Here is a 56,604-nt window from a genome sequence, read left to right on the forward strand (position 1 = left end):
TCAAGCCGACCGAGATCAAGATGATGCTGACCGCCTTCTCCAACATGGAGACGGTACATATCGCCGCCTATAGCCATCTGCTCGACACGATCGGCATGCCCGAGAGTGAATATGGCGCCTTCCTCGAATATGCCGAGATGAAGGACAAGCATGATTACATGCAGAATTTCGGCGTCGACAGTGACGAGGACATCGCGCGCACGCTGGCGATGTTCGGCGGCTTTACCGAGGGCGTTCAGCTGTTCGCGTCCTTCGCGATGTTGATGAACTTCCCGCGCTTCAACAAGATGAAGGGCATGGGCCAGATCGTCAGCTGGTCGGTGCGCGACGAGAGCCTGCACTGCGAGGGCATCATCCGCATGTTCCACGCCTTCTGCCAGGAGCGCCAGTGCCTGACCAAGGCGGTGAAGGACGACATCGCCGATGTGTGCCAGACGACGATCCGCCTGGAGGATAATTTCATCGACCTCGCCTTTGAAATGGGCCCGGTCGAGGGGATGAAGCCCAAGGAGATCAAGAAGTATATCCGCTACATCGCCGACTGGCGCCTGGGTCAGCTGGGCCTGAAGCCGATCTACATGATCGACGAGCACCCCCTGCCCTGGCTGACCCCGCTGCTGAACGGCGTCGAGCATGCCAATTTCTTCGAGACGCGTGCGACCGAATATTCCAAGGCGGCGACGCGCGGCCAGTGGAACGATGTGTGGGACGCGTTCGACACCCGCCAGAAGGCCAAGACCGCCAAGGCGGCGAACGAGGAGCCGAGCGAGACCGGCGACATGTTCTCGGCCGCGGGCGTCGCGGCGGAGTGATCTTTGAGGGGGCGGGCTTCGGTCCGCCCTTTTTTTGTTCGCGCGAAGACGGATGGCGCGAAGAAGATTTGTTCGCGCGGAGACGCAGAGACGCGGAGCTTTTTTGGGTTCGCGCAGAGGCGCAGAGGACGCAGAGCAGGGGCATCGCCAGCCTCCCCATCCCCCATTCAGCCCGAGCGCAGTCGAAGGCCAAGGGAATCCCTTCGCCATCAAGCCATTTTCGGGCCGGAGGCCAGAGCCGCTTCCTCAAAGCGCTCGCCTGAGAGACGGTCCGCGTGGGCGGTCATGGCGTGGCCTTCGACTACGCTCAGGCTGAACGGCGCTTGGAATATACGCCCGCCACACTCTTCTCCGCGTCTCCGCGTCTCCGCGTCTCTGCGCGAACCAACCTTCTTCGCGTCATCGCGGCTTCGCGTGAACCAAAATCACCGCCCCACCCGCGTCGGCGCATGAAAGTCTACGGGTTTCCCGGCAATCCACCGCAGGAACCGCGCCATCTCGGGATGTGCGCGCAACGCCGCAAAGTCCGCAAATCCGCGCGCCAGTTCCGCATTGGAAAAGGTCGCATGGATCGTCCGGTGACAGATGGGATGCACCGGCACCGTCTCGCGACCGCCTTCGCTCTTCGGGACCGGGTGGTGCCATTCCACCTTCACCCCCAGCGGCCGTTCGCACAGCGCGCAAGGGAGCGGCGCCGTCCGCTCGATCCGTTCGGCGGCGGCCGCCAGCCCCGCCTTGCGCTTCACCCGTCCGACCATGCACCCGATATGGGAAGCCGGACACCATAAAAAACGGGGTCCGGCATCGCTGCCGAACCCCGTTCCTTTACGCCAACTGGACCCAGACAGGATCAGAAGTGTGCGACAACACCCGCCATCGGACGGAAGGAGTGCGCGTTGTCGAAGGTCGAAACTTCCATACGCAGACGCAGACCCGAGTTGCCGGTCAGGCCGCCCAGACCGATGTCCTTCGGGCCGACTTCGGCGCCGACGCCGTACACCATCGCGCCATAGTCACGCTTCAGGTCGCCAGCGACGCCCGGTGCGAAGTTGTGGAAGTTGTTCCAGCGATAGCCGACCTTGCCGTAGAACAGGCCGCTGTCGCCAGCGCGGAAACCACCGCGGCCATAGGCGCCATACTGCCAGTCGATGTCACCCGACACGCCCTTGGCGACCGCGCCTTCGGCACCGACGAACACCGGGCCCAGCGGCACGTTGAAGCCGACGATACCCTCGACCAGCGCGCCGTCCAGGTTATAGCCCTTGGGCTGCGCGGGGATGCCGGCGACCGACTGGCGATCGAACTGCTCCCAACCACCCATGACAGCGACATACGGCTCGAAACCGAAAGCCTTGGAGCCATCGGGAGCCGTCGCGGCCGGGGCAGGTGCCGCGGTCGTGTCGGTGGTGTTCATGTCCTGAGCCATGGCAGGCACGGCGACGAACGCGGCCGCCGCAGCGGCGACGAGGGAAAGCTTACGCATGTGAGATACCCTTCTCTTATTCTATGTGGGGCGGCGGATCGAACCGCTCAGCCCAGGCCCGCTTAACCGGCTAGACGCCCATGGGTTGCACGGCATTTCCGTTTTTCGAACGCCTTGTCGGAACCTGTGACATAGGAGACACAGTTCCTGTCACCAACATGAACCAAATAGGGGCGGAATGCGACGCTGGCGGATTTCTGCCACTTTTCAGCCGTTTTTCCGCGCCCCATCTTCAACGCTCGGCCGTGCAGCGCAGAGAATCGCCGGTGGGGCGTGTCAAAACAACCTCACCCCCCTTGCCGCGCAGGTCATGGCCGAAGCCCGCATAGTGAATGCCGGAGGCGACGGGTTGTCCCTCCAGCCGCATTTCCAGATCGTCGCCGAAGCGGACCAGCGCGCTATCGTCGCGATTGTCGAAGCGCACCCAGAAATGGCTGCCATTCTCGCATCGAAAGGTCGTGGACACCATTGGCGGCAACCCGGCGCGCGGATCGGGCATGGTCGAACAACCGACCAGCACGATGCCGCCCGCCGCCAATGCGACAGGAAGCCGGTTCATGGCCGCAGCGCGGCGTCGTCGGCCTCGTCGATATCGCCGTCCGCGACGGTGTCGTCCTCGAAATCCTCCTGGAGATCGTCCTCGTCGATATCCTCGGCATCCATGTCGACCGAGGCGTCGCTGGTCCCGACCTCTTCGGAGTCCATGTCGAGTTCGTCGATCGGCTCGTCCTCTACGCTATCGTCGCCCAGATCGGGCTCGATATCGGTCAGCAGCACACCGTCCGTCGGGCCGTTACGCGTCGCCTCCAGAATCTCGGCACGCTGGCTCTCGTCATAGCCTTCCTCATCCCAGCCATCGTCGCCGGGTCCCTGGCTGGGAACCTGATGTCCGCCCATCACTGCCTCCTCTTACACTGTGGAGGAGGAACACGGGGGCTGGCCGGGCGGTTCCCCGGATCGCTTATGCGGGGCGGAACATCCGCCCGCGCTCGGTGACGAACACGCAGGCAAAGGCCGCGCATCCGGCGATCAGGAAGCCCAGGGTCAAAGGCTGCGTCGTCCCGTCATAGGCCTGGCCGATCCCTGCGCCGATCAGCGAGCCGATGGTGACGCTGGTAAAGCCCTGCACGCTCGACGCGGTGCCGGCGATCCGCCCCATATTCTCCATCGCCATCGACGAGAAATTGGAGGTCGCCAGACCGAAACACGCCATGGTGATCGCCTGAAGCACCGCGAAGACGACCAGAGATTCGCCACCAAAATGCGCGATGGCCAGATGGATCGCCGACACGACGATCAGGATCGTGACCGAGCTGTGACTGATCAGCCGCGTGCCCAGCCGCATGACGATCCGCGAGTTGAGCAGGTTCGCCGCCGCCATCGTGACCGAGGTGGTGGCGAAGATCAGCGCAAGCAGCTTCTCGCGCCCGAAGGTCAACGCCATGATCGGCTGGACCGAGTTGAGATAGCCGTAGAGCGCCGCCATCAACGCGGTCGCCGCCAGCGTATAGCCCAGCGACAGCCGGTCCCCCAGCGTCTCGCGCCAGCCGCCGACGATGCGCGACGCGGAGATGGGAAGCTGCGCCTCGACCGCCAACGTCTCGGGCATCCGCAGCGAGAACCAGGCCAGGACGAGCGTCGCGAGCCCCGCGATCGTCCAGAAGATCAGCCGCCAATTGCCGAACAGCAGCACCAGCTCACCAAAGGCAGGCGCCAGGATCGGCACGATCATGAACACCATGAAGGCGATCGACATGACCTGCGCCATCGCGCGACTATGATAGCAGTCGCGAACCAGCGCCACCGTCGCCACCCGCGTCGCCGCGATCGCCGCCCCCGCACAGACCCGCGCGACCAGCAACAGGGTGAAACTGCCCGCCACCGCCGCCGCGCCATTGGCGATGATATAGATGACCAGCGCCACGATCAGCACCCGCCGCCGCCCATAGCGATCGGCCAGCGGCCCATGGACCAGCTGCGCCACGCCGAACCCGATCAGGAATGCCGTGACGACGAACGGCCGCGCGGCGGGCGATGCCCCCAGCGCCTCCCCGATGGCAGGCAAAGCGGGCAGCATCGAATCGATGCCGAGCGCCGTCAACGCCATCAGCGCCGCGATCAGCAGGACGAATTCGACAAAGCCGATCGGCGCGCCAGGGGGCTCGGCGGTGACGGGCGTCACCGGATCAGCGGAACGGGATTCGGACATGATGCCTGCGCTTTAGGGGAGATGAATGGAGAGGGGAACCGGGAAAACCCGGCTGGCGCGCCCCGGTTTCCATTGGCCGTCCAATCTCCCCGATCCGCAAGCGCCCGGCGCAGGCTCAGTCGGGTTGGACCACGTCATAATAGTTATTCCGGCCTTCATCGGTCAGGCAGTCCGCCAGAACCAGGCCGCACGCCGCCAGTCGGGCGGCATAGGCCTGCTCGCCCAGCGACCGGGAAAGGCGGCCGGTCAGGCTATCACCCCATTCGCATCGCTCGCGCGGCGCGCTGAACAGGAACCGGCCGCCCGGCTCCAGCGTGTTCGCGACCTGCGCCAACAGCCTATGCTGGTCGGCCGCCGACAATAGGAAGACAAGGCCGATCGATACGATCCCGGCAAAGCGGCGACCGAAGAAATCGCTCTTCTGTACGGGTTCGCACAGCGCGGGCATGTCCGGCAGGTTGCGTCGATAGGCGGACAGGAGCGACGGCGATGCGTCGATCCCCCAGACCACAAAGCCGTCGTCCGCCAGAGACGTCGCGATCGGCACGCCGGACCCGCACCCGAGGTCCAGGATCGCGGCCGATGGGGGCAAGTTGGCCCTCGCCCATGACCGGACCAACGCCGCACCGATCCCCGAACGGATCGCCATGAAATCTTGGGCGACGGCGTCCCAGCCCGCGGATGTATCGGTGGTCATCGGATCATCTTCCTCACCCGCATCGTTTCGGCTCGAGCCCCCATGTCCCGGCAATCGGGCCACGCCATGACAATATAGCTGCGAAGTCACGCACGCGGCATTCAGCATGGCTACAGCTTGCGGGGGCCAGTCTGCCTCCCCAACTGTATTGGAACGACAGAACACCGGAAAGGAGCCTGCCGTGATGACCATGCCGTATCGAACCGCCCTCGCCCTGCCGCTACTGGTCGCGCTGGGCCTGTCCGCCTGCGACCGGCCGAACCAGGGCACGTCGATCTCGATCAACGGATCGGATGGCGAGACGCTGGCCTCGGTCGATGGCAAGTCGGGCGAGGTGAAGCTGGCGCTGCCCGGATTCCAGGGCGCGTTCAAGCTGCCCAAGGTGTCGCTGGAGGCCGATAATTTCGAGCTGAACGGCGTCCACCTCTATCCGGGCTCGAAGATCCGCAACGTCGATGTCGGCAATGGCCGCGACAAAGCGTTCACCATGACCTTCGACAGCCCGGCCGACCCGGCCACGGTGCGCGACTGGTTCCACGACAAGATGAGCGACGCCGACTTCACCCTGACCGATCAGGGCGGCGCGCTGATCGGCAAGACGGCGGAGGAAAAGCCGTTCCGCCTCGACCTGCGTCCGGCGGGCAGCGACCGATCGACGGGCACGATCACGTTGGGCGGATAATGGGAGGCGGACAAGTCGCCCTGTTCCGAAATCGCGGGCACGCTATAACGATGACAGCCTGTTAGATTTTCTGGACATATTGCCATGACCGACACCCGCTCCGCCGAGGTTCCGACACTCAGCCTTGCCGATCAGGACTGCGATCCCGAAGGCTTTGCCGCCGCGCTGGGCGAGTCGTTCGAGCGGTTCGGTTTCGCGATCGTTGCCGATCACGGCGTGCCCGCCGACCTGATCGACCGCGCCTGGGCGCAGACCAAGGCGTTGTTCGACCTGCCCGAGGACGAAAAGCGCGGCTATCACGTCCCCGGCGGCGGCGGTGCGCGCGGCTATACGCCCTTCAAGACCGAGATCGCCAAGGATGCCAAGGTCGTCGACCTGAAGGAATTCTGGCATGTCGGCCGCGAACTGCCCGAGGGGCACGCCTATGCCGACCGGATGCCCGCCAATATCTGGCCCGCGCGGCCGGAGGGGTTCCGCGAGGATTTCGTCGAACTCTTCGCAGCCTTCGACCGGGCGGGCGACCGGCTGCTCTCCGCCATCGCGCGCCACCTGAAGCTGGCGCCCGACTGGTTCGATCCGGCGGTCAAGGACGGTAATTCGGTCCTGCGCCTGCTCCACTATCCGCCCATCCCCGCCGATGCGGAGGGCGTGCGGGCGGGGGCACATGAGGACATCAACCTCATCACCCTGCTGCTCGGCGCGGAGGAAGCGGGACTGGAATTGCTCGACCGCGATTCGGGCGAGTGGCTGGCGATCCGTCCGCCCGAAGGCGCGATGGTGGTCAATGTCGGCGACATGCTCCAGCGGCTGACCAACCATGTCCTGCCCTCGACCACCCACCGCGTGGTCAATCCGCCGGTCGAGCGGCGCGGCTTTTCGCGCTATTCGATGCCCTTCTTCCTGCATCCGGCGCCGGACTTCCTCATCAAGACGCTGCCGGGCACGATCAGCGAAGGGCATCCGGATCGCTATCCGGAGCCGATCACTGCGCATGACTATCTGTTCGAGCGGCTGGTGGAGATCGGGTTGATCAAGAAGTGAGGCGGCGGGGGCAGTCTCTGTGAGACACCGCCCTCCCCCATCCCCTCCCGCTTGCGGGAGGGGAGCGGCAAGAACCATCGGCTGACTTTTATAACGCGATGACGTCAGTTTGACCCGATCCGTCATTGCGAGCGTAGCGAAGCAATCCAATGTCCGGGCAAGACGCTCTGGATTGCTTCGCTACGCTCGCAATGACGATTCCATCTCATGTCATCCGTCTCTAAAAACTCCCCTCCCGCAGGCGAGTTTCAGGTCGGTCATGCCCCCGGCATGACCTAAACGATGCAGCGCATCGTTTACCTGAAACTGGGTTGGGGGAGGGTAAGGTGCCTCGCAGAGACCTTACCCTCCCCCAACAATCACCCCAAGATATGCATCAGCAACGGCTGGCCCACCAAACTCTGGCTGCCGCGCAACCGCTCAAGCGCCTGCGCCACCGCGCGTTCGGGCCCTTCATGCGTCACGATCGCGATCATCACGCCGCCGTCCGCTGCTTCGCCGCGCTGGATCAAGCTCTCGATCGACACGCCTGCATCGCGCATCGCGGCGGCGATTTCGGCCAGCACCCCGACCTTGTCCTGCACCGTGAAGCGCAGGTAAGCGCGCCCGCGCCGCTCGCCGCTATCGGCCTTCGCCGCCGGAGTCAGTTCATGCGCGGGCATGGCGAAGGAGGCGCCATATTCGCCGCGCGCGATATCGATCAGGTCGGCGACCACCGCGCTGGCGGTCGGGCCATCGCCTGCGCCCGCGCCCTGGAACAGCAGGCGGCCGACGAAATTCCCCTCCGCCACCACCGCATTGGTCGAGCCGGTGACATGGGCCAGCGGATGGTCGAGCGGCACGAGATGCGGGTGGACCCGCTGGAACAGGCCGTTCGCCCCTTCCTCCGCCACGCCGACCAGCCGCACGCGGTAGCCGAGCGACGCCGCCTGCGCGATGTCGGCGGCCAGCACATGCCGCACGCCGCCGATCGCGACGTCATCGAACGCGGGCTGCGTGCCAAAGGCGATGGCGGCGAGGATCGACAGCTTGTGCGCGGCGTCGACGCCGTCAATGTCGAAGCTGGGGTCCGCCTCGGCATAGCCCAGCGCCTGCGCCTCGGCCAAAACCTCGGCGAAGTCGCGGCCTTCGGCTTCCATCTTGGACAGGATGAAATTGCAGGTGCCGTTGAGGATGCCATAGACCCGCGCAATGGCGTTGGCCGCCGCGCCCTCACGCAATCCCTTGATGACCGGGATGCCGCCCGCCACCGCCGCCTCGAACTTCAGCGCGGCGTTGGTTTCCTCCGCCTTTTGCGCCAGCTCCAGCCCGTGATGCGCCAGCATCGCCTTGTTGGCAGTGACGAAGCCGCGCCCCGCCCCCAGCGCGGTACGCGCCAGGGTGAGTGCGGGGCCGTCCGATCCGCCGATCAGTTCGACCACCACATCGGCGCCGGGGTGCGACGCCAACGCGGCGGTATCGTCCACCCATTCGAAGCGCGACAGGTCGACGCCCCGGTCCTTCGTCCGGTCGCGGGCGGAGACGGCGACGATCTCGATCGGGCGACCGGCGCGCCGGGTAATCAGGTCACGGTTCGCATCGAGCAGGCGAATGACGCCGCCCCCCACCGTGCCAAGTCCCGCCAAAGCCACTCGCAAAGCATCGCCCATCGTCCAAATCCCGTATCCGGAGCGTTTATTGAGTGCAGGCGGGTAGCGGATAGAAATGGTCGCTGTCGAGCCGGTCAGCGACCTTTTATTGCTCGATTGGGGCGATCGCGCTAAAGGCCGTCCATGATCTCCCCCGATTTCGTGGTCATCGACGTCGAAACCGCCTGTTCGCGGACCAGCAGCATCTGCCAGATCGGCATCGTCGGCTATGCGGCGGGTGTGGAAGTGCTGGCCTATGAAACGCTGGTCGACCCGTGCGACGACTTCAGCGCGTTCAACATCGCCATCCACGGCATCACCGCCGAGCATGTGCTGGGCAAGCCGAATTTCGCCGCGCTACATCCCGAACTGGCGGGGCATCTGGCCGGGCGGGTGACGGTGGCGCATTCGAGTTTCGACAAGGGCGCGCTGGGCCGGGCGTGCGAGCGGGACGCCCTGCCCCCCATCGCCGCGCGCTGGCTGGACAGCGTGACGATCGCGCGGCGGGCTTGGCCCGAACTGCCCAATCACAAGCTCAACACGCTGGCGTCGTTCTTGGAACTGGAGCATCGCCATCATGATGCGCTGAGCGACGCGCGCGCGGCGGGGCAGGTGGTGCTGCGCGCGATGGCCGAAACCGGGCTGAGCCTGGCCGACTGGTTCCTGCCGCCACCCTCGGCCCGCGCCCGGCGGCAGATGCGGCGCTGACCGGCGTCATCTCCGCCCGTATCGGGGGTGCCTCAAGCCGATCTACGGCTCCAAATGCCCCTGCGGACCGGGGCCATCGAGGGCGATCGGCACGCGGTGGCTCTTGTCACGGGCCTTGTCGACCAGGGTGCTGATCGCGATCCGCGCTTCATTGGCCACCAGCAAAGTTGTGCTGATGAGATCGATCCCCTCCGTGCAGCCCGCCATGCGTGCCGCACAGGGCGCCGCGCCCGCCTGCATCGCGCCCCAACCGGTCAGATAGGGATTGGACATCAGCGGCTTGGCGGGCGGCGCATCCGGGTCCCTGGGCAGGCGATTGTCCCCCAGACGCCGTCCGCACACGATCACCTCCTGCTCGGTTCCCGCCGACGCCGGGCATGGGTCGGGGGTCAGGATCGAGAAACGCTCGGTGCCCGGCGGCGGAACGGCGGGTGCCGTCTGGAGCGCGATCCATAGCAAGGCGAGCATCGGCGATCCCTTTCCGTTACGGCGCGGGCTTGCGCAGGGTCGGGCCGCCGCCGCGCGGATTGCTGTCGAACGTCACGCCGAGATGGCCGGTGCCGACTTGAAAGGGCGACATCGCCTTCAGGGCGCTGCTGCGCGCGAGCAGCCGGGTGCGCTCCTCCATCACCCCCTCATGACGCGGATCGCCGGGTTCGGGCGGCAATTCGAAGGGGATGCGAAAGCGATCGGCGTTGCGACGGCCGCAGACGGTGACATCGGTGGAATTGGGGTCATAGACGCAGCGTGTCTCGACGCTCGTCAATCGCCGGGTCTTCGCCACGATCGTATCGACCGAGGGTGGTGCGTCCTCCCCCTGCCCCGACAGTCCCGCCATCACCATGACCAGCATCGTCGCAATCATGACGCTCCCCCGGCATCACCCGCCCGATATGCCGCACGGCAACGGGTCGCACCGATCATGCCTGTTTTGAAGGACCATCGCCAGCGCCTTGACGATCCCGATTCCGGTCAATCCGACAGTGACGCGTCAAGGTTCGAGATGCCCTTGCGGCCCCGGCCCGTCGAGCGCGATCGGTACGCGCTTGCTCTTGTCGCGCGCCTTGTCGAACAGCGTGCTGAGGCCGATCCGCGCCTCGTTGGCGAGCATCAGCGCCGGACGCTTGAGATCCAGCTGACTCATGCAGCCCCACTGGGTTGCGCCACAGGGCGGCCCCGCCCGCAATGCACCGATGCCGGTCATTTCAGGGTTGGACGGTATCGGCCGATCGGAGGGTTCGTTCCGCAGTTCGGGTTCGCGGTCGCTTCCCGGTCGACGGCCACAGACGACCACATCCTGTTTCGCCTCTTCCGATGCCGGACAGTCGGGCAGAAGGATCGAGACGCGCTCATTCCCCGGCGATGGCGCGGCGGGCACCGCCTGCAAGGCGATCAGCAACAGGGGCAGCATCGGCGATCCTCCTCGGTTGAGCGATCCTAACGCCTGCCGCCCCCGCTAATCAATCGCGGTGCGGAACAGGGTGCGTGGCTTGCTGGTGCAATATTTGTCGCCGACCACCGCGCAATAGCTGCCGTCATTGGCGAAGGCGCGCGCCTTGGAGTCGGTCGGCAGCACAGGGCTGGGCGTCAGGCGATAGGGCGATGGCCGCTTGCCGCCGTGACAGGTGGACAGGGTGCAGGTCGAGGTCAGGCGCGGCAGGGTGAGACGTTGGTCCCCCTGCGGGATCGGGGTTGCCCATAGGATCAACAGCGGCACCATCGTCATTCTCCCCTTGTTCGATCTGTCGGCCTGTCCTTTTGACGGTCAGTCCCGTTCGACCGGCGCGACGCCCAGTCGTGGAATCTCGATGGCGGGGCAGCGGTTCATCACGACCTTCAGCCCGGCGGCCTCGGCGCGGGCGGCGGCAGCTTCGTTGACGACGCCCAACTGCATCCAGACCGCCTTGGCCCCGATCGCGATCGCCTCGTCCACCACATCGCCCGCCGCCTCGGACCGGCGGAAGATATCGACGATGTCGATCGGATCGCCGAGCTGGCCGAGTTCGCGAAAGACGAACTCGCCGTGGACATGCTCGCCGGTGATCTGCGGATTGACCGGGATCACGCGGTAGCCATGATCCTGCAACCGCTTCATCACGCCATAAGAGGGCCGATCGGGCCGGTCGGAGGCGCCGACCAGCGCGATGGTCCGCGCCTTCGCCAACAGATCGCGAATATCGTCATCGGCGGTCAACGGCATCGACTATCCCCTATCGGCCCCGCCCCCGACTATCGTTCGGAAAAAGCGGCAGGCTATCGCGACTCAACGCCCCGCAAGGCCGCCGGTTTCATGCCTGCGTCCTCATGGCTGGGCCTCCAGCCAGTTCGCGACCTGCTCCGCCAGCGGTGCGAAGACCGTGTCGCCGTCGCCCGCCGCAGGAGGCTGGCCCGCGTCGGAGGCCGTGCGAATCGCGATGGTCAGCGGCACCCGGCCCAGGAACGGAATGCCCAACTCGGCCGCCGCCGCCTCCGCCCCGCCCGATCCGAACGGGTCCGAAATCCCCCCGCAATGCGGACAGCAATAGCCCGCCATATTCTCGACCAGGCCGATGATCGGCACGCCCGCCTTGGTGAACAGGTCGATCGCGCGACGTGCATCGATCAGCGCCAGATCCTGCGGCGTCGAGACGATCACCGCACCCGCCGGGCGATGTTTCTGCACCATGGTCAGCTGCACGTCGCCCGTCCCCGGCGGCAGGTCGAGGACGAGCAGCTCGGTCGCGCCCCAGTCGCCATCGACCAGCTGGCTGAGCGCGCCCGCCGCCATCGGCCCGCGCCAGGCGATCGCCTTGTCGGGTTCGACCAACTGCCCCATCGACAGCAGCGAGACGCCGTAAGGCGTGGGCACCGGTTGCAGCTTGCCGTCCTGCGCGACGGGCTTCACCCCCTCGGCCGCCATCAGGCGGGGTTGCGACGGGCCATAGATATCGGCATCGACCAGGCCGGTCCTGATGCCGCCCCGCGCCAGCGCGATGGCGAGATTGGCCGACAGGGTCGACTTGCCCACCCCGCCCTTGCCACTGGCGACCGCGACGATGCGGCGCTCGCGTTTCTCGGCGGTCAGGACGACGCGCACATCCTCGGCGCCCGACTGGATCGCGGCGGCCTTCACCTCGTCTTCCAGCGCCTGACGGCCTGCGCCGTCCAGCCCGGTGGTGTCGAGCACGACGCCGGCCCGCGCGCCCTCCATCCGCACATTTGCGCGCTTGCCCGCCACCGCGGCGACCGCCGCCTTTACCGTCTCGATGATGCTCATGGGGCGCAGATAGGATGCGATGCGCGGCTTGGCACTGTTTTTGTCGGCGAACCGTTCCTATAACGATGAGCATGAGAAAGCTGACGGGCCGGTTTCAGCGCCCCCCCATCCTAGCCGCCAACACGCCGAAGGGCCCCTGGGGCGGGTCCGGCGAGGACCCCGAGGGCGGTCCCCGCAATCCCTGGGCCGCGCCGCCGGGCGGTCGCAAGGCACCGGGCAAACCCACGGCGCTGGATGAATTCATCCGCAAGGCGCGCGGATCGGGCGGCGGCGGCCCCGGCGAAGGTCCGGGCAGCCCCGGCGGCGGCTTTGGCGGCATTCCGGGTGGGCCGGGCGGCCGGACGCTCTGGGCGATCGGCGCGGCGATTCTGGTCGGCATCTGGGTGCTCTACACCTCGATCCACCCGATCGGCCCGCAGCAGCGCGGCGTCGTCACCTATTTCGGCCGCTATACCGGCATTCTGGAACCGGGCATCCAGATCACCGCGCCCGCCCCGATCGCCAATGTCCGCGTGCTGGACGTGCAGAAGATCCGGACCGAGAATTTCCCCGAGGGCTCGGGCGAGAATCTGGTCCTGACCGGCGATCAGAACATCATCGACCTCAGCTATTCGGTCCGCTGGGATATCGCCAATCCGCGCGACTTCGCCTTCCGCCTCGCCCAGCCGCAGGAGACGGTGCGCGCGGCCGCCGAAAGCGCGATGCGCGCGGTGATCGCCGACACCACGCTGGATCAGGCGCTGGGGTCAGGCCGCACCGCGATCGAACAGCGGGTGCAGGAACTGACCCAGGCGATCCTGAACGAATATCATTCGGGCGTGCGCATTCAGGGCGTGGCGATCAAGCAGGCCGCCCCGCCGCAGCAGATCGTCGACGATTTCAACAAGGTGACGGTGGCGCAGCAGCGCGCGGTCGCCGACGTCAACCAGGCGCGCTCCTATGCGCAACAGGTGATAGCGCGCGCCCAGGGCGAGGCGGCACAGTTCGACAAGATGTACGAACAATATCGCCTGGCCCCCGAAGTGACCCGCCGCCGCATGTATTACGAGACCATGGAGGCCGTGCTGGCCAAATCGGACAAGACCATCGTCGAGGCACCGGGCGTCGTTCCCTATCTGCCGCTGTCCAAGGGGCAGGCCCGGCCGTTGCCGCCCGAGATCACGGCGACGGCTCCGGCGACTCCGGCGCAGGGAGGCGGCCAGTGAACGGCCTGACCTTGCGCAACCCGATCGTGCTGGGCGTCGCCCTGCTGGTCGCGGTGATCCTGGCGGCGGCGACCTTCGCCATCGTGCCGGAAACCCGGCAGGCGGTAATCTATCGGTTCGGCCAGCCGATCGGGATCGTCAACAGCTATCGCCCCGGCGAGACGCTGGGCGACAGCGGCGCCGGACTGATCGCGCGCATTCCGTTCGTCGACCGCATCGTCTGGGTCGACAAGCGGGTGCTGGACCTCGACCTGGAAAAGACCCAGGTGCTCTCCAGCGACCAGCGCCGCGTCAATGTCGACGCCTTCGCCCGTTTCCGCATCGTCGATCCACGCCGAATGCTGGCGACCGCGGGCAGCGAGGAGGGCGTCATCAACCAGCTGCGTCCGATCTTCGGCTCGGCGCTGCGCAACGAACTGGGCAAGCGCCGCTTCGCCGAACTGCTCAGCCCCGAACGTGGCCAGATCATGGACGCGATCCAGCGGCGGCTGAACCGGATCGCCAGCCAGTATGGCGTGCAGATCGTCGATGTCCGCATCAAGGAGGCCGAACTGCCGACCGGCACGCCGCTGCAGAGCGCGCTCGCCCGGATGCAGACCGCACGCCAGCAGGAGGCGATCACCATCGCCGCGCAGGGCCAGAAGCAGGCGCAGATCGTGCGCGCCGACGCCGATGCCCAGGCCGCGCAAATCTATGCCCAGGCGTTCGGCAAGGACCCCGGCTTTTATGATTTCTACCGCGCCATGCAGTCCTATCGCCATACCTTCGGCGCGGACGGCACCAATCAGGAACGCGGGTCGACCCAGATCATTCTGTCGCCCGAGAACAGCTATTTGAAGGAATTCACCGCGCCGGGCCGATAGGTGGAGATTCCACCTTTCCGCTCGTTCATATTCAAGCGTCGTTCAGCCAAACCGTGACAAATACAACACGGTCAAGTTGAATTTTCTTTGAGAGGACCCTAGCCCAGTGCGCTACGCCTACGCCATTACCAGTGCGCTCCTCCTCGGTGGCGCGACCGCGACCCTGGCCCTTCAGCCCGGAACCGCCCAGGTCGCGCAGAACGAACCGGGTGCGATCCAGGCGGTCGCACCACGTGCCGGTGCACCGATGAGCTTTGCCGACATGGTCGCCAAGCTCCAGCCGGCCGTCGTCAACATCTCGACCAAGCAGTCGATCACCACCAAGCAGCAGGCGAATCCGTTCGCGGGCACGCCATTCGAGGGCTTTTTCGGCGCCCCCGGCGGCGGCGCACAGCCGCAGAAGCGCGAGGGCATGTCATTGGGCTCGGGCTTCCTGATCTCGCCCGACGGCTATATCGTCACCAACAATCACGTCATCGCGCCGGGTGCGCAGGGTGCGTCGGTCGAATCGATCACCGTCACGCTCAACGACCGCAAGGAATATACCGCCAAGGTCGTCGGTCGCGACGAAACCTCGGACCTCGCCGTCCTGAAGATCGACGGCAAGAACCTGCCCTTCGTCCGCTTCGGTGATTCGTCGCGGGCGCGCCCCGGTGACTGGGTGCTGGCGATCGGCCAGCCCTTCGGCCTGTCGAGCACGGTGACCGCCGGTATCGTCTCGGCCGTGCACCGCGTGACCGGCCAGGGCGGCGCGAACGACCGCTTCATCCAGACCGACGCCGCGATCAACCAGGGCAATTCCGGCGGCCCGATGTTCGACATGAACGGCAACGTCATCGGCATAAACAGCCAGATCTATTCGCAGTCGGGCGGCAATATCGGCATCGGCTTCGCCATCCCGGCCGAAGACGCCAAGCCGATCATCGAGCGGCTGATGAAGGGCCAGAAGATCGAGCGCGGCTATCTGGGCGTGCAGATCGGCGGTCCGGTCACCGACGATGTCGCGGCCTCGCTGGGCGTGCCCAAGGGCCAGGGCGAGATCATCGCCAAGGTCGAGCCCAACGGTCCCGCCGCCAAGGCCGGGCTGAAGGCGTTCGACGTGGTGACCAAGGTCAACGGCCAGTCGGTGACGCCCGAACAGACCCTGTCCTATCTGATCGCGAACGTGCCGCCGGGCGGCCGCGTCAATCTGGAGGTGCTGCGTGGCGGCAAGCCGGTGTCGCTGACCGCGACCGCCGCAACCCGCCCGTCGAACGAAGAGCTGGCCGCGCAGATGGGCGACGGGTCGGATGCCTTCCCCGACAATGACGATGATGGCCAGACCACCCCGGCGGCGGGCGACGCGCTGGGCCTGACGGTGCAGGTCCTGACCCCCGCCATCGCGCGGGCGATCAATGTCGACCCCTCGACCCAGGGCGTAGTGATCGCGGCGGTCAATCCGTCGAGCGATGCCGCCTCCAAGCTGAAGCGCGGCGACGTCATCACCGCGATCAACGGCACGGCGATCCGCACCCCGGCCGATATCCAGGGGGTCATCGCCACCGCCAAGGCCGCTGGCCGTCCCCAGGTGCTGGCGCAGATCACCCGCGGCCGGATCGCGGGCGCGCTGATCCCGCTGCGGATCAAGTAAAAGAGGCCCTACCCTCACCCTTCCCACCCGCTGACGCGGGCAGGCCCCTTCCCTCTCCCATTGGGAGAGGGAGGGAGGCGCGAAGCGCCGGAAGGGTGAGGGTATTACCCGCCCCGAAAAAAAGGCCGTCGTATCCCATGGATGCGGCGGCCTTTTACTATTCCGGTCCCCGTACGGCGCGGTACAATGTACGCCATGGACGGCATCTTCATCGGCATGGGCGGCGGCAAGCCACAGGCGATCGACCTCAAGCGCGCGAACCGGCACGGCCTGATCGCGGGCGCGACCGGCACCGGCAAGACCGTGACGCTCCAGACCATGGTGGAGGGCTTTTCGCGCGCGGGCGTGCCCAGCTTCGTCGCCGACGTGAAGGGTGACCTGTCGGGTCTCGGCATGGCAGGATCGGCCTTGGGCAAGACCCATGCCGCCTTCACCGCGCGCGCCGCCGAGCTGGGCATGACCGACTGGGCTTATGAGGCTGCGCCGGTGCAGTTCTGGGACCTGTTCGGTCGCCAAGGGCACCCGGTCCGCGCCACCGTGTCGGAGATGGGGCCGCTGCTGCTCGCCCGCATGATGGGGCTGAACGAGACGCAGGAGGGCGTGCTGACCATCGCCTTCCATGTCGCGGACAAGGAAGGATTGCTGCTCCTCGACTTGGACGACCTGCAGGCGATGCTGGCCGAATGTGCGGCACGGGCGGACGAGCTGACGACCACCTATGGCAATGTCTCGAAACAGTCGGTCGGCGCGATCCAGCGCGCGCTGCTCCAGTTGCGCACCCAAGGGGCTGAGCATTTCTTCGGCGAGCCTGCGCTGGAACTGGCCGACCTGATCGCCACGGACGATGCGGGGCGGGGCGTCGTCAACATCCTGGCCGCCGACCAGCTGATGGCCAGCCCCAAGCTCTATGCCACCTTCCTGCTCTGGCTGCTGTCCGAACTGTTCGAGCAGCTTCCCGAGATCGGCGATCCCGACAAGCCCAAACTCGTCTTCTTCTTCGACGAGGCGCATCTGTTGTTCGACGACGCCGCGCCTGCGCTGGTCGACACGATCGAGCGGGTCGTGCGGCTGATCCGGTCCAAGGGCGTCGGCGTCTATTTCATCACCCAGAACCCGATCGACGTGCCCGACAAGATCGCCGGGCAATTGGGGAACCGGGTGCAGCACGCGCTGCGTGCCTTCACCCCACGCGATCAGGCCGCCGTCCGGTCGGCGGCCGAGACGTTCCGCGCCAATCCCGGTGTCGATGTCGCCAGCGCGATCACCGAATTGAAGGTTGGCGAGGCGCTGGTCTCGCTGCTCCAGCCCGACGGCTCCCCCTCACCCGTCGAGCGCACTCTGATCGCCCCGCCGCGCAGCCGCGTCGGCCCCGCGACGCCGGAGGAACGCAAAGTGCTGGTCGAAACCGACGCGGTCGGCGCGAAATACGATCAGACGGTCGACCGCGAATCGGCCGAGGAACTGCTCGCCGCCAAGACCCAGGAAGCCGCCGCTGCCGCCGCCGAAGCCAAGGCAGCGACCGAGGCCGACAAACAGGCCGCACAAGCCGCCAAGGCCGATGCGAAGGCCGCCAAGGAGGCCGAACGCGCCCGCATCGCCGAACAGCGCGCGGCGGCCAACTCCCCCTGGGCCAAGATGGCGACCAGCGCGGCGCGCTCGGCCAGTTCCTCGATCGGGCGGCAGGTGGCGAACGAGATCGGCAAGCAGGTGTTCGGTGGTGGCTCCAGGCGGCGGTCGAGCAGCGGCGGCGGGATCGTCGGCGCGGTCGTGCGCGGAGTGCTGGGGAATCTGTTCCGGGGGTAGTCTCCTCCATTTGGTCTGATGAAAGGCCCGACCCTCACCCTTCCCACCCGCTGGCGCGGGCGGGCCCCTTCCCTCTCCCAATGGGAGAGGGAGGGAGGCGCGAAGCGTCGGAAGGGTGAGGGTCGTACGTCAGCGTTGTCCCTTGGCCTTCGACTTCGCTCAGGCTGAACGGAGGTTGGAGAGGGATATTCCCCTCCCACTCGCGCCGAGCGTAGTCGAAGCGCTTTCCTCTGCACGAAACCCTAGGCGAGCGCGCCACCTTCTGCCACATCTGCGCGCATGAGCCGTACGTCCGCTGCCGCCCGTCCCGTCGCCGAACTCACCCTGCGCGGGATTGCACTGGGTGGGATCATCACCCTGTTGTTCACCGCCGCCAATGTCTATCTCGGCCTCAAGGTCGGGCTGACCTTCGCGACCTCGATCCCGGCGGCGGTCATCTCGATGGCGATATTGCGCTATCTGCCGAACAGCTCGGTGCTGGAGAACAACATCGTCCAGACCGTCGCCTCGGCGGCGGGGACGCTGGCGGCGATCATCTTCGTGTTGCCGGGCCTGGTCATGATCGGCTGGTGGCAGGGTTTCCCCTATTTGCTGACGGCCGGGATCACCGCGACGGGGGGCATCCTCGGTGTCATGTTCTCGGTGCCCTTGCGCCGTGCGCTCGTCGTCGACACCGACCTGCCCTATCCCGAGGGCCGCGCCGCCGCCGAGGTGTTGAAGGTCGGCGCAGGCAGCCGCGAGGGCGAGGCGGAGAGCGCGACCGGCCTGCGGCTGATCGTCGTCAACGCCGTCGCCTCGGCCGCCTTCGCGATCCTGACCCAGACCAAGCTGGCCGTCGCCGAAGCAGCCGTCTGGTTCCGCACCGGCGCGGGCGCGACCGGCATTTCGGGCGGGCTGTCCTTCGCGCTGATCGGGGTCGGGCATCTGGTCGGCCTGTCGGTCGGCTGTGCCATGCTGGCGGGGATCGCGATCGGGTGGTGGGTGGCACTGCCCATCCTGACCGCCATGGCGCCATCGGCCGGGCCCGTCGCCGAATGGGCGGGCGGGATTTTCAGCCGTGACGTGCGCTTCCTGGGCGCGGGCGTGATCGGAGTCGCGGCGATCTGGACGCTGCTGAAGATCATCGGGCCGGTCATCGGCGGCATCCGTTCCTCGCTGGCCGCCGCCTCGGCCAAGCGCGACGGCGCGGTGCTGGCGATCGGCGAGCGTGACCTGCCGATCGGAATCGTCGCCGCCGTCGCCTTGGCGACCCTGGTGCCGATCGCGGGACTGCTCTGGTCGGTGATCGCGGGCGGACCGCTGGCGGCATCGGGCGTAGCGCTGATCGGTGGCGCGCTGCTGTTCATCCTGCTGATCGGCCTCGTGATCGCCGCCGTGTGCGGCTATATGGCGGGCCTGATCGGCGCATCGAACAGCCCGGTATCGGGCATCGGCATCCTGTCGGTCCTGGCCGCCGCGCTGCTGCTGGTCGGGCTGTTCGGGCGCGGCACCCCGCCGGAGACGACCCAGGCGCTGGTCGCCTATGCGCTGATCGTCACCGGTGTCGTGTTCGGCGTCGCGACCATCTCCAACGACAATCTTCAGGACCTGAAGACCGGCGAACTGGTCGGCGCGACGCCGTGGAAACAGCAGGTGGCGCTGGTCATCGGCGTCGTCTTCGGCAGCCTGGTGATCCCGCCGGTGCTCGACCTGCTCAACGCGACGCTGGGGTTCGCAGGCACGCCGGGCGCAGGCCCCAACGCCCTGTCGGCGCCGCAGGCCGCGCTGATCTCGGCACTGGCCAAGGGCGTGTTGGGCGGTGACCTCAATTGGGGAATGATCGGTATCGGTGCCCTGATCGGCGTCGGAGTGATCGTGGTGGACGAGGTGCTGGGCAAGCTCGGCTGGCTGCGCCTGCCGCCGCTGGGCGTGGGGCTGGGCATCTATCTGCCCATGTCGGCGACGCTGCCGGTCGTGCTGGGCGCGGCGATCGGCCATGTCTATGACCGCTGGGCCAAGCGCAGCAGCAACCCGGAAGCCGCCGAGCGGCTGGGCGTGCTGGCCGCGACCGGGCTGATCGTGGGCGAGAGCCTGTGGGGCGTCGGTTTTGCGGGGATCGTCTACCTGATCAATTCGGATGCACCGCTGGCGCTGGTCGGGGACGGTTTTGCGACCCCGGCGCTGGTCGGGGGGACGATCCTGTTCCTCGGGATCGTGGCGGCGCTGTATCGCTATACGCGCCGTCAGGTTATCAGCTTGCCGCCAGCGGCACACTGATCCTCAGATGTGAGCGGACTGGCATTCCTCCCCTGTAAGGGGAGGTGGCAGGGCGCAGCCCTGACGGAGGGGTGTCCCGCCCTCGATAGGGTGACACCCCTCCACCATGCTTTGCATGGTCCCCCTCCCCTTACAGGGGAGGAATAGAGGGATGCACGGCTGCACGGTACACTACCCGCGCCGCCGGATCGTTACATCGCCGCCAACAACTCGCTGATCTTCACGAACGCAAAGCCGATCGAGCTGTCGGCGATGCCATAGGGCAGGAACAGCGATTCGCCGTGCCGGATCGCGCCACAGGAATAGACGACGTTGGGCACATAGCCTTCGCGGTCCTGGTCCTTGGCGGCCAGGATCGGCTGCTTGGTCCGGCCGAGCACCTTGGACGGGTCATTTTTGTCGAGCAGCGCCGCGCCGATCGAATATTTGCGCATCGCCCCGACGCCGTGGGTCAGCAACAGCCAGCCCTCATCGACTTCGATGGGCGGGCCGCAATTGCCAATCTGCACCAGCTCCCATGGGAAAACGGGCGTGAGAATCTTCTCGCCATCCTCCCAGTGGGTCAGCGAGTCGGACTTGAGCAGGAACAGATTCTCGCCGTCCTGTCGGCCGATCATCATATATTGCCCCGCAACCTTGCGCGGGAATAGCGCCATGCCCTTGTTGCGCGCCGCGGCACCGGTCATCGGCACCAGGTCGAACGCGCGGAAGTCGCGAGTGCGCATCAATTCGGACTGGATGCCCGAACCGTCATAGGCGGTATAGGTGCCGATCCATTCGACCGCGCCGTCGTCATGCGTGAACTGGACGATCCGCATGTCCTCCAGCCCCTTGGACTGGGCTTGGGTGATCGGGAAGATGACCGTGCCCGACAGCGTCGAATCGCGGTGGCGATGGACGGTGATCGGGCCGCTCGGCACGTCTTCCTCGCCCCAGCCATGCACGTCGGTCGCGGTCGCGAAGGGCGGCTCGGGCGCGAGGCGCAGCTGGTTCTGGTCGTTGATGATGCCTTCGCGGAAGGCGACCGAGGAGATATGCCCCTCGCCCACCGCGCGCATCGACATCAGGATGCGCTGCGACCCCGGCTGGATACCGGTCTGGTCGAAATGCGGGACCGCCGACGGGTTCATCAGCGCGGCGGCCGCATAGCTATATTCGTGGCAGAAATAGGCACCGATCAGCTGACGCTTCTCGTCGCCGATCTTCGACCCGTCGAGCTTCAGCAGATCCTCGATCTGGTCGTAGCGGGTCATGAAGACGCGTCGCGTCTGCCAGTGCCGCGCCTCGAAATCCTTCAGCACGGTTTCCAGCTGGTCGCGCGCTTCCTCCGGCGACATGGCGAGCACTTCGCCGACCAGCCGCTCGGTCCGGCTGGGCGGAGCGCCATTGCCGCCGCCCCATGCGATATGAAAGGGCCGCACCACGACGCGCGAAGGATCGGCATGAAGCCGCAGCCGGTGGTTGAACAAATCCATCGCGCTACCGTCTCGCCACTCTACCAAAAACGCTCATCATATCCCCCGAACATGACAGCATGTCAGGCAATATGACGATCGGCTCCTGCCATGGTTGACGCCGAATGGCAAAGGTTAGCGATCGCGCAATTGGCGAGTTGCAGCGCCAGGATCGATTCCGCACCCTGGTTACGGTTGAGGCCGGTCGGCATCAGCCCGTCGAAACAACCGCCATCCTGCGCCGTCGCCAGCGGCAGGTCGAGGTCGTTGGCGCCCAGGAACCAGCCATAGGCCCGTTCGCCCTCGGCGATCCAGCGCGCATCGCCGGTGGCGGCATAGGCGGAGCGGCATGCCTCGACCGTTGCCTGCGCCTCCAGCGGTTGCTGGTCGAACTGCAACGGTTCGGCATAGGGGCGGCCGAAGCTCTCGCTGCCGACCGCGCGGAAACGGCCCTCGGGCGAGGTCTGCTTGCCGACGATCCAGTCGAGCGTCGAAATGCCGCAGTCGATCAGATCCTGACGCCCCAGCGCACGTCCTGCCTCGATCAGCGCCTGCGGTACGCGGGCATTGTCATAGGCCAGCACGATCTCGAACCACTGCCATTCGGGCCGCCGGGCTTCTTCCAGCAAGGCGAGATGCAGGTCGGGCATCTTCTCCAGGATCGCGCGGGCCAGCTGATGCCCCGGCCGCGCCTCCAGCATCGCCGCCGCGCCCAGCATCGCAAAGGCCTGTGCACGCAGCGAGCCCAGGTCGAGCGCCAGCGAGGCGGTGGCGTCGAACCACATCTGTGCCCAGTCGCGATGCTTGGCCAGCTGCGCGTCGCGGGCGGTCACGCCCAGCGCCCACAGGGTGCGCCCGTTCGAATCCTCCGAACCGACATCCTCGCACCAGCTACGGTCGAAGCGCATGAAGTTGCGATAGCGCCGTGCCTCCGGATTCCACGCATATTGCAGGAACGAGGCGTAGATGGTCGTCCATTTGTCGCGCGTCACCGGATCGATATCGGGCGCCTGCGTCATGAAGATCAACGCGCGGGCATTGTCGTCGATGCAATAGCCGTGGCGGCGATCGGGGACCGAATAAATGGCATGCTGCAACATGCCGGTTGAGTCGCTCATCCGTTCAACGGCGGCGAGATCGGGCGCGAGCGGCTTGATGCTGCTCTGATGCGAGTTGGCGATCCGGCGCGGGCGGGCGGTGATGGCCGCGCCGATCTGCTGGACCGCCGCCTCGGCCAGACGCGGCCAGATCATCGTGCGGCCGCGCGCATAAGCCCGGCTCGACAGGCGGTTGCGCGCCGCTTCGTCGGTCAGCAACCGGTCGATTTCGCGCGCGAAGGCGCCGACATCGCCGAAGGGCACCAGCACGCCGTGCTCGTCACCCAGAATCTCGGTGGCGTGCACATAGGGGGTGGAAATCACCGCCTTGCCCACACCTACCGCATAGGACAGCGTGCCGCTCGTGATCTGGGCGGGGTTGGTATAGGGCGTCGCATAGATATCCGCCGCCTGCAGATATTCGATCAGCTCGTCATGCTCGACAAAGGCATCGACAAAGGCGACATTGTCGGCGACGCCGCGCGCCTCGGCCAATGCCTTCAACCGGTCGCGATACGCCTCGCCCTCATGCGCGATCAGATTGGGGTGGGTCGCGCCCAGCACGACATAGAGAAGCTCCGGGTGGTTGGCGGCAACGGCGGGCAGCGCCTCGATGATCGTTTCGATCCCCTTATTGGGGGCGAGCAGGCCGAAGGTGAAGACGACCTTGCGCCCGGTCCAACCGAAGCGGTCCTTGAGCGTATCCGGCGAAATCAGTTCACGGTCGGGCACGCCATGCGGGATCATCGCGACCTGGCGCGGATCGGCGCCATAGACGCGCTGGAGAATGTCGCGGCCCTTATCGGCCATGACGATGATCCGGGCACAGCGGCGCAGCAGGCCTTCCATGACCCGCCGTTCGTCGGCCGAGGGCTTTTCGAGGACGGTGTGCAGCGTCGCGATCACGGGCAGCGTGGTGCGATCGAGCAGCGCGAGCAGATGCTCGCCCGCCGCGCCGCCATAGATGCCATATTCATGCTGGACCCAGATCGCCTGCGCGCCGCTCGCCTCGATCCGGCGGGCCATGTCGATATAGGCAGACCGCTCATGCTGCGGGATGGCGGCCGTCACCGCCGGGGGATAGGCATAGCGGCCGGGATGGTCGTCCATCGCATAGACATCGACCGCGAGTTCGGGAAACCGGTCGCGCAGCGCGGAATAGACATCGGTCGTGAAAGTCGCGAGCCCACATTGACGGGGCAGGAAATTGCCGATCAGCGCCAGTCGTTCGATCACGGTTCCGTTCGCTTCCACCATATCGCATGTCCTTGCAGGCGCGAGAGACGCGGGAATCCCGCAATTCATCTCGCAGCAAGGTCAACCCGCAAAGGCCGATGAAGGTTGCAGAGCGTATGACATATTTGCTGCATCGCAACTCAGCGCAGCGGCACGATGACGCTACGGCACGCTGGGGTGCGCGAGGATATTATGCCTCCCCCGCAAGCGCAGGGGAGGAAGGAAACAGGCGTTTAGCGCGGTGCCCCTGACTTTGCAGGCACCTGGTCGGCCGCATCGCGAACCGCCTTGCTGTCCGCCGCCGGTTTGCCAGCGGGCTTGAAACCGGCCTCATAGGAAATGCTGGCCTTCTGACGCTGTTCCCTCAGCGTCTTGCCCAGCGCATCGGCGATCGCCTTGCGCCGCAGGATTTCCGCCGCCAGCGCGCGCGCTGGCTCGCCGGTCATCGGCACCGCCATACGCTGAATGATCGCATTGGCGGTGTAGCTGCCCTTATAGGGCAGCAGGATGGGATCGCCCAGCGCCTGCTTGACGACCTGTGCCGCGATGGCAGGGTCAAGATAGGCCGAATCAATCAGGACATGATCGCGCGTGAAGGGCGTGGCATTGCCGGTGAGTTGATCGGCCAGTGCGTCCAGCGTCTTGGACTGGCCGAGCGCCAGCAGCGCGTCGGTACTGGCGGGCTGGGGAAAACGGATTTGATCGACGTAGAATTTCTGCCGCTGCGCAAATTCATAAGGGTGCGCGGCGATATAGGCGTCGACCGCCTGAACGGTCGGCACCGGCACGGTGTTGGCGAGCTTCTGCGCCAGCATCTCGACCAGCAGCTTCTGTTCCTGACGTTCGCGCTGCGCGGCGAATTCGGGGGTCTTCTCGATCCCCATCTTCTGCGCCGCCTGCGCCAGCAGGGTGCGGTCGACCAGCTGGGGCAGGATCGCCTTGCGATAGGCGAGACGATCGATGCCCGGCGGCGCATCGGCCAGTTCGGCATCCAGCGCTTGCATCGTGATCGCCTGTCCATCGACCTTGGCCGCCACCTGCCCCTCGGGCTTGGACTGACAAGCCGACAAGGCCAGCAGGGCGAGGGGAGCGGCACTCCAGGACAGATGTTTCAAGCGAAAGGACTCCATGACCAGATACCGCGTCCGCCCGGCAGCCGGGGAAGCGATTCAACTAACCCCCTGTTCCTGCGGCCGAAGCGGTTGCGATATTCTTACCCTGGTTCCGGTCCGTGCGAAATCGACGATGCCCAACAAAAAACCGGCCGCCCATCGGGCGACCGGTTCCTGTGTCAGGTGAGGCGCGGAAAGGCGCCCCCCGGCAGCGATATCAGGCGATAGCGGCGTGCGGTACGGCCTGAGCTTGGCGACGACGCAGGGCATACCCCACCAGCACCAGGCCCAGCAGCATCATCGCCCAGGTCGCGGGCTCCGGGACCGACGTCGGCGCCGACATCGGCAGCGATGCCGCACCATAGGCCAGTCCGTTGGTGTAGGCCGCAACCTGCGTGGCCAAACCAGTGGCCGGGTCGATCGTGTAGATCGCATTGTCCTTCACGCCGAAGAGCGTATCGGCCGTCGAAGCCAGCCCGAAGATAGCAGGCGTACCACCGATCAGCTGGCTCGCCCCGGTCAGGGGGTTGACGAGTGCCAGACCCGCGTCGCTGGCGAGATACATCTGTCCCTTGAAGAAGGCCAGATCGCCCGAAGATTGCTGACCGGTGGCCCCGATCAGGCTGGCCTCGCCGGTGCTGGTGTTGATCTTGTAAAGGTCTTCGTCACCCGATCCGTACAAAGTGCCATCCGCGCCGAACACGAGGCCGTTGACGAAGGCGTTCAGCGAGCCGATCGCGGTCGAAACACCGGCCGTCGTCATCTTGTACAGCGTTCCGCCATTGACGCCGAAAAGATCGCCACCCGCGTTCATCGCGATGTCGTACATCGTCGTGCCGCTGCTCTTGCTGAGCACCGTGCTCACCTTGGTCGTCGTGTCGTAGGACACGAGGCCGCCCTTCGAGTCGTTGATGATGATGGTGCCCGCGCTCGCCGCGCCGGCGCTGCCCAGACCGACCACCGTCGCCGCCACCATCGCGATATATTTGACGATCTTCCGCATGACCAATTCCTTACAGGCATCGCAAGGATGCCGACCATGGACCCGCGTTTAAGCGCGTCGTCGATCAACTTCAAATATTCGTGTTGTTTCACATTGGGATAAAGCGGTGGTTAACAGCCCCGCCGATGCGAGGTGGATCAGCCCCGGCCGCGATAGCCCGCGACGCCCTGGTCGGGCAGCCACAGGTCGGCAGGCGGGGCCGAGGACTGCCAGAACACGTCGATCGGGATGCCGCCGCGCGGATACCAGTATCCGCCGATGCGCAGCCACACCGGCTTCATCTCATCGAACAGCCGCTCGCCGATGCCGACGGTGCAGTCCTCATGGAAACCGGCATGGTTGCGGAAGCTGCCCAGGAACAGCTTCAGCGACTTCGACTCGACGATCGTCGCGCCCGGCACATAGTCGATGACCAGATGCGCGAAATCGGGCTGGCCGGTCACCGGGCAGAGCGAGGTGAACTCGGGCGCGGCGAACCGGATCAGATAGGTGCGCCCCGGACGGGGGTTGGGAACATAATCGAGCACCGCCTCTTCCGGGGAAGCGGGCAGCGCGCTGGTCTGGCCGAGATGCTTCATGAAAGGCCATGTAGGACAGCCATGCCCAAAGCGCCAACGCTGATCCCCATTCTGGGCGATCAATTGTCGATGAATCTGTCGTCGTTGGAAGGGGCTGACCCGAAACGCTCGGTCCTGCTGGTGATGGAGGTTGAGGACGAGACGGCTTACGTCCGCCACCACAAGGCCAAGATCGCCTATATCCTGTCGGCCATGCGCCACCATGCCGCGGCGCTGGAAAAGGCGGGCTGGACGGTCGACTATGTGAAGCTGGACGACCCCGACAATAGGGGCAGCTTCACCGGCGAGGTGGCGCGCGCGGTCGAGCGGCATAATCCGGCCCGCATCGTCGTGACCCAGGCAGGCGAATGGCGCGTGGCCGCCATGCTGGAGGCGTGGGAAACGATCTTCGGCCTGCCCGTCGACATCCGCCCCGACACCCGCTTCATCGCCAGCCAGGCGGAGTTCGAGGATTGGGCGACGGATCGCAAGGAACTCCGCATGGAGTTTTTCTACCGGCTGATGCGCCGGAAGACCGGCCTCCTCATGAAGGGCGACAAGCCCGAAGGCGGCAAATGGAATTACGACGCCGACAACCGCAAGCCCGCGCCCAAGAAGGACACGCCGCCCGAACCGCTGACATTCGCACCCGACAGAATCACGCGCGAGGTGCTGGACCTGGTCGCCGCGCGCTTCGACAACCACCCCGGATCGCTGGACGGCTTCGCCTATGCCGTCACCGCCGAGGAGGCACAGGCGCAGGCCGAGGCGTTCATGGCGCACGGCCTGCCCAAGTTCGGCGACTATCAGGATGCCATGCTGACCGGCCAGCACCAGCTATGGCACTCGGTCCTGTCGCCCTATATCAATTCGGGGCTGCTCGATCCGCTTGTCCTCTGCCGGATGGCGGAAGCGGAATATGAGGACGGGAATGCCAGCCTCAATTCGGTCGAGGGCTATATCCGCCAGATCATCGGCTGGCGCGAATATGTGCGCGGGCTCTATTGGCATGTCGGGCCGGATTATGTGGAGCGCAACGTCCTACGCGCGACCCGGCCGCTGCCCGGCTTCTACTGGACCGGCGAGACCGACATGCACTGCATGGCGCAGGCGCTGGGCCAGACGCTCGACACCGCGCACGCCCATCATATCCAGCGGCTGATGGTGACGGGCAATTTCGCCGCCCTGATCGGCGCGGACCCGGCGGCGGTGCATCGCTGGTATCTGGAAATCTATATCGATGCCTATGAATGGGTCGAGCTGCCCAATGTCGTGGGCATGAGCCAGTTCGCCGATGGCGGCATCATCGCGTCCAAGCCCTATGTCTCGTCAGGGGCCTATATCAACCGCATGTCGGATTATTGCGGACACTGCCGCTATGACGTGAAGCAGCGGGTCGGCGAGGATGCCTGCCCGTTCAACGCGCTCTATTGGGATTTCCTGGCACGGCACGAGGCACGGTTCGAGGGCAATGTGCGGATGGCGATGGCCTATCGCAACTGGAACCGGATGGCGGAGGCGGACCGGAAAGCGGTGCGGGCACAGGCGGCGGCCTATCTGAAGGGGTTGGCGTAGGTGCCCCACCCCTTTCCCCGACCGATTCCCCCAAGACACCAAGGCCCCGATTCATTACGCATGCGGCGCGATCCGACACCATAAAGGGACGACACCGCTTCATGCCACTGACCGGCCAATGCCTGTGCGGGGACAGCCGCTATACGCTCGACCTGCCTGACCTACCCGCCGCCTATGCCTGCCACTGCCGCAGTTGCCAGACCATGTCCGGTGCGGCCGTCGCGATCCAGGCGATGGTCCCGGTCGATCGGCTGCGCGTCGAGGGTGCGTTGGCCGAATGGGCCGACATCGACGAACAAGGCGTCGCCACCCGTCAGCGCTTCTGCCGCCGCTGCATGACGCGGCTCTACAGCATGAACGACGCACGCCCCCATGCCGCGCTGTTGCGCGCAGGCACGCTGGACGAGAGCGACCGGATCGCGCCGATCGTCCATATCTGGGTGAAGCGCAAACAGCCCTGGCTGACCTTGCCCACCGATGTGGAATGCCATCAGGAGGGCATGACGCTGGAGCGGTTCCTGGCGATCGCCGCGCCGAACTTTGCCTGACCGTCCGCCGGGTTGCGACCCCGCCCCCAACGCGCCTAGGTACGGACCCACCGACCGAGGAGCATAGGATGCCGCCACTCATCACCCCGCACGACCTCGCCGCCATCGCGGGCGACGCGGATATCCGCATCCTCGACACCACCTATTTCCTCGACGACCCCGACGGCACCACGGCCCGGCGCGGGTTCGAGGACGGGCATATTCCGGGCTCGCGCTTCCTGGCGCTGGGAGGGCTCGCCGATCCCGACAGCGACCTGCCGATGACGCTGCCCCCGGCCGAGCATTTCGCCCATGCCATGAGCGAGGTCGGCGTCGGTCATGCCGACCGGATCGTCCTGTACGACCGGTCGCCGCTGCATAGTTCGGCGCGGGTCTGGTGGCTGTTGACGTTGTTCGGCGCGAAGTCGGTATCGCTGCTCGACGGCGGGCTGGAGGCCTGGGCAGCGACGGGGCACCCGGTCATGGTCGGCCCGGCAGGCGCGCCCGAGACGCCCGGCCTGTTCGTCGCGCAGGCCGACCTCGCCCGCGTGCGCAGCCTTCGCGAGGTCCGAGCCCATGTCGAGGCGGGCGATGCGCAGATCGTCGATGCCCGCTCACCCGGCCGCTTCGCAGGCGCCGAGCCCGAGCCGCGTCCCGGCGTCGAGCCCGGCCATATCCCCGGCGCGCTGAACCTGCCCTATTCGCGCCTGTTCGACGCGGACGGCCGTTGGAAGTCGCCGGACGCCATCGCCGCCGAATTCACCGCCGCCGGGCTCGATCCGACCAAGCCGATAATCGCCACCTGCGGCTCTGGCATCACCGCCTGCGTCCTCGCCTTCGGGGCGGAGCGGATCGGCGGAATGATGCCGGTCTATGACGGCAGCTGGACCGAATGGGGCTCCGACCCCAGCACCCCCAAAGCGAAAGACGCGTAAAGCGATGACCGACGACGATCTGCCCATCAAGCCCGCCACCCGTCTGGTCCAGGCGGGCCGCCGCGCGGAATGGACGAAGGGCGTGGTCAACGTCCCCGTCTGGCGCGGCTCGACCGTGCTGTACGACAATGTCGCCCATATGCGCGCCACCGGTGCGGGCGATCTGCACGAAAAGCTGTTCTATGGCCGCAAGGGCCTGCCGACCCAGTGGTCGCTGGCCGATGCGCTGACCAGCCTGGAGCCGGGGGCGGAGGCGACCTTTCTCTACCCCTCGGGCGTGGCGGCAATCGCGGCGGCCTTGCTGTCGGTCCTGTCGCCGGGCGACGAGCTGCTGCTGGTCGACAGCGCCTATGACCCGACGCGTGGGCTTGCCACCGGCCTGCTCGCGCGCATGGGGATCACGACGCGCTTCTACGATCCGCTGGTGGGTACCGGGATCGCCGATCTGATCGGCCCGTCGACACGCGCGATCTTCCTCGAAAGCCCCGGCTCGCTCAGCTTCGAGGTGCAGGACATTCCCGCCATCGTCGCGGTCGCCAAGCGACACGGCATCACCACGATCCTCGACAATACCTGGGCGACGCCGCTGTTCTTCCCGGCGATCGAAAAGGGCGTCGACCTGACGGTTCTCGCCTGCACCAAGTACGTCGTCGGCCATTCGGACGCGATGCTGGGTTCGGTGACCGCCGCGCCCGCGCATTGGGCGGCACTGCGCGATACCAGCTTCCAGCTGGGTCAGGTCGCCAGCCCCGACGACGCCTATCTGGGCAGCCGGGGGCTGCGCACCATGGGCGTACGCCTCGCCCAGCATCAGCAAAGCGCGCTGGCCATCGCCAAGTGGCTGGCCGAGCAGCCGGGCGTGGCGCAGGTGCTGCATCCCGCCCTGCCCTCCTGCCCCGGCCATGAGATATTCGCGCGCGATTTCCTGGGGTCGAGCGGGCTGTTCGCCTTCGTCCTCGACGGCGGCAATGACGCCGCACGTACCGCAATGCTGGATGGGCTGGCGCATTTCGGGCTGGGGTTCAGCTGGGGCGGTTATGAGAGCCTGGCCATCCCCGCCGACCCGCACCGCTATCGCAGCGTGACCAAACGCGATTTCGCTGGGCCGCTGATCCGCCTCCAGATCGGGCTGGAGGATGTGGGCGACCTGATCGCCGATCTCGATCGGGGGCTCGCGCGCTTCCGGGCCGCGCGCGGATGACCCTGTTCGAATGGCTTCAGGCGAGCGGCATCGAACTGCCGACCCGCGCCGAGGCCATCGAGGCCGGAGTCGCCGCCGCCCTGACGCTGGCGATGCTGGCGGGCGGGGTGGTCGCGGGGCGAAAGATCGGGCCGCCTATCGCTGCCCTGATCCAGCGCTTCGCCATCGCGCATGGCGAGGCGATCCATGCCCGCATCTGCGCGATCACCCGGCATCTGGCCGCTGCCTTGCTATTGATGACGCTGGGCGCGATCTGGCCCTGGGGGTCGCTGGCGGGGGTGCCGATCGGGCTGGCGCTGGGCGCATCGGTGGCGCGGGCGGGGTTCCAACTGCTGCGCGGGCTCAACCTGCCGCGCTGGCTGGCCTGGATCTTTGCCATCGTCTGTTTCGTGGCGCTGTTCAGCCGCGAGATCGGCGGGCTGGAGCCGGTCAGCCGCCTGGCCGAGCAGATCGGCTTTACCGTCGGCTCGCGGCGATTCTCGGTCATGCTGCTGGTGACGATGCTGGTCACCGTCGTCGCGATCCTCGCCGCCACCCGCGCGGTCACGCGGATCACCGAGCAATGGATCGGCCATGCCCGCGGGCTGGACCCGACGCAGAAGCTGCTCGCGCAGAAACTCGCCAGCATCGCCATCGTCGTCATCGCCTTCTTCTTCGCGATGGACCTGCTGGAGATCGACCTGACCAGCCTGGCGCTGTTCTCGGGCGGGTTCGGCCTGGCGATTGGCTTTGGCTTGCAGAAGACGATCGGCAATCTGATCGCGGGCATCATCCTGTTGATGGACCGCTCGATCAAGCCGGGCGACGTGATCGCACTCCAGAACGAGATCGGCTGGGTGAACAAGATCGGCGTGCGCGCCGTCTCGATCATCACCCGCGACGGCAAGGAGCATCTGATCCCCAACGAGAATCTGATGACGCAGGAGGTGGAGAACTGGTCCTATTCCGACCGCAACGTCCGCGTCCGCATCCCCGTCTCGATCGCCTATGACAACGACCTGAAACTGGCGCAGGAGTTGATGCTGCGCGCCGCGCGCGAATCACCGCGCGTGTTGAAAAGCCCCAAGCCCACCGTCTGGCTGATGAGCTTCGGCGATTACGCGCTTCAGCACGAGATATTGGCGTGGATCAGCGACCCGGAAAGCGGTGTCGGCAATGTCCGCTCCGACGTGCTCAACCGCCTGTGGTTCCTGTTCAAGGAACATGGCATCGGCCTGCCCTATCCGCAGCGCGACATCCATATCCGCTCGCTGCCGACAGGCACGCGCCACGAGAATCTCGGCGCTTGATCTGTGTTGTTCGCGCAACATCGCGTCATCCGCGCATCAGTCGGCGTACGATTATACTTGTGCAGCGCACCACGGCCTGCCAATCTTTCATGACTTGCTACGGCAGACGGTCCGCCGGGTTTACCCGACACACAGAGGCCGCACCGATGCGAGTTTGCAGGTGAGAACATCGAATTTCCGTTTGAAAGGGAAACGATGCGCTTCTCCACGATCCTCCTTGGCGGCCTCTCGCTGGTCGCCGCGACGCCCGCCTTTGCGCAGGACAGCAGTGCGGATACCGCGCCGCCCTCGCCGATCACGGTCAGCGGCAGCGCCGCGATCCTGACCGACTATCGCCTGCGCGGCGTGTCGCAGACCAACAAGAACGCCGCCGTCCAGGCCGCGCTGACCGTCGCGCATGAAAGCGGCTTCTATATCGGCACCTTCGCGTCGAACCTGGCAGGCTGGGGCACGTTCGGCGGCGCCAATATGGAGTTGGATGCCATTGGCGGGTACAAGCACACCTATGGCACCGCGACCATCGACACCGGCGTAACCTGGTACACCTATCCGGGCGGTGCCTCGAAAAGCGACGTGGTCGAGTTCTTCGGCCGCCTGTCGGGCACCGCCGGTCCCGCGACGCTGACCGCCGGGGCCTATTATGCGCCCAAGCAAACCTCGCTCGGCAATTTCTCCAACACGCCGTACAGCCGGGGCCAGCGCTGGGATAACGTCTATCTGACCGGCGACGGCGCGGCGGGCATTCCGGGCACCCCGATCACCGCCAAGGCGCATATCGGCTATTCCAAGGGCAATCCCGGCCTCGGCCCCAACGGCACCAGCCTGGCCCCGACCGGCAGCTATTGGGACTGGTCGCTGGGTGCCGATGTCGCGGCGTACAAGAACCTGACCTTCAACGTGTCGTATATCGACACCGACATCACCAAGTCGAAGGCGGCCTATCTCCAGCCGAACTTCTCGCAATATCAGGTGCCGGGGGGCGCTTCGATCTCGGATGCGACGGTGGTGTTCTCGCTGACCGCCGCTTTCTGAACGGCGACATGGCTTTTCGGGGGTAAACGGGCGGTGCCGGTGACGGCGCCGCCCTTTTCCATGATGGTCACGCATATGACACTCGCGCCGGGCAGAAGGCCTGCTTAAGCTGGCGACCTCTCGCCGTGGAGTGCGTTCGATGATCCGATTCCGCCACACCGCCCTGTCGCTCGGCCTGCTGGGCGCATTCGCCGTCCCTGCCGCCGCGGCCGGGTCGCTCCAGAATGCACACCCCATCATCGAGGTGAAGCCCAGCGCCTCGGGGCGCGTGCTGGTCCAGTGGGAGCCGGGCGAGATACGCTGCAATGGGACGCCCATCACCGGGCAACCGATTCGGCGGCCGTGGAACCAGCTCGGCTGGGTCGGCAATCAGGCGCCGCGCGCCCTGACCATCCGCTTCGCGATCGACTCGACCGGCCGCCCGGTCTCGCTGACCCGCGAGACGGCAGCCTTCGTGCCGCTGTCCGAGGATGTCGAGCCCGCCCTTGCCGCCAGCCGCTTCGCCGCCCGGAAACCGCAACAGGGCTGCACCGTCACCTATACGATGCGCAGCAGTCCACTGGCGGAGGCGGAGGTGCCCGAACTCATGTCCTACACCGTCCACCCGCTATCGGGGCGCCTGCCCGAGGAAGGGTGGCAGCGCATACGGAGTGCGGGCGGCACCTGCCTCAGCGAGCCGCAGCCCCAGCCGCTCGAACGACATTTCCCCGACTTCACGACGATTCCCGCCACCCCCGGCGTGCGGGACTGGTCGATGATCCGTTACGACATCGACGAGGGCGGCCGACCGCGCGGGGCGGCGGTGCTGATCGGCACCGACAATCGCGCGCTGGATGCCGCAGGGGTGAAGGCGATCCGCGAGTCCCGCTTTACCAAGGGCGCGCGGACCGGCTGCCTCTATCCCTATTGGCGCGCGGCGGCGAAACTGCCTGCGCCCGACATGCCCGAGTCGATCCGCACGACCAAGGTCGAGGGCAACTGCCCCGACCAGCATGGCTGGGCCGTGCCGCCGCAGCTTCGCTTCCCCGAACCCTATCGCCGCCGCTCGATCGAGGGTTGGGCGGTCATCAGCTATGACGTCGCGCCCTGGGGCCAGACGGGCAATCTGAAGGTCATCGCGGCCCAGCCCTCCGACGAATTCGGGATACAGGCGCTGGCGATGCTCCGCGCCGCGCGACTGCCGACCAGCCAACAGGGCTATACCGGCTGCGTCGACCGGGTGCGCTTCAATATGGGGCCGGACGTGTCGCCCAGTGTCGGCGGCGAAGGCGGCGCGCCGGTGCCAGCGGCCTGACCCCATTCCTCCCCTGTAAGGGGGCGCGATGGGAAGACCCAAGTCCGTCATTGCGAGCGCAGCGAAGCAATCCAGAGCGTCATGGCCTGTGGCTCTGGATTGCTTCGCTGCGCTCGCAATGACGGAATCTCACACCCCAAGAGAAAGGGCCGGACGGGCGATCCGCCCCCGGCCCTATTTCTTACCGTTCGTACGGCGTCACTTGGTCGCGGCGCGCGCGTCCTGGCCGTCGCCTTCGGGGGCGGCGACGATGTCGCGGGTGGTCGCGCCCTTATCGACGACATTGGTGCCCGGATCGCCGACCGAGGAGCGGATGCCCGGATCGGCGCTATCAGCCCCGGCATTCTGGACGAGGCCATATTCCGACTGGCTGCGCGCCGCCTGACCGCCGAACAGCGCGTCCAGCGTCTGCTGCTGACCACCGCGGGTCTGGACGGGCGCGGCGCCCGGCTGCGGCGGGACCAGCGCGAAGTCGGGCGGGATCACCAGCGAGGGCTGGCGCGCGACGGCGAATTCGTCGGGCCGCGCCCGGTCCAGGCCACGCCCGGCCCCACATCCCGTCAGCAACGCGGCGCAGGACAGACCTGCGATGACGGGCACCAACTTACGCATTGCTCTTCTCCACGGGAGCGGGCCGGTCGCGCACGAGAAGCGCGCGCGCCAGCAGAACCAGAACGCCTATCGTAATCGCTGCGTCAGCGACATTGAAGACCAAAAACGGACGCCATTCGCCGAAGTGCAGATCGGCGAAGTCGACGACATAACCGAAACGCACCCGGTCGAGGATATTGCCCAGCGCCCCGCCCAGCACACAGCCGAGCGCGACCTGATCGACCGGGTTGCGCTCACGCGTCATCCAGAAACCGACCGCAATTGCGATCGCCCCGGTCATCGCGACCAGCGCCCAGCGCGAGGCGTTGCTGTCGGCGGTCAGCAGACCCAGCGAAATGCCGTAATTGGGCACGAAGCGCAGGTTGAAGATCGGCAGAACCTCGCGCACGTCGCCCAGCGACCGCAGGCCCATCGGCCCGGTCACCGCCCATTTGATGATCTGATCGACCAGGAACAGCGCCAGCGCCGTCACCAGTCCACGCTTGGGCAGATTAGCCATGGGCGACCACCTCGGCACAGCGACCGCACAATTCGCCGTCCACCGCCACATCGGGCAGATGACGCCAGCAGCGGCCGCATTTGTGCTTCGTCGTGCGCGTCACGGTCACCGCATCGGCGATCCGCACATCGGCGACGATGAACGCCTCGGCCAGCGCGTGCGGTTCGAGCGGCAGCGACGGCACGGTGACTTCGGCCTCGTTGGACGAACGTACGGTCTTTTCGCGGCGCAGCGGCTCGATCGCCTCGGTCACCTGCGCGCGAAGCCCACGAATTTCGGTCCAGCGCGCCATCAGCGCCTCGTCCTCGCCCAGCTGCGGCAGCTCCGGCCATTCGAGCAGATGGACCGAGCCATCCTCCGACGGGAAGCGCGACTGCCACACTTCCTCGGCGGTGAAGCACAGGATCGGCGCGGCATAGCGGACCAGCGCATGGAACAGGATGTCGAGCACGGTGCGATAGCTGCGACGCTTCGGATCGGTCGTGGCATCGCAATAGAGCGAGTCCTTGCGGATATCGAAGAAGAAGGCCGACAGGTCCTCATTCGCGAAATCGGTCAACGCGCGCAGATAGCGGTTGAACTCGAACGCGTCGGCCGCACGGCGCAGCTCGGTATCGAGCTGGGTCAGGCGGGCCAGGACATACAGCTCCAGCTCGGACATCGCGTCGAACGAGATGCGCTCCTCTTCCGTAAATCCGTCGAGCGCGCCGAGCAAATAGCGGAAGGTGTTGCGCAGCTTGCGATAGCTGTCCGAGGCGGTGGCGAGCACCTCCTTGCCGATGCGGACATCCTCGAAATAGTCGGTCGAGGCGGTCCAGATGCGCAGGATGTCGGCGCCCGATTCGCCGATGATCTTCAGCGGATCGACGACATTGCCCAGCGACTTGGACATTTTGCGCCCCTGCCCATCGAGCGCGAAGCCGTGGGTCAGCACCGCGTCATAGGGCGCGCGCCCACGCGTGCCGCAGGATTCGAGCAGCGACGACTGGAACCAGCCGCGATGCTGGTCCGATCCTTCCAGATACAGGTTCGCGCGCGTGCCCTCGCCGTAGCGCGCCTCGATCACGAAGGCATGGGTCGAGCCGGAGTCGAACCACACGTCGAGGATGTCGTTGACCGGCTCGAAATCGGCGAGGTTGTAATCGGGGCCGAGCAGCGCCTGATGGTCGGCGGTGAACCACGCATCGGCCCCGCCTTCGCGGAAGGCGGCGAGGATGCGGGCATTGACGTCCTTGTCGGCCAGATATTCGCCGGTCTGGCGGTTCACATAGAGCGCGATCGGCACGCCCCAGGCGCGCTGGCGGCTGATGACCCAGTCGGGGCGACCCTCGACCATCGCACGGATGCGGTTGCGGCTGCGCTCGGGCACCCAGCGGGTCCGCTCGATCGCGTCGAGCGCGGTCTCACGCAGCGTCGCGCCATTGCCCAGCGGCACGGTGAGGAGCGGCGCCACGCCCGAGATCGGGTCGATATTGGCCATCGCCATCTCGGGGATCAGCGTCGCATCGGCGCGGTCCATCGGGATGAACCATTGCGGCGTGGCGCGGAAGATCACCTTCGCCTTGGAGCGCCAGCTATGCGGATAGCTGTGCTGGAAATCATCCGAGGCGGACAGCAGTGCGCCGACCTCGCGCAGGTCCGAACAGATCGGGCCGTCGGCGGCGACGAACTTCTTGTTGATGACGCTGCCCTGGCCGCCCAGCCAGGCCCAGTCGGGGCGATAGGTGCCGTCGCCCTGCACCGCGAAGACCGGATCGATCCCATGCGCCTTGCACAGCAGGAAGTCGTCCTCGCCGTGATCGGGGGCCATATGGACCAGACCCGTACCGGCATCGGTGGTAACGAACTCGCCCGGCAGGAAGGGGCGCGGCTTGGCGAAGAACCCGCCCAGCTTGTGCATCGGGTGAAGCGCGGTCGCGCCCTCCAGCACCGGGCCCTTGGCCAGCGCCAGGAAGCCCTTCATCGAAATGCCGGTGCGCTTGGTGAAGGCGGGCAGCAGCGGTTCGGCGACGAGGTAGCGGCGACCGTCGCACTCGAAATGCAGATAGTCGATCGCCTCGCCATAGCTCAGCGCCTGGTTGACCGGGATCGTCCAGGGGGTCGTCGTCCAGATGACCGCCAGCGCGCCGACCAGATCGGGATATTCGGGACAGCTCGCCACCTCGAACCCGACATCGATCTGGGTCGAGACGATGTCCTCATACTCGACCTCGGCCTCGGCCAGCGCGGTCTTTTCGACCGGCGACCACATGACCGGCTTGGCACCGCGATAGAGCTGGCCCGATTCGGCGAACTTCAGCAGCTCGCCCGCGATCACCGCCTCGGCGTCATAGGTCATGGTCAGGTACGGATTGGCCCAGTCACCCATGATGCCCAGCCGCTCGAACTGCGCCTTTTGCGTGCCGACCCAGGTGTCGGCATAGGCGCGGCACTCGGCGCGGAACTGCGCGACGGGCACCTCGTCCTTGTTCAGCTTCTTGGCGCGATACGCCTCCTCGACCTTCCACTCGATCGGCAGGCCGTGACAGTCCCAACCGGGGACGTAAGGTGCGTCCTTGCCCATCAGGGTCTGCGAACGGACGATGATGTCCTTCAGCACCTTGTTGAGCGCATGGCCCATGTGAATGTCGCCATTCGCATAGGGCGGGCCGTCATGCAGGATGAACCGCTCACGCCCCGCACGCTCACGGCGGAGGCGGTCGTACAGCCCCATCTTGGCCCAGCGATCCAGGATCGCCGGTTCCTTGGCGGCAAGCCCCGCCTTCATGGGGAAATCGGTCTTCGGCAGGAAGACGGTGTCGCGGAAATCGGGCGCGTCGCTCATAGGGGACAGGCCCTTAGCGACTTTAGGTTAACACGTCATGCCGGATTATGCGACGATAGTATTTCGCGGGCACGGGCGCAGTCGGCATCCATTTGCGCAACGAGCGCGTCCAGCGAATCGAACTTCGCCTCGGGCCGCAGATAGTCGATCAGCGCGATCGACAGGGTCCGGCCGTACAGGTCGCCGCTGAAGTCGAAGAAATGCGGCTCCAGCAATTCCTTGGGCGGGTCGAACTGGGGTCGGATGCCCAGATTGGCCGCGCCGTCCAGCACCCGCCCATCGTCCAGGACCCCACGCACCGCATAGATGCCGTAGGCGGGGCGCAGATATTCGCCCATGTCGAGATTCGCGGTCGGATAGCCGATGGTGCGGCCCAGCTTGTCGCCATGCTGCACCACGCCTTCAATCGTATAGGGCCGGGTCAGCAGCCGCGCCGCCGTCTCGGGATCGCCCGCCGTCAGCGCGGCGCGAATCCGGCTGGACGAAATCGTCTCGCCGTCCAGCATCACAGGGGCGACCGCATCGGTCGAAAAGCCGTGCGCCCGGCCCCAGGCGCGCAGGGCGTTCACATCGCCGCTGCGCGCCCGGCCGAAGGTGAAGTCCTCGCCCGTCACCACCCCGCCGACCCGCAAGGCGCCCAGCAGCCGCGCCTGCACGAAATCCTCGGCCGACAGCGCGGCCAGTGCTTCGTCGAAGCGGAACACCACCATCGCATCCACCCCGGCGGCGGCGAACAGCCGCTCGCGCTGGTCGAGCGTGGTCAGGCGGAAGGGCGCGGCGTCGGGCCTGAAATAGCGGATCGGATGCGGGTCGAAGGTCGCGACCAGGGCAGGCCGTCCTTCCGCGCGCGCGCGCGCGACGGCAGCACCGACCACCGCCTGATGCCCCAGATGGAAACCGTCGAAATTGCCCAGCGCGACGATCCCGCCCGCCAGATGCGCGGGGATGGGTCCCGCGCCGTCAACACGCTGCATGACCGCGCCTATAACAGGCCGCACCGAATTGGCTAGGCGCGCGACAGGATGCGATTGCCGAGGCCCGCGCTGGCCATGTCGCGCAGCATCTCGGCCCGCGCCAGCACATCCTCCATCGGCACGCCGACACCCACCGCGACCCCGCCCGAGATGGTGACCGCGCCGATCGGCTCGCCCGTCCCGCGCAAGCGCAGGGTCCGCTCACGCATCGCGGTCCGCGCATCCTCCATCATGCCCGTCAGGGTCGACAGCGGCCGCCCGCGCAGGATGATGAGGAAGAGATTGCCCTGCCAGCGAACGATGTCGGCCCCCTCGCACGACTGACGCAGCGTGGCGACGAAGGCGCGCAGGACATTGTCGGCGACCGAGCGTCCATAGCGCTCGTTGATCCCCTCCAGATCGTCCAGGCTACATGCCGCGACGACATAGCCATGCGGCTCGGCGACCAGCGCCTCGACCATGGCCCGCGCGCCCACCCGGCTGGTCACGCCGGTCAGCGGGTCGATTCGATCGTCCGCCTCGCCGGGCTCCATCCGGGTGCGCAGACCGGCGATATTGCCCGCCAGTTCCTCCAGATCGCGCTCGGTCTTGGAAATCCGCGCGATCAGCTGTTCGAAGAGCAGCGCGATCGCGCCGGTATCGGGGCCAAGATCGTTGCTGCGGCGATGGGCATGGGACAGGGCCGTGACCTGATGCGAGAAATCGCTGGTGATCGCCCGCGCGTCGGAGGTCAGCGCCTCCAGCGTCTCGGCCTGTTCGCCCAGGTCCCGCTCCATCTGCAACCGGCCGAGCCCGAGATCGGTCACCTCATGCTCGCGGACCAGCGGCATCAGTTCGCGGACATCGTCTTCGGTCAGGCGGACGCCGCCATCGGTGCGCCGTGCGACCTCGCCGCCGAGCGGGCCATAGGGGTGCAACACCGCCTGCAAGGCCAGCGCATAGCTGATCGTGGTCCGCGCGAGGCGATGGCGATCGAGAAATTCCAGCGCTTCATGACTGGCGTCCAGGATTCCGGGCGGATCACCGCCCGCACGACGCCCCTGCCCATTCCCCCCGTCGATAATCATTCGGTACTGCCCGTATCAAAGACGAATGCGATTCCGGCCGCAGTCTTTATCTGGGTGTTGCTTTACAGGCGGCCCCTTAACAAATGAAGATGTGTATACGAAATTTTTCTTTGTGATACGGCGGATGAGACGAAGCTCCGTCCTCTTCTGTTATCGCGACAACGTCACAAAGGAATAGGCCGGGCGGCCATCGACAGCGACATGGTCTTGCCGCTCGACTTCACGCCATCCGACAAATGGGGCAACGACCGTATCACCGTCTGCGTCACTATTGATTTCGGTCAATTCGATCCGGTCGGCACTGTCCCGGAACAGGTCGAATATCTCCGCCCCGCCGATTACCGCCACATCGCCGTTCCCCGCCAGCGCGCGAGCCCCCGCTACGTCATGCGCGACTTCCGCCCCCGGCGCCTGCCAGTCGCGGTCGCGGGTCAGGACGATATGCCGCCGTCCAGGCAAGGGCGCCGGAAAGCTCTCAAAGGTCTTGCGCCCCATGATCATCGGCTTGCCCATGGTCAGCGCCTTGAAACGCTTGAGGTCGGCGGGCAAATGCCAGGGCAGAGCGCCATCGCGGCCGATCACCCCGTTGCGCGCGCGGGCGAGGACCAGCGTGATCATATCGCCACCGGCGCCTTGATATGGGGCTGCGCGACATAGTCGTGCAGCACGAAATCCTCGGGCTCATAACCGTCGATGCCATCCGGGCGGCGCAGGATTTCCAGCCGGGGCAGCACGCCCGGCTCGCGGCCCAACTGCGTCTTCGCCTGCTCCAGATGGTTCAGGTACAGATGGCAGTCGCCGCCGGTCCAGATGAACTCGCCCACGTCCAGATCGCATTGCTGCGCCAGCATGTGAGTCAGCAGCGCATAGGAGGCGATGTTGAACGGCACGCCCAGAAAGATGTCGGCCGAACGCTGATAGAGTTGCAGCGACAGGCGACCATTGGCGACATGGGTCTGGAACAAGCAATGGCACGGGGCCAGCGCCATGGCGTGGAGATCGCCGGGGTTCCAGGCGGACACGATCTGGCGGCGCGAGGCGGGCTGGGTGCGGATCTGCTCCACCAGCTCGGCGATCTGATCGATATGGCGGCCATCCGCCGTCGCCCAGTCGCGCCACTGCTTGCCATAGACGGGGCCGAGATCGCCCTGTTCATCGGCCCATTCGTCCCAGATGCTCACCCGGCGCTCCTGCAACCAGCGGACATTGGTGTCGCCGCGTAGGAACCACAGCAACTCGACGATGATCGAGCGCAGGTGGAGCTTCTTGGTGGTCAAGACCGGAAAGCCCTTGGCCAGATCGAATCGCATCTGGTGGCCGAAGACCGACAATGTGCCGGTGCCGGTCCGGTCCATCTGTTGCACGCCCTGGGTCAGGACCCGGTCCATGAGATCGAGATATTGCCGCATGCACCGGGCCTAGCGCCGCGCGGCCCCCGAGCCAAGCCGGACCGGATCGGCGCAGGCTGAAGCTGCGTTCCGGCGCCCACTGCGGCAGGGCTGAATGTGTCCCGCTTACCGCGCCCTCCCCGATGCATCGCCACGCGCCGCGAGGCGCTGGGGCTGTTCGACGGGTTGGACCGCGGCGGCGGGGAGACGATGGGGGTCGCCTATCTGGGTTCGGAACGGATGCTGTTGGGCTTGCGCCATGTTGCGGGGCATAGCGATTCGGTGACGGTTCCGGTCGCCCGGATCGCCCGCGACGCGATCCTGCTGGGGGCAAGCGCGGTGCTGATCGCGCACAACCACCCCGATGGCGATCCGCGCCCTAGCGCCGCCGACCTGTCGCTGACCCGGCGACTGGCGCAAGGGCTGGCGGCGCTGGACGTGATGCTGCTCGATCACCTGATCCTGGGCGGTGGGGCAAGCACAAGCCTCCACGACTTAGGCATCATATAATATATCTACCTTTCAACCGACTTGCATATTGTGAAAATTTCTTAATAATCCGACCCGCTAGACGGGAGAACGCAAATGACGAATCAAGTGATTAGCCGAACTCTGAAACGCTCTGCATTCGCATCGCTTATTATTCTAACTCATGCGATACTGCCCGCCTCAATATCATATCAATCCCAGGCGCAGACACTTCCTGGCGAAGGCAGCGGCTCCGTATGCCTCGACTGGCAAAAATTAGGATACCAAAGCTACGAAAACTGTGTCGACTCTCTCGGTCCGCCGGATAATAGCGACCCCAGCAATCCTTATCTGCCGCCATCACGTGATCCTATATGCATCTATGATGGCGAAAGGTTTTATTGCGTTTAATTGATCGAGAACTGTGTGAAAGGCGGATTCCTATTACACAGTTCTCGCTTGCTGGCGATCTGGCGCGCATGTGTCGGTGTATTTAAAACCCGAACCGAACCCGCCCGACGATCCGATCCCCGGAATGCCGCGCATCGGCCAGCGGAAAGGCCGACGCCGCCCGTTCCGACACATCGGTCCCGACATAATCGAGGCCCAGCGTCACCGGCCCGGTGACATGCTCCACCCCCAGCCGCCAGTCACTATAGTCGCCACCGGGGCGCAGCCGTGCGGCGCGGAACGGATCGTCGGTCTTGCCGATCGAATGGCCGACCCCGGCCAGCAGCGTCCAGGGCGTGCCCGGAATCCCCGCCTGGGCCCCGGCATGAAGATAGAGATTGTCGCCGCCGATCGCGGACTGCGACGGGGCATAATCGGCCCCCGCATCCAGCTGCACCGGGCCCAGCGTATAGGCCGCCGAGCCGCCCAGCTCGATATAATCGGCGTTGAAGCCCGCCCCGCCGAACAGATGCCCGGTCACCCGCCCGCGCACCGTCACCGGACCCAGCAGGGTGGAGGCACCGACGCTGAGGTCGCCGACCACGCCCGCTCCGCCATGCCGGTCCGATTCGCGCAAGGCCACGATCCGCCCGCTCGCCTCGAACGGTCCGCTCGTCGCAAAGATATCGGCGGAGGGCGACACCCGCCCCCCGCTCCAGCTCAGGCCACGGCGATTCTCGTCGCTGTTCACCTCGACGCCGATCGAAGGCCGCTCCTGCGCGAGGAGCGGCGAGGCCAGGCAGACGCCCAGCAGGGCGCCCAGAGTCATGTTACGCAAGGTCATCCGGCGCGTGTCTCATTATGGAGGCGATCCATCTCGGCGCGCAGCAGGCCATGGTCTTCCTGCGCCACCGCCTGAAGGTGATCGCGCACCGCATCCTGCCGCTGGGCGACCTCCTGGGCGATCGCGGTCCGGTTGGCGCTGCACCAGCCCGGACGGCTGCCTTCGATAACGCCATCCTGTGCGGCGCTGCGGATCAGGGTCGCACCGCCGCTGCCGCGTGCTTCGCGGTGGACGGTGACGTTGGCGCTCCACAGGCAGCGCAGCGTCGAGGGACGGCCGCCGGTCGTCACCGCGCCGATCTGTTTATGGGTCACGCCGACATCGGCGCTGTAGCGGACCGCGACCGGCCCCGAATGGTGGTCGAGCTGAACCTGATGCTCGAGCGCCCCGTCGGACGCCACCGCCGCACCGAGCGTGAGCCCGGCGATCAAAAGCGTGTTCATCGTCATCTCCTTCTGCGGGGCCCCGGCTTATGCTGGCCGGTGGCCTATCGGCACCGTTTCGGGCCGATACCGGATCAATGCATGACAAAACTGTCATGTTCCAGACTTGTCGTGGCCACAGCGACAAATCCGCTGATTCATTCCTCCCCTGCAAGGGGAGGTGGCAGGGCGAAGCCCTGACGGAGGGGTGTCGCTTTCTCGATAGCGGGACACCCCTCCACCATCCTTCGGATGGTCCCCCTCCCCTTGCAGGGGAGGAATAAGCGCAGACCGACCTCAGTACTGATCGGTCTCAACGAAGCGTCAATTATCCTTCAAGCGGCACGGGCGAATGGCCTTGGGATCGGGGCGCGGGCCCGTCGCGCGGAAGGTCGCCAGATAGCCGCCTGCCGAGGGCATGTTCTCGAACGAGACCTGGGTGAAGCCGACCGCCTCGAACTCGCATTTCAGCAGCGCGGGCGGGGTGCCGTGCGCCTTGGTGCGGCGATTGGCATCGACCACCACGACCAGCCCGTCGGGCTTCAGCGCCGGATAGAGCCGCCAGAGGAACTCATAAGGCTGCTCGATCTCATGATACATATGCACCATCATGACCCGATCGAAGCTGTTGGGCGGCAGCTTGGGATCGGCGGGTTCGCCAAGCCGCACGCTGACATTGTCCAGCCGCTCGCGCGAGACACGCTCGGCCAGCCGGTCGCGCCAGGCGGCGACGATGTCCTCGGCCAGCACCCGGCCGGTCTTGCCGACACGCTGCGCCAGACGGACGGTGTAATATCCCTCGCCCGCGCCGATATCGGCGACGGTCATGCCGGGGCGGATTTTCGCCCGGTCCATCACCTGATCCGCCTCGCGCAGGCGGTCGCGGGCATCCTCGCTCGACCAGCGCGACGAGACGACATCGGCAACCGGGCGATCCGCCGCCGGGAAGGGGCCGACCTTGTCCTCCTCGTCATCATGCTGCTGGATCAGCGGCTTGGAGCCGTCGCACCCCGCCACCGCGCCCCCCAGCGCGATGACCAAGGCCGCCGCCATGATGGGCCCCGCCCCCCGGACACGCATCTTAGTCGACATCCTCCACCGCGACCGCTTCGCCGGTCACGCGCTGCGACAGGGCGGCGGCCATGAAGGCGTCGAGATCGCCGTCCAGCACGTCACCCGGCGCGGTCGAGGTCACCCCCGTCCGAAGATCCTTCACCAGCTGATAGGGCTGGAGGACGTAGGAACGGATCTGGTGACCCCAGCCGATATCGGTCTTGGTCGCGTTCTCGGCATTGGCCACCGCCTCACGCTCGGCCAGTTCGCGCTCGTACAGACGCGCGCGGAGCTGGTTATAGGCCTCGGCCTTGTTCTTGTGTTGCGACCGCTGGTTCTGGCACTGCACCACGATGCCGGTCGGCAAGTGGGTGATGCGCACCGCCGAGTCGGTGGTGTTGATGTGCTGACCACCCGCGCCCGACGCGCGATAGGTGTCGATGCGCAGTTCGCTCTCGTTGATCTCGACCTCGATATTGTCGTCGATCACCGGATAGACCCACACGCTCGAAAAGCTGGTGTGGCGGCGCGCGGCCGAGTCGTAGGGGCTGATCCGCACAAGCCGGTGCACGCCCGATTCGACCTTGGCATAGCCGTACGCGTTCTCGCCCTTGACCAGCAGCGTGGCCGACTTGATCCCGGCCTGCTCGCCCGCATGATAGTCGATCAGCTCGACCTTCATGCCGTGACGCTCGGCCCAGCGCGTGTACATGCGCTGGAGCATCCCGGCCCAGTCCTGGCTCTCGGTGCCGCCCGCGCCCGCGTTGATCTCGATATAGCTGTCATTGGCATCGGCCTCGCCCGCCAGCAGCGCCTTGACCTTGTCGCCCTCGGCCTTCTTGGCGAGTTCGCCCAGGCTGGCGACGGCTTCCTTCTCCAGCTCCTCGTCGCCCTCCATCTCGGCCAGCTCGATCAGCTCGACGGTGCCGGACAGTTCGTTCTCGATGGCGCGGGTGGCGGTGATCGCCTCGTCCAGACGGCGACGCTCGCGCATCACGGCCTGGGCCTGTTTGGGGTCGTTCCACAGCGCCTGGTCCTCGACGCGCGCGTTCAGCTCGTCCAGGCGGCGCAGCGCGCGGTCCCAGTCGAGGAAGCGGCGCAGCAGCTCCAGGGCGTCCTTGATCGTGTCGACATGAGCCTGCGCTTCAGCGCGCATGAATATTCTCCGAATCGGTCGTACGTCCGCCAAACGGGCGGAAAACCTAATATGGGAAGCGGGCTAGTAGATTCCGCCTTCCCTTTGCAAGAAATCGCTGTCGCGCGGCGCCGCGGGCTTGACCGGGCCGGTCGGCGTGACCGGCGCTTCGGCAGCGGCGCGGCGGGCGCGGCGGCGCGGTTCGCTCTCCGGCTTGAACGCTTCCCAGATGACGGCGGGCTTGGGATCGTCGCCGGTCGGGAAGGTGCCATAGACCGGCCGCCCGCTCGCCCGGTCGATCCGCACCATGCGGATGCCCGGTGCCGCGCGGAAGGGCAGCTTGTCGAGCCCTTCATAGGCCTTTTCGGCGAACTGGTGGAAGATCGGCACCGCGATCGTGCCACCCTGCGCATAGCCGCCCAGCGAGCGCGGATGGTCATAGCCGATATAGAGACCGCCGACGAATTGCGGGGTGCCGCCCACGAACCAGACATCAGTCGGGCCGTTATTGGTGCCGGTCTTGCCGAACATCGGCCGGTTCAGGTCGCGCAGGCCGGTGGCGGTGCCGCGTTGGATCACGCCCTCGGTGATATGGACCATCTGGTACGCGGTCATCGCGTCGAGCACCTGGCGCTGATGCGAGACGGGACGCGGCATCGGCTTGCCGTCATAATCGGCGGCGTTGCAGCGGTCGCAGGCGCGCCAATTCTCGGGCCAGATCACCTTGCCATGCCGGTCCTGCACGAAGTCGATCAGCGAGGGATCGCCGCCACGCCCGTTATTGGCCAGGATCGCATAGGCGTTGACCATCTGGCCGACCGTCGTCTCGCCCGCGCCCAGCGAATAGGCGAGATAGGGCGGGAAGTCGCCGATCCCCATCTGCTTGATCATCGCGACGACATTCTTCATGCCGACGGTCGATGCCGTCCGCACGGTCATCAGGTTGCGCGACTGCTCGATGCCCCAGCGCATCGTGTGCGGCCCCGCCCCGGCCGAATTGCCGAAGTTGCGGAAGCATTTGGTGCCCAGCCCCGCGCCCTGGTCGACGCAGAACGGCCCGTCGACGATGATCGAGGCGGGCGTCATGCCATGTTCCAGCGCGGCGGAATAGACGATCGGCTTGATCGTCGATCCCGGCTGGCGCTGTGCCTGGGTGGCGCGGTTGAACGCCTGGAGCCGCGCGTCGAAGCCGCCCTGCATCGCCAGCACGCGGCCCGTCGCGGGCTCCTCGACCACGAAGCCGCCCGAGATGCGTGGGATAGACCGCAACTGGAACTGCGCACCCGCAGGCGAGACGGCGATGATGTCGCCGACCTTCAGCGCGCTGAACGCGGTCGCCGCCGTGCCCCGGCGCGGCATCTGTGCGAAGCTGCGTGGCAGGGTTCCGGTGCGGCCATTGGCGAAGCCGATCACCGCCTCGCCCGAATCCTTGGCGGTGACGATCCCCGCCCGCCAGTCGCGATAGTCGAGCGCGATATTGGTATTGAGCAGCGCCTGCTGCCAATTGTCGCCGTCGATATCCTCATGCCGGATCGGCCCGGACCAGCCGCGCCCGCCCTCGAACCGGACCAGCCCGTCGCGCAAGGCCTCGGCCGCCAGGTCCTGCAATCGGGTGTCGAGCGAGGTGCGCACCCACAGCCCGCCGTCATAGACGCTGTTCGGCCCACTCTGGGCCTTTTCGCCGTACCGCTTGATAAGCTGGCGGCGGACTTCCTCGACGAAATAGCCGCCGACCTGCGCATATTTGGGGGTGCGGCGCAGCACCGTGCCCAGCGGCTCGGCCATCGCCGCGTCATATTGCGCGCGGGTGATGAAACTGTTGCGCAGCATCTCGCGCAGCACATAGGCCCGGCGCTCCAGCGCGCGCTCGGGATGACGGACCGGATCGTAATTGGCCGGTCCCTTGGGCAGCAGCGCCAGATAGGCCATCTGCCCCAGCGTCAGCTCGTTGAGTTCCTTGTCGAAATAGGCATGCGCCGCCGCCTCGACACCGAAGGCATTCCGCCCCAGCGCGATCTGGTTGAGATACAGCTCCAGGATCTGCGGCTTGGTCAGTGCATCCTCGATCTTATAGGCGAGGATCGCCTCCTTGATTTTGCGCGTCGGCGAATAGGCGTCGCCGATCAGCAGGTTCTTGGCGACCTGCTGGGTGATCGTCGAGCCGCCACGGGCGCGCCGCCCGCTGCCCCATTTCTTGGCATAGTCGAGCACGGCACCCGCCAGGCCCGGATAGTCGACGCCGCCATGCTCGAAAAAGCTCTTGTCCTCCGCCGCCAGGAAGGCGCGGACGAGCAAAGGCGGATATTCGTTGAACGACAGCTCGACCCGGCGTTCGCGCGCATAGGACTGGATCGGGGCACCGTCGATGCCCCGCACATGGGTGGGCAGCGGCGGCTCATAGGCCTTGAGCGCATCGACCGAGGGCAGGTCGCGCATGAACACGAACCAGAACATGCCGCCGCCGATCGCAGCCAGCAGCGCAAGGACGACGAGCAGCCGCACCCACCAGCGGCGCCACAGGGCCGGGCGCGGCGTTTCGGCGGGTTCGGACGGGGGGGAAGTTTCGACGGCCATGGCTTTGCGGGGCTTCGTGTAGCAGGTTCGCCTCCGCTTGCCACCCGCCTGGATATCCGTTGCGCGTCAGGGATGCGGCGGTTCGTCGCGTGCATCGTCCTCGGACGGGTAGCGCGCCCCGACATGCGCCTGCCCCCGCGCCGCCGCCAGCCGCTCCTGCCGATGGCGTTCGGCATAGGCGGCGAGCCGCTCGTCATCGCGCGTGCCGTGACAGGCGGGGCAACTGACGCCCTCGACATAGAGCGGGGATTCGCGATCCTCCGGGCTGACCGGCATCCGGCAACCATGGCACAGGGCGTGGCTTCCTTGCGCCAGCCCATGCCCCACCGCGACGCGCGCATCGAAGACGAAGCATTCGCCGTTCCACCGGCTCTGCTCCTCCGGCATCGTCTCCAGATATTTCAGGATGCCGCCGTCGAGGTGGAAGACATCCGCCACCCCTTCCGCCTTGAGGAACGCGGTCGCCTTTTCGCAGCGTATGCCGCCGGTGCAGAACATCGCGACCTTCGACTTGCCCGCCATCAGTTCGTCGCGATGCTCGCGGAACCAGCGGGGGAAGTCGCGAAAGCTCTTCGTCCCTGGATCGACCGCGCCATCGAAACTGCCGATCGCCACCTCATAATCGTTGCGCGTATCGATCAGCAGCGTGTCCGGATCGGCGATCAGCGCGTTCCACTCCTCGCCCGCCACGTAAGTCCCGACCTCACGGGTCGGATCGATGCCCTCAACGCCCATCGACACGATCTCGCGCTTTACCCTCACCTTCATCCGGTGGAACGGCATCGTCTCGGCGGTCGAGTCCTTGTAATCCAGATCGGCGCAGCCGGGCAGCGTGCGGATATGGGCGAGCAGCGCCTCGATATCGTCATGGGCGCCCGCCACCGTCCCATTGATCCCCTCGCTTGCGAGCAACAGCGTGCCGCGAATCCCATGCGCCTCAGCCACCGCGAGCAGCGGGTCACGGAGCGCGGACGGGTCGGCAAAGGACGCGAAACGATACAGGGCACAAACGCGGATCATCCGGTCGCCTTTACGCCGATACGGCGAACGGGGCCAGATGCACTCCCTATTGCCAGCAGCCCGCCACCGTCGCACTTTCTCCGGACGATCGTGACGCGGGAAAGGCCGTACGGCAAGCTGATGGGCCAATCAGCTCGATCGATGAAAGGAGACGAGGCATGACGGTCACGCGCGTCGTCGCAAACATCGCGACCGATCAGATTGATGCCGCCAAGGCCTTTTACGGAGACGTGCTGGGCATGACGCTCGGCATGGATCACGGATGGATCATCACCTTCGTCGGAGCCGGACCATCGACTCCGCAGATCAGCTTCGCCGTGGAGGGCGGGTCCGGCACGCCCGTTCCCGATCTATCGATCGAGGTGGACGATCTGACGTCGGCCCATGAACGCGTCGTCGGCGCGGGCTATCGCGTCGAATATGGCCCGACAGACGAGCCATGGGGCGTCAGGCGCTTCTTCGTTCGCGATCCATTCGGCCGCTTGCTGAACATTCTGGCGCACCGATAATGTCGGATCGCGCGCACCACCCCAAGGGGGGATGGTCGGTCCGGAAGCTACACAACAGCGCCGAAATCAACGTCGTGCCACCATTCCCGCTGGAATGGTCTATCGGGAAAGCGAACCCCGTCTCAAAATCCTGTATGCCCGCCGATATGGAAACGGATCGAGGGCACCCTATGACGCGCCACGATGTGAATATAATGTCGCAGGCGGATAGAGGCGGCACGTGACAGGTCACAGATGAAGACGTTCGATCGATCAGCCGCGCCCTTGCCATTGATGTCGCGCCTGCCGCCGCTGCCACCGGGATGGCAACCGGTCTGTCATGCCATTCTTCGCGATGGATCGCTGGCCGTTCTCGCGGCCGACGTCGATCTTGCGGCAGAGCACCAGCGCATGGATGAACTCGCCTCTGCCGGGCGCGCGCGCATCTGGAGCATCACATCCACCAGCGCATGGCTGGAAGGGCCGACATTCCCGCTGGAAACGCCACATCCCATGATCGATCGGTTTGCCGATGGTCGCTGGCTGGTCGTGGACGCACTCTCAGGGCAGGTAAACGCCCGCGTGCTGTCACCCGATGGCGCGGTGCGCGACCGGTTCCGGTTGGGGTTCGGGATCGATCATCTGATGATCGACGATGACGATCGTATCTGGGTGGGCTGGGGCGATCAAAGCATCTTCCGGAACAGCGACTGGAGGGTGCCCGGCCAGCAGAATGCCAAAGCGGCTGACGCCGTCGCCTGTTTCACCGACGGGGGCACGCCGTTTTTCCTGCCGGCCTGGCCGGACGAAGGCGCAGCTGTGGTCGATCCTTACGCCTTGAGCGTCGATGGCGCAGGCGCCTGGTCCTGCCCCTATATGCACGCGATCGAGGACTTCCCGCTGGTCCGCTTCATGCCGGGGGAGTCGACGCGCTGGTGGCGCCACCCCTTGAAAGGCGCGACCGCGATTGCCCGTCACGGCCATCATATTCTGCTGGCGGGTAGGTATGGCGAGGACGCGAACAGGCTCGCCCTGCTCGCGCTGGATGGAGAGGGCCATGGCGACCAGGCAACCGTCGTGGCGTGTTGGGCGATGCCGTTCCACCGGCCTCCGCCGGAACAGCCGCACTCCTGGAATGAACCGACGCTGCTGGCAGGACGGGGCGACACGATCCACCTGGTGCAGGACCGAAACTGGTATCGTTGGCGCGTTCCGGCGTTTACGCCCCTTTGACCGGTGCCCCGTCCGCCGCCTTTCCAACACCGCCGTTTCGACACGGAAAAACGGGCAAGGTTAGGCCGGCCCTCCTAGCGCGCCGCCATCCGCCGCGCGAAATGCACCTCGACCGCCTGCAGCACCGCCTGCGCGATTCGTTCGCGGCCTTCCTTGCTGTCGAGGAACGCGGCGTCCTGCGCGTTGGAGATATAGCCCGTCTCGAACAGGATCGACGGCATGTCGGGGGCCTTCAGCACCATCAACGAGGCCATGCGGTGGAAGGTCGGCTTGACCGGGATCAGCGGCTGCGCCTCGCGACCCAATAGCCGCGCGAAGCTGGCCGAGGCGTTCATCGTTTCGCGCTGGGTCAGGTCGATCAGGATCGAGGACACGTCGCTGTTCCCGCCCAGGTCGACCCCCGCGATCACGTCCGCCTTGTTCTCGCGCGCCGCCAGCCGCGCGGCTTCCTTGTCGGAGGCGACGTCGGACAGGGTATAGGCGGTCGCCCCGCGCGCTTCGCCCGCCCCTGCGCTGTCGCAATGGATCGAGATGAACAGGTCGGCATGCAGCCGCCGCGCGATGCCGTAACGCTCGCGGTGCAGGATATAGCGGTCGTCCTCGCGGGTCAGCGCGGCGCGCACCCGCCCGCTGGCGACCAGCGTGTCGCGAATCTCCTTCGCGATGGCCAGCGTCACGTCCTTCTCGCGAAGGCCCGTCTGCGGGTTGATCGCACCCGGATCGACCCCGCCATGCCCGGCATCGATTACGACCAGCGGACGGTTGTCGGCGCCCTTGACGCGCGGCAACGGCAGGGTGCGCGTCGCGGCGGGCACCGGCACGGTCAGCGTATAGGCGGGCTTGCGCTGGAAATGGAATGGGAAGAAGTCGAGCGCGCCCGCGAAGCTCGCCTGGGTATAATGGCCGGTTGTCGGCTTGAGGGTGAGCGACAGGACCTTCCCGTCATCGTCGAAGCCGCCGTCGAAGATCGTCGCATCCTGCGCCAGCGCAAAGCTCAACCGGGTGACGCCGGGCTTGATCCGCGTCTGGGTCAGCCCGCGCACCACGCCGTCATGGATCGTGGCGGTCCCCGGCGATGCGCCGGTCACGTCGATTGCCACCCGCCGCTGTTCGGTCAGCATGACGCTGCGCGCGCGCTTCACCGGCGTGTCGAACCGGATGATCAGCCGCGCACCGCGCACCACGACCTTCTGTACCGTCGCGGCCATCGCGCCCACCGGCGCCAACAGCCCGAACAGGAAAGTGAACAGCATCAGCACGACGCGGCGACCATGCCGTGTCGTAGCGCCGCTGGTCCAGCGAAAAGCCATTACCACACACCCTTTTCAACGATCCGGAGATCGAAGCTCGGGCATAGGAGCGCGCGGCTGACACAGGGCTTTCAACCATTGGTTAACGCAAAATTCGGCATTTTTTGGCCGCCCGACCGGCAGATTTCCGCCTGTTGCGCAAACGTTCCGATGATGCTAGCAATCCAGCGGACCCCGGCCTCGATCACCTCTCCCAAAACGATCGGGACGGGGCCATCCCCCAGGACCGGGAATGCGACGATTGCGCGCCCGGACCAATCAGGTTGACGCTCGCATGACGCATATGATCCACCCCGCTGACCGACCGGCCTTTGCCGGTGGGATCGCGGTGTTGTGGGTCCGCACCGGCCCCGTTGCCGGCGCTGCGGCTGCGGCCGACACGCTTTCCGTTTTTTCCAGCGGACCGGCGCCCCGCGCCGCCGCCCACCTTATTTACCGCGCGCGACGGCTGCCACCAGGCCCGGCGCGCGCGTGGAGACTTCATAATGACCACGCGTATGCTGATCGACGCACGCCACCGGGAAGAAACCCGCGTGGCCGTCGTCAAGGGTAACCGGATCGAGGAATTCGACTTCGAGTCGGCCGAGCGCAAGCAGCTCAAGGGCAATATCTACCTCGCCAAGGTGACCCGCGTCGAACCGTCGCTGCAGGCGGCGTTCGTCGATTACGGCGGCAACCGTCACGGCTTCCTGGCCTTTTCGGAAATCCACCCCGACTATTACCAGATCCCGAAGGAAGATCGCGAAGCCCTGCTGCGCGAAGAGGCCGAACATGCCGCCGAAGAGGCCGCCCTTCGCGCCGAACTGGATGCCGAGGACGATGAGGATCATGACGGCGACGATCATGACGATCACGCCGACGATCATCACGATGACGACGACGGCGAAGGCGCCCCGCGCCCGAAGAAGTCGACCGTCAATGACGACCAGGTCGAGGCGCTGCGCCAGCGTCGCCAGAATCTGCGCCGCCGCTACAAGATCCAGGACGTCATCCATCGCCGCCAGGTGCTGCTGGTCCAGATCGTCAAGGAAGAGCGCGGCAACAAGGGCGCGGCGCTGACCACCTATCTGTCGCTCGCCGGTCGCTACTGCGTGCTGATGCCCAACACGTCGCATGGCGGCGGCATCAGCCGGAAGATTTCGAACGCGGCCGACCGCAAGCGGCTGAAGACCATCATGGCCGACATGGCGCTGCCCTCGACCATGGGCTGCATCGTGCGGACCGCCGGGCTTCAGCGTACCAAGACCGAGATCAAGCGTGACTTCGACTATCTGGCGCGCCTGTGGGACGGCATTCGCGAAAAGACGCTGCACTCGTCGGCGCCCGCGCTGATCTATGGCGACAGTGACCTCATCAAGCGTGCGATCCGCGACATCTACAACCGCGAGATCGAGGAAGTCATCGTCGAGGGCGAGGAAGGCTATCGTCAGGCGAAGGAGTTCATGCGCCTGCTGATGCCCGCGCATGCCCGCCGGGTGAAGCAGTATGCCGATGCCGTGCCGCTGTTCCAGCGCGCGCATGTCGAGGATCAGCTCGCCGCGATGTACAATCCGGTCGTCCAGCTGAAGTCGGGCGGCTATCTGGTCATCAACCCGACCGAAGCGCTCGTCTCGATCGACATCAACTCGGGGCGTTCGACCCGCGAGCATAATATCGAGCAGACCGCGACCGCAACCAATCTGGAAGCCGCGCAGGAAATCGCGCGCCAGCTGCGTCTGCGCGACATGGCGGGTCTGGTCGTCATCGACTTCATCGACATGGACAACAATTCCAATGTCCGAAAGGTCGAGAAGGCGATGAAGGAGGCGCTGAAGAACGATCGCGCCCGCATCCAGGTCGGCCGTATCTCGTCCTTCGGACTGATGGAGATGAGCCGCCAGCGCCTGCGCACCGGCGTTCTGGAAGCCTCGACCCGCCCCTGCCCGCATTGCGAAGGCACCGGCCTGGTCCGCACCGCCTCGTCCTCGGGCCTGTCGGCGCTGCGCCTGATCGAGGACGAGGCCGCACGCGGTCGCGGCTCGATCCTGACGCTGCGCGCCAGCCAGGAAGCAGCCGTCTATGTGCTGAACCGCAAGCGCGCCGACATCGCCGAGATCGAGGACCGCTACGGCGTGACCGTCGAGATCATCCCCGATCGCGAGGAAGAGGGCGCGCGCATGACGGTCGAGGCGTCGGGCCCGCCGCCCGCCTATGCCCCCAAGATCGACATGCTCCTCCCCGTCGAGGAAGATGAGGACGATCTGGTCGACGAGATCGAGGAGGAAGAAGAGGACGAGGTCGAGGAGGAAACGACCGAAACGTCCAAGCCGCGCGAGTCGCGTGAAGAAGGCGAAGGCGGTGGCCGCAAGCGTCGTCGTCGCCGTCGCGGCCGCCGCAACCGTGGCGAGGGTGAAGGCACCGAGCAGGCCGACGGCGAAGAACTCGCCGACGCTGAGCAGGACGGGGCCGAGCAGGACGAAACCGACGCCGAGGAATCGGCCGAGGACGACGCCGCCGAGCCGGTCGACGCCACCGAGTCCGAGCCGCGCGAAGGCGGACGCCGTCGTCGCGGACGTCGCGGTCGCCGTGGCGGTCGTCGTGGCGAAGGCGCTGCGAACGACACGGCCGAGGCCGCGACCGATGCCGCATCGGACGACGACGCGTCGGACGCGCCGCTGCCGATCGTCGAGCCGATCGAAGCGGGCGATGCCGCGCCGGTGACGACCCCGCTCGCGGTCGCCGAAGCCGAGGCGAGCGACGCCCCCAAGACCCGCCGCCGCCCGCGCGCCCGCAAGGCCGCGCCGGTCGCCAGCGAAGCCGTCGAGACGCCGGTGGTCGAGGAGGCGCCTGCGCCGGTGGCAGAGGTCGAGGCGGAAGCCCCGGCCAAGCCCAAGCGCGTCCGCAAGAAGGCCGCCCCCAAGGTCGCCGCCGAGCCTGCGACCGAGGAAGCCGCGCCGGTCGCCGAGGCGGAGGCTCCGGCCAAGCCCAAGCGTGTCCGCAAGAAGGCCGCCCCCAAGGTCGCCGCCGAGCCGGTCGCCGAGGAAGCCCCCGCCGCCGAGCCGACTCCGGCAGCGGAACCGGCAGAGGCCGAGGCCGAAACCACGACCGGCGAAACGCCCCGTCGCGGCTGGTGGCAGCGCACCTTCGGCGCCTGATCGCCACAGCGACGCGTGACAAGACGCCCTCCTTCCCCAGCGGAAGGAGGGCGTTTTTCGTTCGAGCCCTTCTTCCCATTCCTCCCCTGCAAGGGGAGGTGGCAGGCCAAAGGCCTGGCGGAGGGGTGTCATCTTTTGCAAGGACAGGACACGCCTCGAACCCGGACACCCCTCCACCATGCTTCGCATGTGTGCGGGCGAGATGGTGCCCCCGGCACCATCTTGACGTGCCGGGGGCACGTCAAAGCCCATACACCCTCCCCTTGCAGGGGAGGATTTTCGACCGGATCAATCGGCGGGGAACGTCCGGCTGCTCTTCACCACGCCATAGGCAAAGGTCGTGTCCAGGCTGGCGATCCCGGCAATGGCGTGCATCTTGCGGCGGATGAACCGCTCATAGGCCTCCAGATCGGCGACGATGACGCGTAACAGATAGTCGGCGTCGCCGGTCAACAGGTGACAGTCCATCACCTCGTCCAGTTGCCGGATCGCTTCCTCGAACTGCTGCACCAGATCGCGGGCGTGACGCTCCAGCCGGACCCGGATAAAGGCCGTCACCGGCAGGCCGTAACGTTGCTGGTCGA

Annotated in this window: 53 protein-coding genes (2 of these 53 running past the window's edge); 20 read left to right on the plus strand and 33 right to left on the minus strand. The window is 66.3% G+C overall.

Annotation, left to right across the window (positions count from 1 at the left end; all coding sequences use genetic code 11):
* Positions 1-812, plus strand: partial view of a ribonucleotide-diphosphate reductase subunit beta gene (locus U1H82_RS07325; protein ID WP_183950266.1) — the 3' portion only. Its footprint begins 244 nt before the window's first position; 812 of the gene's 1,056 nt are visible here — the last part of the coding sequence; its start codon lies off the left edge, out of view; its stop codon occupies positions 810-812.
* Positions 813-1,237: 425 nt separating this feature from the next.
* Here U1H82_RS07325 and U1H82_RS07330 read toward each other — a convergent pair whose 3' ends face one another.
* The 6 genes from U1H82_RS07330 to U1H82_RS07355 form a co-directional block, all read right to left on the minus strand.
* Complete coding sequence (locus U1H82_RS07330; protein WP_322964265.1) at positions 1,238-1,570, minus strand: HNH endonuclease; 333 nt, start codon at positions 1,568-1,570, stop codon at positions 1,238-1,240.
* Between the two features lie 92 nt (positions 1,571-1,662).
* Positions 1,663-2,295 (minus strand): outer membrane protein, encoded by a 633-nt coding sequence (locus U1H82_RS07335; RefSeq protein WP_322964266.1) that lies wholly within the window; start codon positions 2,293-2,295, stop codon positions 1,663-1,665.
* Between the two features lie 232 nt (positions 2,296-2,527).
* Positions 2,528-2,854 carry an MliC family protein gene (locus U1H82_RS07340; RefSeq protein WP_322964267.1) on the minus strand — a complete coding sequence of 109 codons (327 nt, stop codon included), beginning with the start codon at positions 2,852-2,854 and terminating at the stop codon, positions 2,528-2,530.
* Entirely contained in the window at positions 2,851-3,192 is a 342-nt protein-coding gene (locus tag U1H82_RS07345; protein ID WP_322964268.1) for a DNA primase, read from the minus strand. Before U1H82_RS07345 ends, U1H82_RS07340 begins: the two co-directional genes overlap by 4 nt.
* A 64-nt stretch (positions 3,193-3,256) precedes the next feature.
* Entirely contained in the window at positions 3,257-4,504 is a 1,248-nt protein-coding gene (locus tag U1H82_RS07350) for a multidrug effflux MFS transporter (RefSeq protein ID WP_322964269.1), read from the minus strand.
* A gap of 115 nt (positions 4,505-4,619) precedes the next feature.
* Complete coding sequence (locus U1H82_RS07355; protein ID WP_322964270.1) at positions 4,620-5,201, minus strand: class I SAM-dependent methyltransferase; 582 nt, start codon at positions 5,199-5,201, stop codon at positions 4,620-4,622.
* A 181-nt stretch (positions 5,202-5,382) separates the two neighbouring features.
* On the opposite strand from U1H82_RS07355, the gene U1H82_RS07360 reads away from it, so the two are divergent.
* Both U1H82_RS07360 and U1H82_RS07365 read left to right on the plus strand, forming a co-directional pair.
* Entirely contained in the window at positions 5,383-5,883 is a 501-nt protein-coding gene (locus tag U1H82_RS07360; RefSeq protein WP_322964272.1) for a hypothetical protein, read from the plus strand.
* 84 nt (positions 5,884-5,967) lie between these two features.
* Positions 5,968-6,924, plus strand: a complete 957-nt coding sequence (locus U1H82_RS07365) for an isopenicillin N synthase family dioxygenase (protein ID WP_322964273.1) — start codon at positions 5,968-5,970, stop codon at positions 6,922-6,924.
* 359 nt (positions 6,925-7,283) lie between these two features.
* On the opposite strand, the gene U1H82_RS07370 is transcribed toward U1H82_RS07365, so the two are convergent.
* Entirely contained in the window at positions 7,284-8,573 is a 1,290-nt protein-coding gene (locus U1H82_RS07370; protein ID WP_322964274.1) for a homoserine dehydrogenase, read from the minus strand.
* Between the two features lie 123 nt (positions 8,574-8,696).
* Between U1H82_RS07370 and U1H82_RS07375 the strand changes: the two genes are divergently transcribed.
* The gene (locus U1H82_RS07375) at positions 8,697-9,260 is read left to right on the plus strand and encodes a 3'-5' exonuclease (protein ID WP_322964275.1); all 564 of its coding nucleotides are present in this window, start codon (positions 8,697-8,699) and stop codon (positions 9,258-9,260) included.
* A 42-nt stretch (positions 9,261-9,302) separates the two neighbouring features.
* Here U1H82_RS07375 and U1H82_RS07380 read toward each other — a convergent pair whose 3' ends face one another.
* From U1H82_RS07380 to U1H82_RS07405, 6 genes are all read right to left on the minus strand, one after another.
* Positions 9,303-9,728 (minus strand): hypothetical protein, encoded by a 426-nt coding sequence (locus tag U1H82_RS07380; RefSeq protein WP_322964276.1) that lies wholly within the window; start codon positions 9,726-9,728, stop codon positions 9,303-9,305.
* Positions 9,729-9,744: 16 nt separating this feature from the next.
* Positions 9,745-10,125, minus strand: a complete 381-nt coding sequence (locus tag U1H82_RS07385; RefSeq protein WP_322964277.1) for a hypothetical protein — start codon at positions 10,123-10,125, stop codon at positions 9,745-9,747.
* A 126-nt stretch (positions 10,126-10,251) separates the two neighbouring features.
* Positions 10,252-10,671 carry a hypothetical protein gene (locus U1H82_RS07390; RefSeq protein ID WP_322964278.1) on the minus strand — a complete coding sequence of 140 codons (420 nt, stop codon included), beginning with the start codon at positions 10,669-10,671 and terminating at the stop codon, positions 10,252-10,254.
* A 45-nt stretch (positions 10,672-10,716) separates the two neighbouring features.
* On the minus strand, positions 10,717-10,986 hold the full coding sequence (locus tag U1H82_RS07395) for a hypothetical protein (protein WP_322964279.1): 270 nt from the start codon (positions 10,984-10,986) through the stop codon (positions 10,717-10,719).
* Between the two features lie 39 nt (positions 10,987-11,025).
* A complete protein-coding gene (locus tag U1H82_RS07400; RefSeq protein WP_322964280.1) occupies positions 11,026-11,460 on the minus strand; it encodes a CoA-binding protein in 435 nt (144 codons plus the stop codon).
* 102 nt (positions 11,461-11,562) lie between these two features.
* Positions 11,563-12,516 carry an Mrp/NBP35 family ATP-binding protein gene (locus U1H82_RS07405; RefSeq protein ID WP_322964281.1) on the minus strand — a complete coding sequence of 318 codons (954 nt, stop codon included), beginning with the start codon at positions 12,514-12,516 and terminating at the stop codon, positions 11,563-11,565.
* Between the two features lie 71 nt (positions 12,517-12,587).
* On the opposite strand from U1H82_RS07405, the gene hflK reads away from it, so the two are divergent.
* The 5 genes from hflK (at position 12,588) to U1H82_RS07430 (ending at position 20,273) form a co-directional block, all read left to right on the plus strand.
* Positions 12,588-13,721, plus strand: coding sequence for a protease modulator HflK (gene hflK, locus U1H82_RS07410; protein ID WP_322964282.1), 1,134 nt, complete (start codon positions 12,588-12,590; stop codon positions 13,719-13,721).
* The gene (gene hflC, locus U1H82_RS07415) at positions 13,718-14,584 is read left to right on the plus strand and encodes a protease modulator HflC (protein ID WP_322964283.1); all 867 of its coding nucleotides are present in this window, start codon (positions 13,718-13,720) and stop codon (positions 14,582-14,584) included. Before hflK ends, hflC begins: the two co-directional genes overlap by 4 nt.
* Before the next feature lie 106 nt (positions 14,585-14,690).
* Entirely contained in the window at positions 14,691-16,214 is a 1,524-nt protein-coding gene (locus U1H82_RS07420) for a Do family serine endopeptidase (protein WP_322964284.1), read from the plus strand.
* A gap of 195 nt (positions 16,215-16,409) precedes the next feature.
* Positions 16,410-18,017: a helicase HerA-like domain-containing protein gene (locus tag U1H82_RS07425; protein ID WP_322964431.1), complete on the plus strand. Its 1,608-nt coding sequence runs from the start codon at positions 16,410-16,412 to the stop codon at positions 18,015-18,017.
* 279 nt (positions 18,018-18,296) lie between these two features.
* Positions 18,297-20,273 (plus strand): OPT family oligopeptide transporter, encoded by a 1,977-nt coding sequence (locus tag U1H82_RS07430; protein ID WP_322964285.1) that lies wholly within the window; start codon positions 18,297-18,299, stop codon positions 20,271-20,273.
* 191 nt (positions 20,274-20,464) lie between these two features.
* On the opposite strand, the gene U1H82_RS07435 is transcribed toward U1H82_RS07430, so the two are convergent.
* The 5 genes from U1H82_RS07435 to queF all read right to left on the minus strand — a co-directional run bounded on the left by U1H82_RS07435 (position 20,465) and on the right by queF (position 26,753).
* Positions 20,465-21,748: a glycoside hydrolase family 130 protein gene (locus tag U1H82_RS07435; protein ID WP_322964286.1), complete on the minus strand. Its 1,284-nt coding sequence runs from the start codon at positions 21,746-21,748 to the stop codon at positions 20,465-20,467.
* A 62-nt stretch (positions 21,749-21,810) separates the two neighbouring features.
* Entirely contained in the window at positions 21,811-24,081 is a 2,271-nt protein-coding gene (locus U1H82_RS07440; RefSeq protein ID WP_322964287.1) for a glycosyltransferase family 4 protein, read from the minus strand.
* Positions 24,082-24,293: 212 nt separating this feature from the next.
* Entirely contained in the window at positions 24,294-25,175 is an 882-nt protein-coding gene (locus U1H82_RS07445) for a SurA N-terminal domain-containing protein (RefSeq protein WP_322964288.1), read from the minus strand.
* Between the two features lie 214 nt (positions 25,176-25,389).
* A complete protein-coding gene (locus U1H82_RS07450; RefSeq protein ID WP_322964289.1) occupies positions 25,390-26,175 on the minus strand; it encodes a PEPxxWA-CTERM sorting domain-containing protein in 786 nt (261 codons plus the stop codon).
* Positions 26,176-26,312: 137 nt separating this feature from the next.
* Complete coding sequence (gene queF, locus U1H82_RS07455; RefSeq protein WP_322964290.1) at positions 26,313-26,753, minus strand: preQ(1) synthase; 441 nt, start codon at positions 26,751-26,753, stop codon at positions 26,313-26,315.
* A gap of 21 nt (positions 26,754-26,774) precedes the next feature.
* Between queF and U1H82_RS07460 the strand changes: the two genes are divergently transcribed.
* From U1H82_RS07460 to U1H82_RS07490, 7 genes are all read left to right on the plus strand, one after another.
* Positions 26,775-28,307, plus strand: coding sequence for a cryptochrome/photolyase family protein (locus U1H82_RS07460; RefSeq protein WP_322964291.1), 1,533 nt, complete (start codon positions 26,775-26,777; stop codon positions 28,305-28,307).
* 101 nt (positions 28,308-28,408) lie between these two features.
* Positions 28,409-28,855: a GFA family protein gene (locus U1H82_RS07465; protein WP_322964292.1), complete on the plus strand. Its 447-nt coding sequence runs from the start codon at positions 28,409-28,411 to the stop codon at positions 28,853-28,855.
* A gap of 68 nt (positions 28,856-28,923) precedes the next feature.
* Positions 28,924-29,769 (plus strand): sulfurtransferase, encoded by an 846-nt coding sequence (locus U1H82_RS07470; protein WP_322964293.1) that lies wholly within the window; start codon positions 28,924-28,926, stop codon positions 29,767-29,769.
* Positions 29,770-29,773: 4 nt separating this feature from the next.
* The gene (metC, locus tag U1H82_RS07475; protein WP_322964294.1) at positions 29,774-30,970 is read left to right on the plus strand and encodes a cystathionine beta-lyase; all 1,197 of its coding nucleotides are present in this window, start codon (positions 29,774-29,776) and stop codon (positions 30,968-30,970) included.
* Positions 30,967-32,259, plus strand: coding sequence for a mechanosensitive ion channel family protein (locus tag U1H82_RS07480; RefSeq protein WP_322964295.1), 1,293 nt, complete (start codon positions 30,967-30,969; stop codon positions 32,257-32,259). The genes metC and U1H82_RS07480 overlap by 4 nt, the downstream gene beginning before the upstream one ends.
* Positions 32,260-32,454: 195 nt before the next feature.
* Positions 32,455-33,291, plus strand: coding sequence for a TorF family putative porin (locus U1H82_RS07485; protein ID WP_322964296.1), 837 nt, complete (start codon positions 32,455-32,457; stop codon positions 33,289-33,291).
* Between the two features lie 139 nt (positions 33,292-33,430).
* Positions 33,431-34,585: an energy transducer TonB gene (locus U1H82_RS07490; RefSeq protein ID WP_322964297.1), complete on the plus strand. Its 1,155-nt coding sequence runs from the start codon at positions 33,431-33,433 to the stop codon at positions 34,583-34,585.
* Positions 34,586-34,783: 198 nt separating this feature from the next.
* Here U1H82_RS07490 and U1H82_RS07495 read toward each other — a convergent pair whose 3' ends face one another.
* The 7 genes from U1H82_RS07495 to U1H82_RS07525 all read right to left on the minus strand — a co-directional run bounded on the left by U1H82_RS07495 (position 34,784) and on the right by U1H82_RS07525 (position 41,970).
* Complete coding sequence (locus U1H82_RS07495; RefSeq protein WP_322964298.1) at positions 34,784-35,197, minus strand: DUF3035 domain-containing protein; 414 nt, start codon at positions 35,195-35,197, stop codon at positions 34,784-34,786.
* The gene (lspA, locus tag U1H82_RS07500) at positions 35,190-35,696 is read right to left on the minus strand and encodes a signal peptidase II (RefSeq protein WP_322964299.1); all 507 of its coding nucleotides are present in this window, start codon (positions 35,694-35,696) and stop codon (positions 35,190-35,192) included. The genes U1H82_RS07495 and lspA overlap by 8 nt, the downstream gene beginning before the upstream one ends.
* Positions 35,689-38,520: an isoleucine--tRNA ligase gene (gene ileS / locus U1H82_RS07505; protein WP_322964300.1), complete on the minus strand. Its 2,832-nt coding sequence runs from the start codon at positions 38,518-38,520 to the stop codon at positions 35,689-35,691. The genes lspA and ileS overlap by 8 nt, the downstream gene beginning before the upstream one ends.
* Before the next feature lie 35 nt (positions 38,521-38,555).
* Positions 38,556-39,494, minus strand: coding sequence for a bifunctional riboflavin kinase/FAD synthetase (locus U1H82_RS07510; protein ID WP_322964301.1), 939 nt, complete (start codon positions 39,492-39,494; stop codon positions 38,556-38,558).
* A 32-nt stretch (positions 39,495-39,526) separates the two neighbouring features.
* Positions 39,527-40,561 carry a GGDEF domain-containing protein gene (locus U1H82_RS07515; RefSeq protein WP_322964302.1) on the minus strand — a complete coding sequence of 345 codons (1,035 nt, stop codon included), beginning with the start codon at positions 40,559-40,561 and terminating at the stop codon, positions 39,527-39,529.
* A gap of 150 nt (positions 40,562-40,711) precedes the next feature.
* Positions 40,712-41,179, minus strand: a complete 468-nt coding sequence (locus U1H82_RS07520) for a dihydrofolate reductase (protein WP_322964303.1) — start codon at positions 41,177-41,179, stop codon at positions 40,712-40,714.
* Positions 41,176-41,970, minus strand: coding sequence for a thymidylate synthase (locus U1H82_RS07525; protein WP_322964304.1), 795 nt, complete (start codon positions 41,968-41,970; stop codon positions 41,176-41,178). The genes U1H82_RS07520 and U1H82_RS07525 overlap by 4 nt, the downstream gene beginning before the upstream one ends.
* Positions 41,971-42,066: 96 nt before the next feature.
* Between U1H82_RS07525 and U1H82_RS07530 the strand changes: the two genes are divergently transcribed.
* Complete coding sequence (locus tag U1H82_RS07530; RefSeq protein WP_322964306.1) at positions 42,067-42,459, plus strand: JAB domain-containing protein; 393 nt, start codon at positions 42,067-42,069, stop codon at positions 42,457-42,459.
* Positions 42,460-42,910: 451 nt separating this feature from the next.
* Here the strand turns inward: U1H82_RS07530 and U1H82_RS07535 are convergent, their stop codons facing one another.
* The 6 genes from U1H82_RS07535 to trhO form a co-directional block, all read right to left on the minus strand.
* On the minus strand, positions 42,911-43,636 hold the full coding sequence (locus U1H82_RS07535; protein ID WP_322964307.1) for a TorF family putative porin: 726 nt from the start codon (positions 43,634-43,636) through the stop codon (positions 42,911-42,913).
* An 11-nt stretch (positions 43,637-43,647) separates the two neighbouring features.
* Positions 43,648-44,094: a hypothetical protein gene (locus U1H82_RS07540; protein ID WP_322964308.1), complete on the minus strand. Its 447-nt coding sequence runs from the start codon at positions 44,092-44,094 to the stop codon at positions 43,648-43,650.
* Between the two features lie 303 nt (positions 44,095-44,397).
* On the minus strand, positions 44,398-45,126 hold the full coding sequence (locus tag U1H82_RS07545) for a class I SAM-dependent methyltransferase (protein WP_322964309.1): 729 nt from the start codon (positions 45,124-45,126) through the stop codon (positions 44,398-44,400).
* A 28-nt stretch (positions 45,127-45,154) separates the two neighbouring features.
* Positions 45,155-46,282, minus strand: coding sequence for a peptide chain release factor 2 (gene prfB / locus U1H82_RS07550; protein WP_322964310.1), 1,128 nt, complete (start codon positions 46,280-46,282; stop codon positions 45,155-45,157).
* A gap of 63 nt (positions 46,283-46,345) precedes the next feature.
* Positions 46,346-48,835 (minus strand): penicillin-binding protein 1A, encoded by a 2,490-nt coding sequence (locus tag U1H82_RS07555; RefSeq protein WP_322964311.1) that lies wholly within the window; start codon positions 48,833-48,835, stop codon positions 46,346-46,348.
* 66 nt (positions 48,836-48,901) lie between these two features.
* On the minus strand, positions 48,902-49,855 hold the full coding sequence (trhO, locus tag U1H82_RS07560; RefSeq protein ID WP_322964312.1) for an oxygen-dependent tRNA uridine(34) hydroxylase TrhO: 954 nt from the start codon (positions 49,853-49,855) through the stop codon (positions 48,902-48,904).
* Between the two features lie 158 nt (positions 49,856-50,013).
* On the opposite strand from trhO, the gene U1H82_RS07565 reads away from it, so the two are divergent.
* Together U1H82_RS07565 and U1H82_RS07570 are read left to right on the plus strand one after the other, a co-directional pair.
* Positions 50,014-50,364, plus strand: a complete 351-nt coding sequence (locus U1H82_RS07565) for a VOC family protein (RefSeq protein ID WP_322964313.1) — start codon at positions 50,014-50,016, stop codon at positions 50,362-50,364.
* A gap of 234 nt (positions 50,365-50,598) precedes the next feature.
* Positions 50,599-51,576, plus strand: a complete 978-nt coding sequence (locus U1H82_RS07570) for a hypothetical protein (protein WP_322964314.1) — start codon at positions 50,599-50,601, stop codon at positions 51,574-51,576.
* 74 nt (positions 51,577-51,650) lie between these two features.
* Here the strand turns inward: U1H82_RS07570 and U1H82_RS07575 are convergent, their stop codons facing one another.
* Positions 51,651-52,886, minus strand: a complete 1,236-nt coding sequence (locus U1H82_RS07575) for an N-acetylmuramoyl-L-alanine amidase family protein (RefSeq protein ID WP_322964315.1) — start codon at positions 52,884-52,886, stop codon at positions 51,651-51,653.
* Positions 52,887-53,371: 485 nt separating this feature from the next.
* Between U1H82_RS07575 and U1H82_RS07580 the strand changes: the two genes are divergently transcribed.
* Positions 53,372-56,020 carry an Rne/Rng family ribonuclease gene (locus tag U1H82_RS07580; RefSeq protein ID WP_322964316.1) on the plus strand — a complete coding sequence of 883 codons (2,649 nt, stop codon included), beginning with the start codon at positions 53,372-53,374 and terminating at the stop codon, positions 56,018-56,020.
* 288 nt (positions 56,021-56,308) lie between these two features.
* Here U1H82_RS07580 and U1H82_RS07585 read toward each other — a convergent pair whose 3' ends face one another.
* On the minus strand, positions 56,309-56,604 hold the 3' portion of the coding sequence (locus U1H82_RS07585; RefSeq protein ID WP_322964317.1) for an Lrp/AsnC family transcriptional regulator. 160 nt of this gene lie beyond the right edge of the window; only the last 296 of its 456 coding nucleotides appear in the window; its start codon lies beyond the right edge, outside the window; the stop codon is at positions 56,309-56,311.

The organism is Sphingomonas fuzhouensis, assembly GCF_034659795.1.
GTDB classification, from domain to species: Bacteria; Pseudomonadota; Alphaproteobacteria; order Sphingomonadales; family Sphingomonadaceae; genus Sphingomonas; species Sphingomonas fuzhouensis.

Bases quoted from the DNA above. Each gene is read 5' to 3' on its own strand.
- U1H82_RS07330 (WP_322964265.1), bottom strand. From the start codon at position 1,570: ATGGTCGGACGGGTGAAGCGCAAGGCGGGGCTGGCGGCCGCCGCCGAA.
- U1H82_RS07335 (WP_322964266.1), bottom strand. From the start codon at position 2,295: ATGCGTAAGCTTTCCCTCGTCGCCGCTGCGGCGGCCGCGTTCGTCGCC.
- U1H82_RS07340 (WP_322964267.1), bottom strand. From the start codon at position 2,854: ATGAACCGGCTTCCTGTCGCATTGGCGGCGGGCGGCATCGTGCTGGTC.
- U1H82_RS07345 (WP_322964268.1), bottom strand. From the start codon at position 3,192: ATGGGCGGACATCAGGTTCCCAGCCAGGGACCCGGCGACGATGGCTGG.
- U1H82_RS07350 (WP_322964269.1), bottom strand. From the start codon at position 4,504: ATGTCCGAATCCCGTTCCGCTGATCCGGTGACGCCCGTCACCGCCGAG.
- U1H82_RS07355 (WP_322964270.1), bottom strand. From the start codon at position 5,201: ATGACCACCGATACATCCGCGGGCTGGGACGCCGTCGCCCAAGATTTC.
- U1H82_RS07365 (WP_322964273.1), top strand. From the start codon at position 5,968: ATGACCGACACCCGCTCCGCCGAGGTTCCGACACTCAGCCTTGCCGAT.
- U1H82_RS07370 (WP_322964274.1), bottom strand. From the start codon at position 8,573: ATGGGCGATGCTTTGCGAGTGGCTTTGGCGGGACTTGGCACGGTGGGG.
- U1H82_RS07375 (WP_322964275.1), top strand. From the start codon at position 8,697: ATGATCTCCCCCGATTTCGTGGTCATCGACGTCGAAACCGCCTGTTCG.
- U1H82_RS07380 (WP_322964276.1), bottom strand. From the start codon at position 9,728: ATGCTCGCCTTGCTATGGATCGCGCTCCAGACGGCACCCGCCGTTCCG.
- U1H82_RS07385 (WP_322964277.1), bottom strand. From the start codon at position 10,125: ATGATTGCGACGATGCTGGTCATGGTGATGGCGGGACTGTCGGGGCAG.
- U1H82_RS07390 (WP_322964278.1), bottom strand. From the start codon at position 10,671: ATGCTGCCCCTGTTGCTGATCGCCTTGCAGGCGGTGCCCGCCGCGCCA.
- U1H82_RS07395 (WP_322964279.1), bottom strand. From the start codon at position 10,986: ATGACGATGGTGCCGCTGTTGATCCTATGGGCAACCCCGATCCCGCAG.
- U1H82_RS07400 (WP_322964280.1), bottom strand. From the start codon at position 11,460: ATGCCGTTGACCGCCGATGACGATATTCGCGATCTGTTGGCGAAGGCG.
- U1H82_RS07405 (WP_322964281.1), bottom strand. From the start codon at position 12,516: ATGAGCATCATCGAGACGGTAAAGGCGGCGGTCGCCGCGGTGGCGGGC.
- hflK (WP_322964282.1), top strand. From the start codon at position 12,588: ATGAGAAAGCTGACGGGCCGGTTTCAGCGCCCCCCCATCCTAGCCGCC.
- U1H82_RS07425 (WP_322964431.1), top strand. From the start codon at position 16,410: ATGGACGGCATCTTCATCGGCATGGGCGGCGGCAAGCCACAGGCGATC.
- U1H82_RS07430 (WP_322964285.1), top strand. From the start codon at position 18,297: ATGAGCCGTACGTCCGCTGCCGCCCGTCCCGTCGCCGAACTCACCCTG.
- U1H82_RS07435 (WP_322964286.1), bottom strand. From the start codon at position 21,748: ATGGATTTGTTCAACCACCGGCTGCGGCTTCATGCCGATCCTTCGCGC.
- U1H82_RS07440 (WP_322964287.1), bottom strand. From the start codon at position 24,081: ATGGTGGAAGCGAACGGAACCGTGATCGAACGACTGGCGCTGATCGGC.
- U1H82_RS07450 (WP_322964289.1), bottom strand. From the start codon at position 26,175: ATGCGGAAGATCGTCAAATATATCGCGATGGTGGCGGCGACGGTGGTC.
- queF (WP_322964290.1), bottom strand. From the start codon at position 26,753: ATGAAGCATCTCGGCCAGACCAGCGCGCTGCCCGCTTCCCCGGAAGAG.
- U1H82_RS07460 (WP_322964291.1), top strand. From the start codon at position 26,775: ATGCCCAAAGCGCCAACGCTGATCCCCATTCTGGGCGATCAATTGTCG.
- U1H82_RS07465 (WP_322964292.1), top strand. From the start codon at position 28,409: ATGCCACTGACCGGCCAATGCCTGTGCGGGGACAGCCGCTATACGCTC.
- U1H82_RS07470 (WP_322964293.1), top strand. From the start codon at position 28,924: ATGCCGCCACTCATCACCCCGCACGACCTCGCCGCCATCGCGGGCGAC.
- metC (WP_322964294.1), top strand. From the start codon at position 29,774: ATGACCGACGACGATCTGCCCATCAAGCCCGCCACCCGTCTGGTCCAG.
- U1H82_RS07480 (WP_322964295.1), top strand. From the start codon at position 30,967: ATGACCCTGTTCGAATGGCTTCAGGCGAGCGGCATCGAACTGCCGACC.
- U1H82_RS07485 (WP_322964296.1), top strand. From the start codon at position 32,455: ATGCGCTTCTCCACGATCCTCCTTGGCGGCCTCTCGCTGGTCGCCGCG.
- U1H82_RS07490 (WP_322964297.1), top strand. From the start codon at position 33,431: ATGATCCGATTCCGCCACACCGCCCTGTCGCTCGGCCTGCTGGGCGCA.
- U1H82_RS07495 (WP_322964298.1), bottom strand. From the start codon at position 35,197: ATGCGTAAGTTGGTGCCCGTCATCGCAGGTCTGTCCTGCGCCGCGTTG.
- lspA (WP_322964299.1), bottom strand. From the start codon at position 35,696: ATGGCTAATCTGCCCAAGCGTGGACTGGTGACGGCGCTGGCGCTGTTC.
- ileS (WP_322964300.1), bottom strand. From the start codon at position 38,520: ATGAGCGACGCGCCCGATTTCCGCGACACCGTCTTCCTGCCGAAGACC.
- U1H82_RS07510 (WP_322964301.1), bottom strand. From the start codon at position 39,494: ATGCAGCGTGTTGACGGCGCGGGACCCATCCCCGCGCATCTGGCGGGC.
- U1H82_RS07515 (WP_322964302.1), bottom strand. From the start codon at position 40,561: ATGATTATCGACGGGGGGAATGGGCAGGGGCGTCGTGCGGGCGGTGAT.
- U1H82_RS07520 (WP_322964303.1), bottom strand. From the start codon at position 41,179: ATGATCACGCTGGTCCTCGCCCGCGCGCGCAACGGGGTGATCGGCCGC.
- U1H82_RS07525 (WP_322964304.1), bottom strand. From the start codon at position 41,970: ATGCGGCAATATCTCGATCTCATGGACCGGGTCCTGACCCAGGGCGTG.
- U1H82_RS07535 (WP_322964307.1), bottom strand. From the start codon at position 43,636: ATGACTCTGGGCGCCCTGCTGGGCGTCTGCCTGGCCTCGCCGCTCCTC.
- U1H82_RS07540 (WP_322964308.1), bottom strand. From the start codon at position 44,094: ATGAACACGCTTTTGATCGCCGGGCTCACGCTCGGTGCGGCGGTGGCG.
- U1H82_RS07545 (WP_322964309.1), bottom strand. From the start codon at position 45,126: ATGGCGGCGGCCTTGGTCATCGCGCTGGGGGGCGCGGTGGCGGGGTGC.
- prfB (WP_322964310.1), bottom strand. From the start codon at position 46,282: ATGCGCGCTGAAGCGCAGGCTCATGTCGACACGATCAAGGACGCCCTG.
- U1H82_RS07555 (WP_322964311.1), bottom strand. From the start codon at position 48,835: ATGGCCGTCGAAACTTCCCCCCCGTCCGAACCCGCCGAAACGCCGCGC.
- trhO (WP_322964312.1), bottom strand. From the start codon at position 49,855: ATGATCCGCGTTTGTGCCCTGTATCGTTTCGCGTCCTTTGCCGACCCG.
- U1H82_RS07565 (WP_322964313.1), top strand. From the start codon at position 50,014: ATGACGGTCACGCGCGTCGTCGCAAACATCGCGACCGATCAGATTGAT.
- U1H82_RS07570 (WP_322964314.1), top strand. From the start codon at position 50,599: ATGAAGACGTTCGATCGATCAGCCGCGCCCTTGCCATTGATGTCGCGC.
- U1H82_RS07575 (WP_322964315.1), bottom strand. From the start codon at position 52,886: ATGGCTTTTCGCTGGACCAGCGGCGCTACGACACGGCATGGTCGCCGC.
- U1H82_RS07580 (WP_322964316.1), top strand. From the start codon at position 53,372: ATGACCACGCGTATGCTGATCGACGCACGCCACCGGGAAGAAACCCGC.